The organism is Bartonella sp. CL71SXKL (genome assembly GCF_042194935.1).
Taxonomy (GTDB): domain Bacteria; phylum Pseudomonadota; class Alphaproteobacteria; order Rhizobiales; family Rhizobiaceae; genus Bartonella.
Genome location: NZ_JBHINI010000002.1, coordinates 115,344 through 173,014 on the forward strand (window position 1 = coordinate 115,344; position 57,671 = coordinate 173,014).

The following is a 57,671-nucleotide window of genomic DNA, read 5'->3' on the forward strand; positions in this document are numbered from 1 at the left end:
TGGATAAAGAAAAGATCGGAGATTTTGTTGTCTGGTCTGCCATAAGTGTTGTTATCGGAGGGCGTTTAGGACAAGTTCTTGTATGGGATCCCATTTACTATTTTAACCATCCAAGTGCTATCATTGCCGTATGGGATGGGGGAATGTCCTTTCATGGCGGACTTATTGGTATTATCATTGCTATGATCTGGTTTGCCCGTAAAAATTATATTAACATACGAGCCATGTTTGATATCATTGCTGCAGGTGCTCCTATTGGTATCGGCATTGTACGAATCTGCAACTTCATCAACCAAGAGTTATGGGGCAATATCACTACACATCCTTGGGCTGTTTGTTTTCCTCTCGATCCTTACTATTTACCGCGCCATCCAAGCCAGCTTTACGAAGCATTTATGGAAGGATTTCTTCTCTTCATCATCCTGTGTCTTCTTATTTTTGGGTTCAAAGCATTAAAGCGTCCCGGTGCTGTATCAGGAACATTTATTATAGGCTACGCAGTAGCACGCAGCATTTCTGAAGTTTACCGTGCGCCTCAAGAAGATCCAGAATGGTTTTCGACACTTTTCCATTCTACTGGTTTTACCTATGGCATGGCTTTATCTCTTCCCATGCTTCTTTTAGGGGGTTATCTTCTTCTCCACGCCTTTAAATATAAATCGACAGAAAATGGCCAATCTAAAAGAAAAAATTAAAGAAATTATTGTCCTTAATGGACCAATCACTGTTAGCCAATATATGACGTTGGCACTTACAGATCCTCAGTTTGGTTATTATCAAACACAAACACCTTTTGGACGTGATGGTGATTTCATTACAGCACCTGAAATAAGCCAATTATTTGGAGAGATGATTGGCATTTGGACTCTTGCGAGCTGGAAAGCTCAAGGTTGTCCTCATCCTTTTATCCTCGCTGAGATAGGTCCAGGACGTGGAATTTTGATGGATGACATTTTGCGAACCATCCAAAAGCTTTCTACAAGAGCATTTAATGCTGCTGAAATTTTTTTGATCGAAATAAGCAAAAAACTTGCAAAAGAACAAAAAAAGCGCCTTTGCTCTTATCAAAAACAAATCCATAGCATTGAAAATTTTAATCAAATTCCTTCAAAACCTCTCTTCCTCATTGCTAATGAATTTCTCGATACACTCCCTATCAACCAATATATTAAAGTCAATGGAGAATGGAAAGAGCGCTGCATTACAGTCAATCAAAATGGAGATTTCATCTTTATTGCTGCCCCGCATAAACTTCCCTCTTCTTGTCTACAAACCTATTGTTCTAAAGTGCCTGACGGAACAATTTTTGAACATGCCCCTTTACGGCATCAATTCATGCAACAAATCAGCCACCATTTAGTGCAAGTGACAGGTTCTGCTTTACTTATCGACTATGGTGCTTGTGAGCTTGCCTTTGGCGATACCTTGCAAGCACTCTCAAAACATAGATTTCGTGATGTTTTTGATGCCCCTGGTGAACATGATTTAACATCCCATGTTGATTTTTCTTTTTTAAAAAACATAGCTCTTGAACAGGGCTGTTTTGCTGAAATCTTAGAGCAAGGAGAATTTCTTTTTAAAATGGGGCTACTGGAGCGCGCAAACCAGCTTGGAGTTGGCAAAAGTGCTCCTTTGCAAGACAAAATCCGCCAAGATATCGAACGGCTCGCTGGTCCAGATCAGATGGGAAAATTATTTAAAGTTTTACATTTCAGTGATAAAAACATCTCCATACCTCCTCAATTTTGATGATCGGTGCTTTTGTCAATAAGCACATCAGTATCTGAAATATTCATTGACAAATATGAACATCTCCATCCTCATTTCAAATAATCTCCATAAGGAACTTTTATGAAATCTATCCCTCATCCCATTCTTGCAAAAAATCTTTCTACTTTACACACCCATGGGATAAAACATGGATTTTTTACACGTCAAGGTGGTGTTTCAAAAAATCTTTATCATAGTCTTAATGTTGGGAAAGGTTCAAATGATCAGCTTGAATATATTGTACAGAATCGTCTTTTGATCGCCAATTATTTTTCTATTGAGGCGCAAAATTTAGTCACAGTCAATCAAATACACTCCTGTAACGTTGTCGTAGCTCATCAAGCAACTATCGGTGCACCTCCTCAAGCTGATGCTCTGGTTACGACCACCCCAGAACTCGTTATTGGGGTTCTTACAGCAGATTGCGGACCCATTCTGTTTGCTGATCCACAAGCTGGAGTCATCGCTGCAACTCATGCTGGCTGGCGTGGAAGCTTAAATGGAATTATCGAGAAAACAATTGCTGTTATGGAAACACAAGGAGCCAAAAGACAATCAATAACAGCAGTCCTTGGACCTTGTATTGGCCCTTATCACTACGAAGTAACAAATGAATTTTACGACCAATTTATTGATTACCACAGCAAATACCAAAAATATTTTTTAAAAACAGACAAAATAAATCGCTTTTATTTTAATCTATGGGCATTTATTATAAACCAACTCAAAGAAGCAGGCGTTAATGCTTCTTGTGTAGAGCTTTGTACCTATCAAGATGAACAGCGTTTTTTCTCCTATCGCCGTGCAATACACCGCAACGAACCCGATTACGGACGGCAAATTTCTGCTATTATGCTGAAAAACAAAAGATGAGCCCCTTTTATACTTGAGAACAATACCAAAACTGCAAAACTAAACTTTTTACCCAAATGTAAAAATAAATCCCATTGGACTTTGCTTTTTTCACGAAATTATCTACCAGCACATAAAATATGATAGCCTTCGCTGTGATCATTTTCAATGTTTGGTTATAATAATTGAAGGCAAGATGATACTTCTTTTTATTACTCCCCTTCATTCATCTTAAATATGAAACATTCCCCATATTGAAAGCATTTTTATAAAGTAATAACCAAAAAGATTAATCAATATGTATTTCTTTGCCGCATGGAGAAAAAACTTTGCTCTAAAAGTAACAAACTTTTGGAAAAAGAGAAAACATACTGCATAGCTCTTTAATAATAATCGATAAAATTGTAAGGCTTTTGTAATTGTTCTCTTGCAATTTAATAAAAAGAAATTAAAAACCGTGTCGCATTCTCACCATGATAATTCAGAGGTTCTACTATGAAACTTTTCTGCGGAAATTCTAATCCACGCCTAGCTGAAGATGTTGCAAATTATTTGAACATCCCCTTAGGCAAAGCAACTGTAAAGCGCTTTGCTGATCAAGAAATTTTTGTAGAACTGCATGAAAATGTACGTGGTCAAGATGTTTTTGTTTTGCAATCTACATCCTATCCCGCAAATGATCATTTGATGGAATTGCTCATCATGATTGATGCCCTTCGTCGTTCTTCTGCACGTCGTATTACAGCTGTTATCCCCTATTTTGGCTATGCCCGCCAAGATAGAAAACCAGGACCACGGACTCCTATTTCTGCAAAACTTGTTGCCAACCTAATTACGGAAGCAGGGGCCCATCGTGTTTTAACATTGGACCTTCATGCAGGACAAATTCAAGGTTTTTTTGATATCCCTACGGATAATCTCTATGCTGTTCCTGTCATTTCTCGCGATGTCAAAGTGCATTATTCTCTTGAAAATGTTATCGTTGTTTCACCTGATGTGGGTGGTGTGGTTCGCGCGCGTGCGCTCGCCAAGCGCTTGAACAGTTTGCTCGCTATTGTGGATAAACGTCGCGAAAGCCCCGGTGAATCAGAAGTTATGAATATCATTGGAGATGTATCGGGAAAAGATTGCCTTCTGCTTGATGATATTGTTGATTCAGGTGGAACTTTATGCAATGCAGCAAGTGCTCTGCTTAAACATGGTGCCAATAGTGTCACGGCTTATATCACGCACGGTGTTCTTTCTGGTAATGCAATCGAACGAATTGCCAATTCAGAGATGAAAGAATTGGTTATTACAGATTCAATTATGCCAACACAAGCTATTGAGAAAACCCATAATATTCGTGTTTTGCCCATTGCCGACCTTATTGGAGAAGCAATAGCAAGGACAGCAGCAGAACAATCGGTTTCCAGCTTATTTGGTTAAAGTGGTTCCTTGGGGTCTCCCGGTGCTGTTTCAACACCAAGATCAGGAAATGCAACAATACGTTGACCACTAAAATGCGTGTGAATAACAATAAGTCCACGCTCTTCAAAGTAGGTTAAAAGTCGGCGTGCACGGCTTAAAGAATGAGTTCCATAAAGACGTGCTAAAAATGCATCAGATGGACATGGCTTTCCCCCTAATGCGGCCTGTGCCACATTCAAGAAGACTCCTTGAACATCTTCTTCCAAACTTTCTGATATCTGCAAAATATGTTTCCAATGTTCACTGACAGCCGTTTGTTCATCAACAAAAGCCTGAGCAATAGCCAATTTACGCCGAAATTGTGAAAGATTAAAAGGAACCTTTGACATACCATGGATACGGCAACGAACTGAAAAATCTTGATAAAGCACCGCTGTTGAACGATAAAAAGCCTCAGAATCCTCAAGAATTTCCCGAATAATATGTTCTGCTTGGCCGTCACGCTCAACATCAGAAAGTTCAGGAAATAAACTCAGGTTTTCTTCCAACAGCTCTTGTTTTTTATGCACTACCTCCTCTAACATCTCGTGCATTGATTTTTCCCTCATCGGCTCTCGTGTTTGTTTAAATGGCGTTAAAATTTCCTCTGGTGAAGCAGTAAAAACGAGCTCTTGCACATCATCCCGCTCTGTTGGAAGTGGCATTAATTTAGGACTAGAAGAGCGTGCCAAAGTTTCAACAGAACCGATAATGATTGGTAAGGGACGTCGTGATAAAGCAGGGCCTAAAGCTATAAAATTTCCCCGTTCAAGATCTCTAAACATTTCCGCTTGGCGACGCTCCATTCCCAAAAGATCAGCAGCGCGCACCATATCAATATCTAAAAAAGTCCGCCCTATTAAAAAGTTTGAAGCTTCAGCAGCAACATTTTTGGCAAGCTTAGCCAAACGTTGTGTCGCAATAACACCAGCAAGACCACGTTTACGTCCTCGACACATAAGATTGGTCATAGCGCTCAAAGAAATTTTACGCGCTTCATCAGAAACTTCTCCTGCTGCAGTTGGAGCAAACAATTGCGCTTCATCGACAACGACAAGCATAGGATACCAATAATCACGTTCCACATCAAAAAGTGCCCCAAGGAAAGCCCCTACAGCACGCATCTGTTGTTCAGTATCCAAGCCTTCAAGATTAAATACCACTGAAACTCGATGTTGTCGAATGCGATGGGCAATACGAGTCAACTCTAATTCACTACGTTGAGCCTCTACAATAACATGACCAAATTTATCTGCCAAAGTTACAAAATCGCCTTCTGGATCAATTACACAATGCTGCACCCACTTAGCACTTTGCTCCAAAAGACGGCGTAAAAGATGTGATTTCCCTGAACCGGAATTACCTTGTACAAGAAGACGTGTCGCCAATAATTCTTCTAAGTCAAGAAGTGCTGGCATCGATTTATGCAAAGCACGATTCTCTGACATCTCACCCAAGGCAATCTCAACCTTCATAACATCTCCAGTGTTTGATTTTGAACATATCAGTGCCAGCACATATTGGTTGATTCTCCATCCACACCGCAATTTGTAACATTTCCTCCTTTTTAACGGTAGAAATCATCGATTTTTCCCACAACTCTTGCATCTATGAATAGTTTGAACTATAGAACAAACTTCTGCGTAGACACCCTTGGAGGCAACGTAGAATGGAGTGATCGCTGTTGGTTAGCGCATATCTTCATATCCATGCAAAAACTATTACTGTTTTTGAAGGATCTCCAATCATGTAAAAAGGACTTAAATTATGAGTAAAAGCTACACTCTTAAGGCCGAAAAACGCGAGCGGGTTGGTAAGGGGTCCTCCCGTGAACTTCGCCGCAACGGTCTTATTCCTGCTGTCATTTATGGTGAAAAACAACCACCCTTGGCAATAACAGTTCCCTATAAAGAAATTTTCTACAAAATTCATGCCGGTGGCTTTCGTACCACCATTGCAACGATTATTCTTGACAAGCAAAAAATTATGGTTTTGCCAAAAGATTATCAATTAGATCCCGTGCGTGACTTTCCCCTCCATGTAGACTTTTTACGCATTTCAGCAAAATCCGTTGTAGAAGTGAATATTCCTGTCCACTTCCTCAATGAAGATACGGCACCTGGACTTAAAAAGGGTGGTGTCCTCAATATTGTTCGGCACGAAATTGAATGTACAGCTCCAGCAAGTGCTATTCCTGAAGCTATTGAAATTGATCTCTCCAGCTACTCTATTGGTGATTCTATTCACATTTCAGCAGTGCAACTGCCAAAAGATGTGACTCCCATCATCCAAGATCGAGACTTTACCATTGCAACCATTGCAGCTCCTGCTGGCATGGATGTCAGCGATGAAACTTCTGAACAAGAAAATGATGAAGAAAACACGGAAACTTCATAAAACTCAAAAGGCGGGAATTTTTTCCGCCTTAATTTATGAGACATTACCCTTACTCATACTTTGACTGAAGATACACATGTGGCTTATTGCTGGTCTTGGCAATCCTGGTTTACAATATCAAAATAACCGCCATAATATCGGTTTTATGGCTGTTGATGCCATTTATCAGTCCTTCTCTTTTTCTCCATGGTCAAAGAAGTTTCAAGCAGAAATCTCCAATGGTTTCATAAGTAATGAGAAAATTTTTCTTATAAAACCACAAACTTTCATGAATCTTTCTGGTCAAGCTATTGGCGAAGCTTTGCGATTTTATAAATTAGATTTGAAGAATTTGATCATCATTTATGATGAGTTAGACCTGTCACCGGGAAAAGTTCGTATAAAAATTGGTGGAGGAAATAATGGGCATAATGGCATTAAGTCTATTGATGCCCATTGTGGTACTGACTATTGTCGGATACGCATAGGAATTGGTCATCCTGGAAGCAAAGAACTTGTTCATCAGCATGTTCTGGGAAATTTCACCAAATCTGATCAAGAATGGTTATCCCCTCTCTTAGAGGCAATTGCAAAAAATATTGCTCTCCTTATAAAAGATGAGAAATCCCTCTTTATGAATGAAGTTTCACAAACGATAAAAAACAATCAAAACCATTGGCTTGAGTGTCCCAGTCGCGTGAAGAATATGGATAAGAACTCTTAAAAAAAATCCTCTTATAAACTTTCTCAAAGGAAAAATCTGTTGGCAACGTGAGAAGCTAAAAAATAGAATCAGAATACAAGCTTGTATGCACTTTTGAAAAAGAAAGGCTTATTTTCTCTTTTAAGAAAAAGAGAAGATTGAACAGAAAACCAAAATACTTAAACAGCTCTCTCCAATCTTCTCCCCAAAATTAAAAAAATTCATTTGGCTGAATGGTCGACTGTAGCGGATCATAGCCATTTGATTGTTGACTATAAACTGTAGGAATACTCCTATTGTTTTGCAATACCACAACACGCGAACCAACGGGAACACGATCATAAAGATCGATAATATCTTGATTAAGCAAACGAATGCACCCACTTGAAATAGCACGCCCAATTGACCACGATTCGTGTGAACCATGAATACGGAAAAGTGTATCTTTCCCATTTTTGAACAAATAAAGTGCCCGCGCACCTAATGGATTATCGGGTCCTGGTGGCATTCCTTTCCCAAGATGTCCATAACGTTCTGGTTCTCGAGCCATCATAGCTGCAGTAGGAGCCCAATTTGGCCACCGACGCTTGCGCTGTATAACCCCCTCACCTTCAAATGCTAAACCTTCCTTACCGACCCCAATCCCATAACGCAAAGCTTTTCCATTTTCACCAATAAGGTAAAGAAAACACTCTTGCGTATCTACAACCAATGTTCCAGCTGGATAAGATGTATAATAAATCACTTCTTGTCGCCAATATTTTGGATCAATTGTCGCAAGATCAACAGCAGGTAACGAATAAGTCTCATTCGTTACAGGACCATACAAAGCCTGTATTTCTGGTGGAATGTATCGAACTTGTTGAAAAGAAACCGATGACATATCTGACTGATGTGTAGCACATCCAGCCAAAGCCAAAAGTGCTGCAATTAAAAAGGCACAACGAGATAACACTCTTCTATTTTCTCCGATTAATTATTTATGCAGATTTGCATACCATGAAAAACTTAGCACAATATTAACATTAATTCGAAGTTTTCTTATCCTTGAAACTAAGGAGAGAATTAAGATAAGAAGAACTAAGGTAAAAAAAGCAGATACCCGCTACTTTATACTTTTTTCTCACTTATCGCAAGGCAAGGACTATAACTCTTCTGAAAATATGCTATAAAAAAGAAGCTTTATCTTGACTACAAAATCAAACGAAAAGAAAGACTCTCATGGGCTTTAAATGCGGTATTGTCGGATTACCTAATGTTGGGAAATCAACTCTTTTTAATGCATTAACAAAAACAGCCACTGCACAGGCTGCCAATTATCCTTTCTGTACTATTGAACCCAATACCGGTGAAGTTGCTGTTCCAGATTTACGAATGGAAAAAATTGCATCAATCGCTGGTTCAAAAGAAATGATTCCTACACGCATTAACTTCGTCGATATTGCGGGGCTTGTGCGAGGAGCTTCAAAAGGCGAAGGTTTAGGAAACAAATTTTTAGCCAATATTCGCGAAGTCGATGCCATTGTCCACGTTTTACGCTGTTTTCAAAATGAAGATATTACCCATGTAGAGGGACGTATTGATCCTGTTAGTGATGCAACAACGGTTGAAACCGAACTCATGCTTGCGGATCTTGAAAGTCTTGAGAGACGAATCATACAAATTCGTAAACGAGCAACCGGAAAAGACAAAGAAGCTCTCACAATTTTGCCTATTATGGAAAAAGCATTAAACATACTGCAACAGGGAAACCCTGTCCGGTTATTGCTCAAAGATATCTCTTCCGATGAACACCACATTCTTAAAAGCTTGAATCTTTTAACCTCCAAGCCTGTACTTTATGTTTGTAATGTAAGCGAAAATGACGCCGCTCATGGAAATAGCTTTACCCAAACAGTTGAAAAAATGGCAACAGAGCAAAATGCGCAAAGCATTATCATTTCTGCTTCTATCGAAGCGGAAATCACACAACTGAGTGATGCTGAAGCATCAGAATATCTCAATGCTTTAGGACTCTTTGAACCGAGTCTCAATCGCCTCATTCGCGCTGGTTACCATTTACTTGATCTCATTACTTACTTCACCTGTGGGCCTAAGGAAACACGAGCATGGACAATTACGCGTGGTACAAAAGCTCCCCAAGCAGCTGGCGTTATTCACTCAGATTTTGAGCGCGGTTTCATTCGTGCCCAAACCATCAGCTACAATGACTATATTGCTCTGGGTGGAGAAAGCGGTGCAAAAGAAGCAGGAAAAGCCCGCGATGAAGGAAAAGAATACATTGTGCAAGATGGCGATATCATGTTATTTAAACATAATACTTAAATCTTCACTCTGTCTTAATAGTTTATCTTGAAAACTTTGGTAATAGCTCCCTAGAATCTTGTCGCAAAAGCTCTCAAGTGTTTTTAGAACAAAAAGACTGTTGCTAGCATATGATTATGATAGCAACAGTTCTATCCATTAAAGAATGAAAATATAAAATTAGCGTGTCCAACGCCCTTCATATTTAAATGTTGGAGCGTCCTTTAAAGAATCTTTTGTCGCATTTGTAATGAGTTTCCATTTACCATAATCATTTGTCATCTGGATTGTTTCTGGAGAAACGACCACATAACTCTCGCCTATGCCAAGAAAACCACCAACAGCAATAACAAATCCTGCAATATTATTTTCACGTAAAATAATATCTTTTACTTCACCAATATTTTCATCTTCTATATTATATACATTGGCGCCTATAAGACTGGAAGCTACAAAATCCGTTGCTAAAGGTGTCACATAACGCACAGACTTATCTATCCCCACCTGTACAATACCCGTCGAAGAGATCATTTCAGGTTTTGAAGGCACTTCAAAAGACTGAGCATAAGTACTAGAAACCATCAAAATTGACATAAGAGTAGTACATGCAATTTTTTTCATTTTAACATCTCCATTTTTACTTTGCTTTTACTTTATAAAACCTCAATGCATCATAAAAAGATTTGTTCCTTATGCTCTTTATACTCTATACTCTTTCGAGTCTTGTCGCTTTACCCTTTTCTCTTTATTTCGTCTTTTATTTCTTTCTCTAACTCTTTTTCTAAACCACACCAAATACGATTTTTAAAAATATAAACAAGCCCTGCAAAAATGATTAAAAATAAAATAACACGAAAACCGGTTTTTTTACGAATTTCCATATGAGGATCGGCAGCCCACATCAAAAAAGCAGAAACATCGCGCGCATAATGTTCAATGATTTCTGGAGTTCCATCTTCATAAGCAACCATACCATCACTCAAAGGAGGAGCCATCGTTAAAGAATTACCGGCAATAAAATAAGGATTATACCAATAACCATTCGCAATTTTTATCTCCTTCGGTGCCTTCTGATATCCTGTTAAAAGAGCTGTAATATAATCTGGACCAGCTGTATCATAATGAGTTAATACATCAGTAATTAAAGCAGGAAACGGCAAAGATACCCCACGTGCACGTGCCATCAATGACAAATCTGGAGGATAAGCACTATTCAAAATAAATCTTTCTTCTTCTTCATGTGAAAAGGGAGAAGGAAAATAATCCGTTGCAACCCCAGCACGTTTAAAAAATTTTCCTTCTCGATTAGGGCCATCGCGCACTTCATATTGCCCCGCCAAAGCTTTAATCTGTTCTTGATCATACCCTAGAGCTTTTAAATTGCGAAAAGCCACATATTTTAGCCCATGGCAGCTGGAACAAACTTGTTTATAAACCTTTAATCCGCGCCTCAATTGCGCCTTATCATAAAGCCCAAATGGACCTGAAAAACTCCATTCTTGTTTTTTAGGAACTTGTAAAGGAAAAGAAATAAATCCCTCTTCCTGATCAGAGTCATCACTCGCTAAACTCTGAGCAGAAAAGCTCATAGCAACAATAAAAATCAGTCCGACAAAAACATTTACCATAGTCTCTTTTTCTGTTTTAAATCTTGCATAATTGAAGAAGGAAGAGAACAATTTTTTTCAAACGCTGGCAAAATCGGCAAAATAACCAAAAAAAATATAAAATAATAAACAGTAGCCAATTGTGTCCATAAAAGAATTTTATCACTTATTTCTCTTGACCCCAACCAACCAAGAAAAACGACATCAATAACCAACGCCCAAAAGAAAATTTTATAAACAGGTCGATATCTTGCTGAACATATTTTAGAACGGTCTAACCATGGCACAAAAATTAAAATGCAAATCGAACTGACGAATAAAACAAAGCCAACAAAGTTTGAAGAGAAAATACCAATATCAAAGGTTATAGCACGAAGCATCGCATAAAAAGGCAAAAAATACCATTCTGGAACCACACGAAGAGGTACCTTTAAAGGATCTGCCACACTATAATTTTCAGCCTGCCCCATATAATCGGGCATATAAAACAAAAACCAGGCAAAGAAGATCAGAAAAACAGTAATAGCAAAAATATCTTTGATAAGCGCATAAGGCGAAAATGGAACTGTTTCCTTATCTGATTGTATAGCAAGACCCGTTGGATTACCTTGCCCAACACAATGGATTGCCCAAATATGCAGCCCCACAAAAAGAAGCAAAATAAATGATAAAACATAATGGAAAACATAAAAACGATTCAACGTTGGTTGTCCTACGACATAACCACCCAGAAGTGTCTCATGCAACCATGTCCCCACCAAAGGTATCGTTTTAAAAAGCCCTGCAATCACTGAAGCCGCTGAAATAGACATCATCCCCCAAACAAGCACATAACCAAAAAATGCTATTGCCATCATGATGATATAAATAAAAATACCTGTAACCCATACCATTTCTCGCATGTTTTTATAAGAACCATAATAAAGTCCACGTGCCAAATGGATATAAACAGCAATAAAAAAAAACGAAGAGCCTACACAATGCCATGGACGAAAAAGCCAACCAAACTGCCCTTCACGCCGAAATCGTTCACTAGTTTCAAAAGCCAAATGAATATCTGGAACATAATGCATAGCCAAGACAATACCAGTCAAGAGCTGTGATAAAAGCATAATGGTCAAAATACCGCCAAATGTGTAAAAGTAATTAAGATTACGTGGAACAGGAAAAGTCACAAATGTATTATAAAAAAAACGAGGAAGAGGAAAACGCTTATCAAACCAACGAGCAAGAGCATTTTTAGGACAATAAGGAGGAAACCTTGTCATAACCTTATCCTATTTTGAGCAAAGTGTCAGAAAGAAATTGGTAAGGTGGAATAACCAAATTATAGTTAGCTGGGCCTGACCGCACTCTTCCAGCGGTATCATAAACAGACCCATGACAGGGACACAACCATCCTCCAAATTTACCCGATTGCCCAAGTGTTACACAGCCTAGATGCGTACAAAGATTAATAACAATCAGCCAATTTTCACGTCCTTTACCTGCTGAACGCGCAAAATCTGTTGCTTCTTTTTCACCTTCAAGATTAGGATTGCGCGCTTGACGATCTTTTAGAAGTCTCAATTCAGTAGCGCGCGCATCAGCAATTTCTTTTGCCGTACGATTTCGAATAACAACAGGCTGTCCTCGCCACTTTACCGTTACCGACATCCCCTCTTCAATACCAGAAAGATCAACCTCAACAGAGGAAGATGCCAAAACAGCTTCATCTGGACGCAACTGACGTATAAAAGGCCACGCAACCGCTCCCATTCCAACTGCTCCTGCAACAGCTGTTACCAAAAACAGAAAATCCCGCCTCGTTTGCTCACCCATGGACTTAACTTAAAGAGACACTTTGCTAAAACATTCTTTTACCATACCCTCTCCCATTGTACAATGCTTGATCATTCAGTTACCTCAACCATGAAAACATCCCCGTAAAAAACTCCTGCCATTTGTATGGTTTATACAAAAACTGTTTTATAATGATAATTCATCGTTTTACAGAGTGAATGAAATCCTGAAACACCGTAAGTTTCTTTCATTTCAAACCTATTCATATTAATCAATCAAAATTACTCCCCCACCCGTGAAAATCAGAGATAGCATGTAAATAAACACTTCTAAAGAAAGAAACATTGTCTTGTTATGATCATATCTCAGTAAATAAGTTGAGCTTATCGGTTATTTCTTTAACACATTTACAGCATCTCTCCCTTCCTCAATTCCAACTGGTTGCATGAGTATTTTTTTTGCTTCTGTTTTTGCATAAAAAGCATATTTTGTTGATTTTAATTAAAATGGATGATCTAACCTCATTAAATACCCCACTTTTCAACATAATGAGCCAATCCATTTCATGGATTGCTCAATAAAAGGAAGTCTCTAATAGGGAGCTTCTCTCTTATCCCAAACAGACCTATATACATAACTTTTTCCCTGAAATTTAAAGGGAATAAAAATTAACCGTAAAAACATGTATTTCTCAAAGCATATTTTTCGAATAAATTGTGGTGCTTCTTTACAAAGTCGAAAGAAAAATCATATTACAGAGAACATGACACTTCATATAGCTCTTTTCCAACCTGATATTGCTGGTAATACTGGAACGATTTTACGTCTTAGCGCTTGCTTTGGTTTACATGTGCACATTATTGAACCTGCAGGCTTTAATCTGTCGGATCGTAATCTCAAACGCGCAGGATTGGATTATCTCGAATATGCTTCCTTAGAACGACACATTGATTGGCAACATTTTATAAGCTCCATGAAACACTTAAACCGCCGCCTGTTGCTTTTAAGTACAAAAGCAAAAACATGCTATACGCAGATATGCTATCAAAGAAATGATGTTTTACTTTTTGGTCGTGAAACAGCTGGCGTTCCCGATTATGTTCATGAAGCGGCCGATTACACATTGAAAATTCCCATGCAACCACAGGCACGCTCTCTAAATCTCGCCATGAGCGTAGCCATAACAACAGGAGAAGCATTACGCCAAATTGGTTATCATGAAAGAACCTGTAATCTATAAAAACACAACAATTCCACTAAAATTTTTAATAGAACGATAAAAATACATAAAATATGGTTTTAAATAATTAAAAAATATTTTTTATAGCGTATAATAAGTAATTAAAAGCGCATACGTTTCAATAATACTTTTGGAATAACTTACAGAATTCCTGTAAAAAAACATAAATTATTACGAAAAACAATATACAATATATAAAAAACAGTTAGAGTGTATAATGCCTATCATTTTCCAACAATTAAGTGCTGATAAAATAAACATTTCTTAGTGCCCATCATATCCATTTCATATCACCACCTATAAATGATTAAATACTCCTCCTAGTAAAAATCCATTAGATATCCCCCTCTTCATGCTCATACAAAGTGCAAACCGCTATCACTATTCTCTTTATTCATTCTCATTTTCGAGAATCCTTATCTTTGAGATGGTTCATAAGAGACATTTTTCCTCTCTGTAATCACTTTTCCTCACTTGTGACATCTAAGGCAAATAATTTTGATTGATCTAATATGAACAGGTTTGAAATAACCTTACAATATTTGGAGCTCTTATTTCACATGAATAATGATGCTTATAAATTAATATGTTGACTTAAAAAATATAAACAGAAATGTTATAAATCAATTTTTTCTAATAATACATGACGATCCATTAAAAATCCACTTTCAACCCATATCATTTCTAACTCTTTAAGCTTTTTTCCTAAAAGTACACCTTTAGCAAAACCTTTCTTTATTAAATCGTTACCATTAATGGGAAAAGTTGGAATCTGCCATTTTTTGGCAAGCTGATGAAGCTTGACATAACCCTCTGCTTTTTGCAAAGCATCACTTTTTTCCAGATGATTAAGATGTGATGCAGCGACAGACAACGATAATTGATCTAAAACTGGCTGTCGTCCATGAAAATAAATCAGTTTTTGCACAAAATGATCAGAACAGTTTTGGTTTATTATTTCTAACTCTGCCCATTCTTTTAATCGCGTTCTTTCTTTATGGGAAAAATGCAAGCGCTGTGCCATTTCATGAAGACGTATGGGGTCAGGAGGAAGAAGGCTTTCTAGCCGTAATAATGGATCAACTTTCCAACCAAGAGTCTGTTCTGTCTTCACCAATGCGTGAATTGCATCAATGCCCCATCGTTCTGTTTCAGGAAAAATGAGTGCCAAAACTCTGCTTTGTCGCATCCATAAAAGAGCACGCGTTGGATCAAACGCCGCAAGAAGCTTTTTCATTTCTGCCCAAATACGTTCAGAAGAAAGTTTTTTTAAACCGTGTTTTAAACGAACACATGCCTTCAATCCTTGCACATCAGGTCGCCCTGCTCCATACCACGCAAAAAAGCGAAAAAACCGTAAAATACGCAAATAATCTTCGCAAATACGATCTTCTGCAACCCCAATAAAACGAACTGTTCGGCTAGCAATATCACTCAAACCTCCCACATCATCATAAAGGTTTCCAGCAGCATCACAATAAAGTGCATTTATCGTAAAATCCCGCCGTTCAGCATCTTTTTTCCAATCACGACCAAATGCCACTTTTGCATGACGACCATCTGTTTCAATATCGCAGCGAAGCGTTGTAACCTCATAAGAACATGAATGAGCAATTACTGTTATTGTACCAAAAGCAATCCCTGTAGGAATAGCTTTAAATCCTGCTTCTTCTACACGTGCAATAACCTGTTGCGGCAAACAGGTTGTTGCAATATCAATATCACTAATAGGCTGCCCTAGCAGTTGATTGCGCACTGCTCCCCCTACAATACGCGCCTCTTCCCCCTCCTCAGACAAAACACGAAGAAGTGTTTGAATATCACTTTGTTGTAACCACGCAACCTGTTTGAAGTTCTGTCTTATATTCACCCTTTAACCTTTCAAAAAAGTTGTCTTCACTGCTTTAAAGAACTCTCTTCATAAAACAAAATTTTTAAGACATCCCTTATAAAGCACGTCTATTCTTCCAAAGAAACTTTTCTCTTCTATACGAATATGAAAAAAAACGGCATATGATACTTCATTTCTTCTCATTTTCTGTTACAAACAATAAGATATCCATTATCATGCAGAGAAAATTACCATTTTTGCGACAAACGCCTTAAGGAAGAAATATGAGTCAACATGATCCATCATCCAATTCTATAAAAAAGGTCAATATCAATCATGAGGCTCAAGTCATTATTGATGATATTGATACGACACACAAAGAATTGGATATTTTACAACAAGAAATTGACAAAGTTATTTTTGGGCAAAATCAGGTAATCGAATATGCTTTAATCGCTATTTTTGCTGGTGGTCACGCCCTTCTTGTCGGTGCTCCAGGACTTGCAAAAACACGTCTTGTTGAAACATTGGGAACAGTCTTAGGGCTTGATGAAAAACGTATCCAATTCACTCCTGACTTAATGCCATCGGATATTATTGGTTCTGAAATTATGGATTCCGATAAAGACGGTAAACGTTCTTTTCGATACATTCAAGGTCCTATTTTTACGCAACTTCTCATGGCCGATGAAATCAATCGTGCTTCCCCACGGACACAGTCAGCCCTTTTACAAGCTATGCAAGAATATCATGTCACTGTTGCAGGTACCCGTTATGATTTGCCACAACCTTTTCATGTTCTTGCAACGCAAAATCCTCTCGAACAAGAAGGGACATATCCACTTCCTGAAGCACAACTGGATCGCTTTTTGATGCAAATCGATATTGACTATCCTGACCTCACAACAGAGCGACGGATTATTTTAGAAACAACAAAAGAAAAAAAATCAAATGCAAAACCAATTTTATCCGGCAAAAAATTGCAAAAAATTCAAAATATCGTTCGCAAAATGCCTCTTTCAGAAAATGTGATTGAAGCTATTTTAAAAATTGTCCGCTCATCTCGCCCTCATAAAGACAATAGCCTTGCTAATACTTATGTTTCTTGGGGACCTGGTCCACGGGCATCACAAGCCCTTTCACTTTGTGTTCGCGCCCGTGCTCTTTATTATGGACGCTTAGCCCCTTCACTTGATGATGTTGAAGCATTAGCCTATCCCGTATTACAACACCGCATGGCTCTTAATTTTTCTGCCCGTGCTGAAGATATAACCGTAAAAGATATTATCAATAACCTTGTGAAAGATGCTCTTTGAATGGCACTTGGCAAAAAAGTTTTACAAAAGCCTCCATTGTCGCTGGCAAATGAACTGCATAAGGATACTGGCAAAATGCCATATTTCCTTTTGCAAGCGCGTCATATCGCTAATACACTGATAACCGGATGGCACAGACAACGTAAAAGCGGTAATGGGGAAAACTTTTGGCAATTTCGTCCCTATATGGAAGGAGAATCCATTACCCGCATTGATTGGCGTCGCTCAGCGCGTGATGAAAATACGTATCTGCGCGAAAACGAATGGCAAATGACACAAACCGTTTGGCTTTGTCCTGATCAGAGCGCATCAATGCATTACTGTTCGCGCTTTTCTAAAATCTCTAAAGGTAATCATGCCATTATTCTTACCCTTACCTTGGCATCCCTTCTTGCACGCAGTGGCGAACATATTGCTATTCCCAACTTAATGTCCCCCACAATGACATCCAATGTCGTAGAACGAATAGCCTTTGCTTTAGAAAATCATTCAGATGAAAATTCATTTCCGGATTTTTCAATGATTACACGCTTTTCACATGTCGTTATAATGAGTGATTTTCTCGACTATCCTGAAAAAATCATCCAACATTTAACCGTTTTAACTACAAAACAGGTGACAGCTCATTTAATTGAAATTTCTGATCCCGCAGAAGAAAGCTTTCCCTACACAGGTCACACAGAATTTTTGGATCCTGAAACGAAAGAGAAACATGTTTCCACTAAAGCAGAAGATCTTCGTAAGAGCTATTGTAAACTATATCACGCAAGGCGACAAGAATTGGTAAATTTTTGCGCACGCCAAGGATGGTCTTATCACGTTAGTACAACGGATCAACCTTTAACAGAGACTATTTTTCATCTTGCAAATACAATGAGCGACTCTCCATTGCAAAAAAGGAGGGCACTTTGAGTTTTGCTGCTCCCTTTCTGTTACTAGGACTTTTGTTCTTACCGGTCATTTGGTGGCTGTTACGGATAACTCCTCCATCTCCGCGCAAAGAGCTTTTTCCCCCTTTTCGCTTCTTACCCAAACCAACTCATCAACAAGAAACAGCAAAACATACACCTTGGTGGTTGCTCTTGTTGCGTTTAACCATAGCGGCACTTGTTATCATAGCTCTAGCACGCCCCACTTGGAATCAAAAACCAATCAGCTTTTCTGGATCTCAACCCCTTGCACTCATTATTGATAATGGTTGGGCTTCTGTAAAAGAATGGAAAAAGCGCATCTCTATCACTGAAATGCTTCTTGCACAGGCAGAAAAACAGCAAAAAAATATTTATCTTGTTGCAACGGCTGAAAATGATATCTCCAATATAGAGCCCCAACCAGCCAAGATTATAAAACAGCATTTAATGCATTTGCAACCGCGTCCTTGGCCTGTCAACCGTGTGCATGCCTTCAAAAAACTCAGCGAAATAACCAAAGGAAAACCTCTTGATATTGCTTATTTGAGTGATGGATTACGAACAAATGAAGATGAGCAAGCTTTTGCTCATCTTGAAGAATTAAAACCTAGAAACTTCTTGTGGTATTTGACTGATATTTCCGATTTAACCGGCATAACATCCATAGAAAATAACAATGGAAACATGGGCGCGCGTATTATCCGCTCAACAACACACAGCAACACTCCCGCTATACTCAGCCTCTACGATTCAAATAATCAACTTCTCGGTCAATTTACGAACAATTTCTCTGAAGGAGAAACAACAGCACTTGTTCCTTTTAATGTACCACTTGAACTACGCAATGATATCGCTTGGATAAAAATAAACAATCAAAACCATGCTGCTGCAACCTTCTTGGTAGACAGCCATAACAGGATAAGCCGTGTTGCTCTTCTCTCACCAGATACCAATGAAATGGCACAGCCTTTACTTGCTCCATTTTATTACATTATCAAAGCCTTACAAGGTCATACACAGCTTATAACAGCCGGTGGAAGAGAACTTTCAACGGATATTGATCATTTGCTTAAACAAAATCCATCTGTTTTGATTATGGGTGACATTGTTAACATACCCCCAAAAGCAGAAAAAAAACTTTCTGATTTTGTGAATAAAGGGGGAACACTCATCCGCTTTGCAGGAGAAAAACTCAGTGGCGCAGAACATTACGATAACCTTCTTCCGATACCACTACGCCCAGGTCAACGTTCCCTTGGAAGTATTATGTCTTGGACAAAACCACAAAAGCTTGCCCCTTTTGCAAAAAATAGCTTTTTCTTTGATCTTCCTTTTCCAAAAGATGTCACTGTCTCGCGCCAAATCCTCGCAGAACCAACCCCAGATCTTTTTGAAAAAACGTGGCTTAGCCTTTCGGACGGAACTCCTCTTATTACCGCAGCAAAACGTGGTAAAGGAACCCTCATTCTCATTCATGTTGCTCCTGACCCAACATGGTCTAATCTTCCTCTTTCTGGCTTTTTTGCACAAATGCTGCAAAAATTAATCACATTAGGTTCTAACGAAAACACAAACCTAACACACAGAGAAAAAAGAACCGTGGTACAAAGCCCTTGGCGAACTATAGCCGTTGACGGACAATTACAAGTACCACCCTCTGATGTTGTTCCTTTGATCTTTGACTCTCAAAATCCACCCCATCCTTCCTACCATACTCCCCCAGGACTTTATGGTGTCAAAAACAATTTTTATGCACTCAATCTCTTAACTCATTCGTCGCACTTGATGAAACAATCATCATTGCCAACTTCTCTTAATAAAAGCCCTTTATCTTACGATACAAAAGAAAAAAATCTTATTGGTCCACTTTTAGGATTAGCCATCTTATTATTCGCCTTTGACAATTTTCTCATTTTATGGATGGGAGATATTTTTTCTTTCATGAAACGGCGTAATATGTTTCTCCTCCCCTTTATAAGTCTTATTGCCTTGTTTTCATATGATCCAACTCTTCATGCACAAACGAAAGAAAACCATCATGATAGTGTACAAGCTGCCGGCGCAACACATCTTGCCTATGTTATAACCAATAATCATGAAATTGATACAACGAGTAAAAGTGGTCTAGAAGCGTTAAGTCAATTTATCGCAGAGCGCACAATGCTTACCCTCGGCTCTGTTACAGCACTTGATCTCGATAAAGATGAGCTCTCTTTTTATCCTCTTATTTACTGGCCAATTGATATTAAAAGTCCTATACCAACCCCCAAAAGCCTTGAAAAAATAAATAACTTTATGAAACATGGGGGAACAATTTTATTTGACACGCGCGATCAGATAAAGAGCAATCTTAATCTTGAAGGAGATGCCACTCCAGAAACGCAAAGATTACGAGATATCTTAAAAGAGTTAAATATTCCATCCATTGAGCCAGCATCAACAGATCATGTTGTTGCACGTTCTTTTTATATTATGCCAGATTTTCCTGGTCTCTACCGTGGTTCACCTTTATGGATTGAATCCTCCTCAACAAACAAAAAAAATAAAAATTCTCTTGCCAGCGGCGATAATGTAAGTTCTCTTCTCATTACTGCCAATAACTTTGCCGGTGCTTGGGCACTCGATGAAAAAGGGACATGGAAATATCCCCTTGTTCCCAATGATCCAATGCAACGTCTATGGGCATTTCGTGCAGGTTTAAATATTGTCCTTTATGTTCTTACAGGAAACTATAAAGCGGATCAAGTTCATGTTCCAGCACTCTTGGAACGCTTTAAAAGAGAAAGAAGGCAATGATATCATTTTTCACTTTTCAGCCTTTTTTACCACTCATTTGGATTCTGTTCTTAAGTGGAATATCGATTCTTTTTGTCGTTGTTGGTCTTGTTACGCAACGGCAAGGTTCTTTATTTCGTCTGATGGCATTAAGCGCCCTCATCCTTGCTTTGCTCAATCCAATGATCATAAAAGAACAGCGCGAACCACTGAAAAGCACAGTGGGAATTGTTATTGACCGCAGCAAAAGCCAAACATTTGGAACACGTACAAACGACAGTGATGAAGCGCGCGCGCAATTAACTCAAGCATTGGCGCATTATCCACAATTTGAACCACGCTTTATTGAAGCTGGAAAACTTGCTGATAATCAGTATGCGCCCTCAACGAATTTGTTTGAGGCTTTAACACAAGCAGTATCTGATGTACCGCTCTCTCGTTATGCAGGAACCATTTTTATCACCGATGGACAAGTGCATGACATTCCTGACCTATCAGACCTTCATCATGAAGCCCCTCTCAATGCCCTGATTACAGGGCACTCAGAGGAATTTGATCGCCAAATTAAGTTTATCTCTCCTCCACGATTTGCCCTTGTCAACAAACCACAAACGCTCTCCATTTTGGTAGAAGATAAAGGCCCCACCAAAAAAACAATACCACAGAAAGCAAATATTACATTAAGCGTCAATGGACAAGACATTGGCCATTATTCTGTGACTCCTGGTGTGATTTTTCAAACTGAAATTACCCTTCCTCATGCTGAAAAAAATATTATCCAAGTTATAACCGATCCACACAAAGGTGAACTAAGCTTTGAAAACAACCGCGCCATAACAATTATTGAAGGAATCAGAGAAAATTTACGCGTTCTTCTTATTTCAGGTGCTCCTTATAATGGAGAACGGACATGGCGAGACCTTTTGAAAGGTGACTCCAATATTGATCTTGTTCACTTTACTATTTTGCGTCCTCCCACCAAAGCAGATAATACGCCCTCAAGCCAATTATCCTTAGTGGTCTTTCCCACAAGAAAACTCTTTGTTGAAGAAATTAATAACTTTGATCTCATCATCCTTGATGGCTACCAGCACTCTACTGTTCTCCCCTTAATCTATTATGATTATATCGCCCAATATGTACAAAAGGGGGGGGCATTGTTGATGGTAACAGGACCTGAATTTGCCCAAAAAAACTCACTTGCGAAAACACCTTTAATAAGCATTTTACCGGCATTACCTAATGGAACTATTATTGAAAAACCTTTTCGCCCCACATTAACCAAAGAAGGTGAGCGCCATCCTGTCACAAGAGGTCTTGCAACACTTAACCTTCCAGCTTCTCAATGGGGGCAATGGTTGAGACAAATTGCTATTCAAAACATAAATAACGGAATCGCCCTCATGAAAGGAGCCGATGAGCAACCACTTTTACTTCTCTCGCATGTTGATAAAGGACGTGTAGGCATGTTGCTTTCTGATGAAAGTTGGCTTTGGGCTCGAGGTTTCGAAGGCGGCGGTCCTTATGCTGCTCTTTATCGACGAATTGCTCATTGGCTCATGAAAGAACCAGAACTTGAAGAAGAAAAATTAAGTGCGACCAGCAGCCATCATCATTTAACAATTCGCCGCCAAACTCTAAAAGACCATCCAGAACCCGCTGAAATAATCTTTCCCTCTGGAAAAAAAGAAAATATTACTCTGACCAAAGAGCAAGAAGGCCTTTTTACTGCAACTGTGACCACTGATGAGACAGGAATTTTTACCATTAAAAATGGCGATTTAACAATACTTTCTTCTGTAGGGATGCTCGATAATCTTGAGTTGTTTGACTTGACTTCAACACAAGAAAAACTAGCCCCCATTATTAAGCACACAGGCGGCTACATCGGACGTTTACACCCTGAGGGAAAAGAAAACATTCATCTTCCTCCATTCAAGCTGATTCAATCAAAAACAAGTCCGTCCTCTTCCCCAGCACATTCAATTGTTCTGAAAGAAGCAACAGAAACCCGTTTAATCAATACCTTTTATTTTTCGATATTTTCTGGTTTTTTTGCATTGCTTGCTTGCCTTTTACTGTTGAGCAGCATGTGGTATTATGAAGGACGTTAAAAGGTTTGAGATTTCGTATAATAGTTTTAAAATTCAGCTTATCTTTTTACGTATTTACTTGTCTTTTATAATTAGATAACGTATTGATTTATAACTAAAAATACAGTATAATTCTCCTTATTTCAAATATCCTCATATTAAAAAAATAAAAAACATTCTCTTGCGTATTATTAGAAGAGATGCAGTATGGATAGAAACCATCGAAGAAAAGAATGAAATACCTCTTATGAATCCTCTTAAAGCAAAGATTTTCATAAAATTGGAGGAAAATAGTATGATGTTTTTTATTTGCACCTTGTATAAGCGTAGAGATGGTAGTGTACAGTAAGCCCTATATACTTCACAGAAGCTTTCTATTATATATAGCATCGAATACCGGTCGTGAAATTAGCTCAAACGCATTGAGAAATGTTTTTTTTACAAATATGTGAATGTACAACACAATGATATTCTATTTGGAACATTCCGCTTGAGGCGTTCTTTTTTGCAAGCTAATTTTTATTTTACAATCTTTCTTGCCTTTAAGCACTAACTTATCTTATGTTTATTTTTTAAATCGTTTTTAATACTCTACGAGCTTTTATGTTTTATCTTGCCCATATATCGGATGTACATCTTTCACCTCTCCCGCAACCTTCCCTCTTCGAACTTTCTGGGAAACGTCTTACCGGTTATCTGAATTGGCAAAAAAAACGTAAGAGTCAGATGGCAACAGACGTCCTAGAAACTTTAATAGATGCCTTGAACAAAACAAAACCTGATCACCTTGTGATCTCTGGTGATCTTGTAAATCTTGCTCTCGATAAGGAATTTGAACAAGCGCATCGTTGGCTACTTAAGTTAGGACAATCTCAAGATATTTCTTTGACATTTGGAAATCACGATGCCTATGTCCGCGGCGCTTTCCAAAAAGCATGTACTCTCTTTAAACCTTGGATTACAGGTGACATCCCTCAAAAAAATGCCTTTCCTTATATGCGCGTTCGCAAAGATGTTGCCATCATAGCAGCTTCTTCAGCCATTGCGACACTGCCTTTTCAAGCTTCTGGTTATTTTGGTAAAATGCAAGCGCAAACTTTACCGCTCTTTTTAAAAGAAGCAGCACAGCGCAACCTTTTTCGTGTCGTCATGATTCACCATCCCCCCTTTCCCAATGCAACGTCTTGGCATAAAAAACTACGGGATATAAAACGTTTTCTAAACGTTATCAAATATCACGGTTGTGAACTTATTCTTCACGGACATACTCATTTACCCACATTGAATTACATTGAAGGACCAATTAAAAAAATTCCTATTGTTGGTGTTCCTTCCGCATCACAAGCTTTTGGTGATAAAAAACCACCCGCAGGCTTTAATTTATTTTCCATTGAACGCTTACAAAATCAATGGCATTGCCAATTACAACGTTATAGCATTATCAACCCCAAAAACGAGATTGCATGTACTGAAACAATTAATCTTTAAACACCTTCATAGTTGCCAAAACAACCAAAAACGAAAATATTTTTATTTCACATCCCTTTGGAAATCATAATTCTTATTTCCCTTTTTCTCCTTAAAAGACAAAGTTTCACCTTCTCTGTTAATAGATCAATTTTTCTCAGAGAATTCCATCTGCTGCCCCACTTATGTAACGAGCTTTTTACAAGCTTATTGGTTTTCTTCCTTCCCGCCCTAAAGGACGAAAATTCTACCCCATCTGATTTATAAATAATCCGGATTCTTGTCGCACGGGTTCCAGCTGCTAATTGCGCATGTGATTTACTTCACAAAGCTCTACACATAAACCCTGCTTTAAATTTCATCATACACTCCTCCAAAAGCATCTAATGCGTAAAATCCTTATAATATTACAATGATGATATTTTATAGAATAATAGAGAATCTCATTCAGCTTCTATACCTGAAAATAGATGACTAAAAAAGCCAAATAATAACTAAAGTATATAATTTAAATAACCCAACCTACTTGTGATTTATAAACAAATAATGTTGATTGATTTATCGTAAATAGATTTGAAATAATCCCTTACTATTTCACTCGATATTTATTATCGTACATTTAAAAAAAATATAAAAAATAATAGATTATATTTCAATAACAGATATAGGTAATAATGTTTTTTATGTCTCGATAAATTCCTAATTTGCTATCTATTTTTTCCTATAAATAAATTTATAATACTCTTTATAATTATTTTATTATTATAAATTATTATTTATAATATCACATAAAATATCTAATAATAAAAATTATAATATGAATTTTTATTATTATTGAGTTATATTGCGGATGTAATTTTATGTGCTTTAGAATTTTTTTGCGATCTTTTTGTTATTAAATAAAATATTTTACGATAACGCAAAACAGAAAAGTCGATTGTATCAGAGGTCTTTCAAATAAAACAAAACACCATTAAGTTGCCAATTTATGTGTTGGTTTAAAAAAGCATCTTTTACAGCACCCAAACTCATTTCCCGACGGCACCTATGAATGATGTAATGATAAGTCCATTTAGCATCACCATCTTTACGTTTATGGAAAAGCAAGCTAGTATCAAATCTCACACTTTGCCAATCCCCAATGTAGCGACAGCTTTTGGCACTTAAGATGATTCATAAGAGGCATTTTTATTCTTTCTTTAATGTTGTTTATCTCACTGCTCTCCCTCCTTTTGACGTACAAAAGACGCGGTTTTGATTGGTCAACATGGTATAGGTTTAAAATGAGAAAATCTTATGATCCTTGGATCTCTCACTCAACATGACAAAAAGTAAATTATATTTATAAATCAACGTATTGTTCGAATAAAATAGTAGCTTTTTTGAGTGAAGAATATTTTCCAGCGCATATCTGAAAAATAAAAGCCTCATTCGAAAATGAGACTTTTGAATTGTTTAATTCTGCAAAAAATTAAAATTTATAAGCTACACCCACGCGGAAATCATTTGTTTTGTAGCCCATTTCAAATTTATCCTGTATGAACTTTTTTTTGCCAAAATCTGAATAACGATATTCTGCACGCACAATAACATTATCAGTCATTGCAAAATCAATACCACCTCCAAGGGTGTAACCAATCATGGTCTTTTTTTCATCATGCAACCAATCAGAAAAATCAACTTCTCCATTTTTGCTATCAGTAACTAACCCAAAAATATTCTGAAGCTGCGTATAAGCAACCCCTCCGGAAATATAAGGCATCATACGCTCAATCGCAAAACCAACTCTCACCCGTGTAGCACCAGCCCATTTTTGTTTTAAGGTATGACGTACAGCTTTAATACGCCTTGTTGAATCATTCTCATGCAAATCTCTTGTTAGACTTTTTTCTTCTGTAGGTTGTGGTTTTTCTTCAGTTGGACTTTTTTCCGGTAGATCGACATCTTTAGAATCCTTTTTACCAGACCACATAATATCCGTATCAATACCTATAATAAAACTATTATCGATATCAATATTGGAACCTGCATAAACTCCCCCTATAAAACCAGAAAGTTTAGGTAAATTCTCCTTTCCAATTGGATTCCATATCCTTGTCTCATCTTTTAAATAACTTGCAGTTGTTTTACCTGAAAAGTTACCAATCTGTCCTCCAAGATAAAATCCTGTCCAAGAAAAAGCAGGCGCTGCAATAACAGGAACAGGCTGTTCAGGAATAGCGATATCCGACGCCTGTACTACAGAAATTGAAATTAAAGAAAATATAGATGTTGAGGCTAAATACTTTGTAATCATAATTGCTCCCCTAAAAGCTAATGTGATACATAAATAATAATAAATCGTTTCACACTTTTTTCAAAAAATCTATAGCAAAAATGACACAGTTTAAAAATTAAAATATTATTTATAATTTCCTAAAACTATTAATCTATAGTAGCTTTTATAGCTTCATATTGATCATTATTATCCAGAATTATATAAATAATTATAATATCAATTTTTTGAAAAGAATGAGATAAGGCTCATAAAGCATATCATTCACTAAACTAGTCACTCATCGCTTTTTGTATAAAGAATAATACCTAGAATAGCACATTTAACAGAGAAGTTTTTTCATCACACTTGAAAAACCACTAGAGAACTTCACTCTAACCCTCTCAAGCGTGTAATGAAATAAAAGACAAAAATTAATATATAAAAATGGAATTAATAATTTTTATTATTCTTATAGAATTATTTTAATGTTTCATGATTTTTGTAAAAACTGAACAGACCAATTGCCCAGTTTCTGCAATTAATTTTTCAACACGAAGCAAATCAGGTTCCCCAACACTATTTAACAAAAGGTCACTTAATCCAGGTGGCATGTCATTGGGATCAAGAGAATCATTTAAGCAAAGCCGTATAATTTGACTCAAATTTGTATAAAGACGATAGGCATAATGTAAATCAGCAATACATGACTGATTAAGAAAACTGTTTGGTAAGTGATCTAAAATATCCGCTGTCGTCGCTCCAATTTGAAACTCAATGACATGCGTAATAAGAGAAAATTGAGCAATAAACTCCAAATCCATAATGCCACCAGACATCGTTTTTAAATCCCATTGATTTTTTGGCGGCTTTTCTTTTGCAATCAAGGAACGCATTTCACACACTTCTTTTGCAACTTCCTTCTTATCACGAGAAATAGCAATAATTGCACACACTTCATTTTCTAGCTTTTGTAAAAAATCAGGATCTCCTGCAATGCCTCGAGCCCTTGTTAAAGCAAGATATTCCCATATCCATGCTTCTTGGCGATAATACTTTTTAAAAAATGGAAAAGAAACAGCAATAGGTCCTTTATTGCCTAACGGCCGTAACCTTAAATCAACGACATAAAGAACACCTTGGCTTGTAAGAGTGGATAAAGCAGAAACGAGGCGCTGTGCTAAACGCGTATAATATTGAGAAATATAAAGAGGCTTTTCTCCATCAGATATTTCTGCATCATCATCATGTTCATAAAGCAAAACGAGGTCAACATCGGAATCTGCTGTTAATTCACGACTTCCAAGTTTCCCCATACCCAATATGCCAACACGCCCCCCTTTAATACGACCATGAAGACGAGAAAATTCCTCTTGAACGGTAGCAAATGTTTTTGTAATCATAAGATCAGCAAGCGCAGTAAAAGCAAAACCCGCTCTTTCTCCTGTAATTGCACCATTCAAAATTCGAATACCAATCAAAAAACGTTGTTCATCTGCAAAAATCCTTAAATGGTCAAGAATCTCCTCATAAGAAAGAACATTTTCAAGAAAATATTCAAGCCGTTTTTCTAAATACGTTTTTGTTGGTAATTCTGAAAGAATATTTGGGTCTAACATTCCATCAAAAACGTGGGATCTGCGTGTAATAATTTCTGCAAGACGTGGAGCAGCACCCATAATAAGGACAAGCATATCCAAAAGAGAGGGATTAGACTGAAAAAGACTAAAAAGCTGAATTCCTGAAGGTAAGCCCTGTAAAAAACCATCAAAACACAACATCGCCTCATCAGCTCGTTTTGTCCCACCAAAAGCTTTCAAAAGAGCTGGTGTTAATTCCGTTAATCTCTCGCGTGCTTCGGCTGATTGCGTTGCTTTATAACGACCAAAATGGAGCGTGCGCATAATACGACAAATATCACTTGCTCTTTCGAAGCCTAAACGGCTTAACGTTATTAATGTCTCCGGATCATCTTCTTCACCGGTAAAAACTAAATTACCAATTTCTAAACCAAGTTCTTGCTCATTCTCAAACAGTGCTGCATAATGTTTTTCAACAACCTGAAGTGTTTTTAATAAATCACGGATAAAACTGCTACTGTCTTGATAACCCATTAAATAGGCAACACTTGTGAATTGAGCAGTATCATTTGGAAGAAGATGTGTTTGTTCATCGAAAAGCATTTGAATACGATGTTCCACATTTCGAAGAAAAGCATAACTTTTTATAAGGCTATTTCTCGTTTTCTCACTGATCCAACCAAGCGTGTGAAGTTCTGCTAACATTGCAACTGTCTGACGTCCACGTAATTGAGGAAAACGTCCACCAGCAATGAGCTGCTGTGTCTGAACAAAAAACTCAATCTCACGAATACCACCACGACCTAACTTTATATTATGCCCATAAGCTGCAATTTGACCGTAATTTTTATGCGCATGAATTTGACGTTTGATCGAATGAATATCAGCAATAGCAGCGTAATCTAAATATTTCCGCCATACATAGGGAAAAAGCTCTTTGAGAAAGTTAAAACCTGCCCTCTTATCACCAGCAACTGGACGTGCTTTAATCATGGCTGCTCGTTCCCAATTTTGCCCACGCCCTTCGTAATAACGCAATGCAGTCCTTACTGGTAAGGCCAAAGGGGTTGATCCTGGATCTGGACGAAGACGAAAATCAAGACGAAAAACATATCCTTCCGCAGTGCGTTCTTGAATGATACGGATTAATCGGCGTACCATTTTAGAAAATACGTCAACACTTTCAGAAAGATTACCAATATGAGGTGATGTTTCATCAATGAAAACAATAAGATCAATATCAGAAGAATAATTAAGTTCCCCTGCTCCTAACTTTCCCATCCCTAAAATAATTAAACCACAGTCTTTTTCTGGATTCTCACGGCTTAATAAATTGATCTTACCATGATCATGCGCTTCTCTTAATAGAAAACGTAGTGCTACACTTAATGCTGCTTCGCCCAAACGTGTCAACCAAGCACATGAAACTTCGTAAGTAAAAACACCTCCCAAATCAGCTAAAGCAATGAGAACATGCGCTTCTCGTTTTTTGCGCCTTAAAGCAGCCATCAATGAAGTTTCATTTATAGTTTCATCCTTATCGATAGCCGTAATATCATCTATAATTTCGCTCAGCCTTGTTTCTATATCAACATTTAATAAAGCACTAAGATATGATGGATTGGCAATTAAAACCTCACGCAAAAAAGGAGATAAGGTCATAACCGAACTGATAAAATCAATCTGCGTTCCACTCTCTGAAATGATGGAAGTAAGCGATTCTAAACCTTCTTTCCTTGCTTGTTCTTCCATGTCTTTTAACCATTGGGAACTACTTTTATCGAGAGGGCATAAAGGGAGAAGCTGTGTTTTTAAAAAAGCTTGTTTCGTCTGCGCTCCCTTGAAAAGCATTTTGCTTTCCTTTCTATTGCTTTATACTTTTAAAATAGTTGTTACGTATGAAAAGAGAAAAGTGAAGAAAAATATCTTTAAGGAAATAACAAAATAGCCCTAAGCCCTGGATTTGCATTTTCAAGTAACAATTCACCCCCGTGAAGCTTCATAACTGCTTTTGCTATACTTAACCCAATCCCAAACCCAGGTTGTGTGCGGCTTTCTTCAAGACGAACAAATCGTTCTGTCACTTTTTCACGTTTATCCTCTGCTATTCCTGGTCCATTATCGCTCACAACAACTAATAAATGTTCATCACGATATTCCATTGATAAGCAAACCTCCGCTTTCCTTTCACCTTTAGACGCATATTTAATGGCATTATCTATAAGATTAAAAATTGATTGTGCAACAAGCTCACGATTCAACTTAAGCTCTTTATCAAATATATTCCCCAACCGAAGTAAAACACCTGACTCTTCAGCAAAAGGTTCGTAAATCTCAACAGCATCCTCAAGGATCAGTTTCATATTCATCATTTCAAGATGCTCAATTGCACTGCTGGCCTCAATACGTGAAATCATTAAAATTGCATTGAACGTACAAATAAGTTGATCTGATTCTGCAATAACCCTATCAAGGACCTGACGATATTCAAGCTTTGTCTTATTTCCTGAAAGTGCTTCTTCAGCACGATTTCTAAGACGCGTTAACGGCGTTTTCAGGTCATGAGCAATATTATCTGATACTTGACGTAAACCAATATTTAACTCTTCAATGCGGTCTAACATAACATTAAGATTGGTTGACAATCGATCAAACTCATCCCCTACTCCAGAGACAGGTAAACGCCCACTGAAGTCACCATCCATCAAGCGCTGTGATGCAGCCGTTACATGATCAATCCTTTGTAAAGCTCTCCTGCCAACAAAAAACCATATGAGTAAAGCGCCTCCAACCATTGCAGCAAGTGCAATGATCACAGCTTTGCGAATAACAACAGCAAAACGTTCTGGCTCATCCAAATCACGTCCTATAAGAATCTTCATAGCATTAGGTAAATCAACAATAACCGCCAAAGCGCGATGTTCACTTGTTTTGCCATGTTCTCCAAAACGGGAATATAAAAAAGAGGTAGAAATAAAACCACTCTGATTCAAAAGACCTAATTCAATACGTGCTACATTTCCTGCTAAAATACGCCCCATAGAATCCGTGACAAGATAAAGAAATGCTCCTGGTTGTCTTGAACGATAATCAATAGTGCGCATTAATAAGGATAATCCCCCATAATTATAAGCATTTTCAATATACTTTAATTCTTCATGTAAAGCCTGTTCAGTTTGCTCTGTTAACAATGAAGCAGAAAATGCCGTCATATAAATAGAAAGTCCTGTTGCCACCAATCCAAACAATAAAATGTAAAGTGCTGAAAGCCTTAGCGCTGTCGTGCGCATTATATTAATCAAACGATTCATGCTTTGTTATCTGGTACTTTCAGCATATATCCAGCTCCACGCACTGTATGAAGAAGGGGAACATCAAAATCTTTTTCAATTTTGGCTCTCAAACGGGAGATATGGACATCAATGACATTCGTTTGTGGATCAAAATGGTAATTCCAAACATTTTCCAAAAGCATAGTGCGTGTAACAACCTGCCCCGCATAACGCATCAAATATTCAAGTAAACGAAACTCTCGTGGTTGCAATAGAATGTTTCTATCACCCCGTTTTACCGTATGTGCTAACCGATCAAGCTCAAGATTACCTACACAGTAAACAGTTTCTGCTTCTTTAGGATTTTTCCGCCGTTGTAAAACTTCAACACGCGCAAGAAGTTCAGAAAAAGCATAAGGCTTTGTCAAATAATCATCTCCCCCTGCACGCAGCCCCGTTACACGATCATTAACTTGCCCTAAAGCAGACAGGATAAGAACCGGTGTTTCATTGCCTTTAGCGCGCAATTCAGCAATAATAGAAAGACCATCACGATGTAAAAGCATTCGGTCAACAACCATAACGTCATAATTTTCCGTGGTTGCTAAAGCATATCCCGTATCCCCATCATAAGCAACATCAACGGAATGCCCTACTTCCAAAAAAGCTTTTTCGAGATAATGCCCCGTCTCATGATCATCTTCAATAACGAGTATCTTCATAAAACGTATCTCCATTATTTTATTATGTTGTAGGACAAATATTTAATAAACATTTGTCCTACAAACTAAAGCCTTACTTTTTGAAAATTGGAAGAGCAACAAAACGATTTTGATCATTTGTCCGCACTTGTAAGAGTATAGCCTTTCGTCCTAACTGCTGAGCATTTTTGATTGTGTTAATAATATCAGAGACTCGTTTAACCGGTTTATTATTTACTGTCACAATGACATCACCAGGGCGTATCCCTTTATCTGCAGCATCTGAATCGGTATCGACATCCGTTACGACAACCCCTACACCATCATCAGAAGGCATAACAATCAGACCATAATCTTCCAATGTTTCATCTAAATCACTCTGTCCATTTGAATATTTTGAAGTCTCTTTCTTACTTTCATCTTCAGACATTGAAGCGAGTTTAACCTTGATGCTCTCCTCCTTACCTGATCTCCAAATCCCTATGGTTACCATTTCTCCTGGTTTAATATTTGCAATACGTTTCGCCAGCTCACGCGTATCAGCAATTTTTTCATTATTCACTGAAATAATTACATCACCCGCTTTAATACCAGCCTTTTCTGCCGGTCCTTTTAACGGATCAGTAACTAAAGCACCTTTGGCTTCTTTCAAACCTATTGAATCGGAAATCTCCTTTGTTACCGGCTGAATCTGAACACCTAACCAACCACGTTGAACTGAACCTTTTTCAATAAGTTGTTGTACAACCTGTTTTACAGTCGCAGCCGGAATAGCAAAAGCAATCCCAACATTTCCTCCAGAAGGAGAAAAAATTGCTGTATTAACCCCAACAACCTTTCCATTAAGATCAAACGTTGGACCACCAGAGTTTCCTCTATTAACAGCAGCATCAATCTGAATAAAATCATCGTACACACCAGTGCCAATATCACGTCCACGTGCAGAAACAATACCTGCTGTCACAGTTCCACCAAGACCAAATGGATTCCCAATGGCAACAACCCAATCCCCAACACGAAGCTTTGAATCATCACCAAAATCAACATAGGAAAATTTTCTTTTATCATTCACTTTTAGTACGGCAAGATCGGTTTTGGGGTCTTTCCCAATGAGCTTTGCATTCAATTCTGTACCATCATCAAGAACAACAGTATAACTTGTTCCATCAGAAATCACATGATCATTGGTCACAATGTAACCATCAGATGAAATAAAAAAACCCGATCCAAAAGCAACAGGACGGAGTCTCTGCGATTGGTGCGGAAATTTATTTTTAGGTTTATCAAAATCATAAAACTCTTTAAAAAATCTTTTTAAAGGATGCTGATCTGGTAATTGATCAAGTCCTGGACCACTAAAAAAGTTGCTAAAGAACCTATCTTCTTTCTTTTTATTGCTCTTTACTTGTACTGCTACAACGGCTGGTTTCACTTGAGCCACAATATCGGCAAATCCCTGTTGTTGCATTAACGAAGTAAATACAGAACTTGCATGAGCCTTTGTCATCCACAAGCTTGATGTACATCCACTAAAAAACAGTGCACTTTCCAATATCGCAGAAAAACTCACTGCGACAAATGTTTTAAAGAAAGCCTTTTTAACCATTTACTCTATGCTCCTATTCAATCATACCTTTATTCCAATTCCGACCACTTATAAAATACCAGACCTTACCGTTTTCTGTCTAAATTATTAAAGTTTTGTAAGGTTTCAGTATTCCCTAATATAATTACAATAAGATTGTATGCTCATTGCAAATGATCTGATTTCTTTTATGTAACATCTTTTTTAATGCAATGACATTTTTGACTGTTCTTTTTCATTCACATAACGCATGATTATTCCGTTTGAAGTGGAAAAATATGATACTTATGCCAATGATAATAATGATCAAAGGCGAGAACCATAAAAACCAAGTTATTTTATTCAATGGTGGCTTCAAGAGAATAAATTCACCATATCGCTCAACAAGAAAGTCAGTGACTTGCTGATTACTATAGCCCATTTTTAGCCTTTCCCGAATTAAAAGCCGTAAATCACGTGCTAAAGCAGCATCTGAATCATCAATTGATTGATTTTGACAAACCGGACAACGTAAATGCGATGAAATATGGCGTGCTCGCGCTTCAAGAATCTTATCCTTTAAAATCTCATCCGGCTCTACTGCTATTGCTAATTGAAAAGGAAACGTTGCAATTAAAAAAAATACAATCCAAAGAATTTTTTTCATCTCAATGTCTTTTCCAAAAATTAAAAGCAAGCACTACCCTATTGTACATGCCAATGCGAAACCAATACCCCAGAAGAGAAAGACATCCCCCCATAGCCATCATGAATGCCCCTAACCAAATACATATTACATAAGGCTTCCACCATACGTGCACAACAAGACCCCGATTATCGATATGTCCCGGTACAATATATAGCTGCGATAAGCCATGATTTTTCAGACCAACTTCTGTTGTTGATGTATTTTGACTTGAGTAAAATCGCTTTGAGGCTGTTACATGACCCACAATGTTTTTATTTTCATATATTTTAAAATAAAACTCCATTGTCGAATAATTCGAACCAACACCATCATACACTGCATCAAAATGAAGCGTTTTATCCGCTATCGTCACCCTATCCCCTATGTTCATGATTAAAATACGTTCTTGCCCAAAACTTGCCACACAAACAATACCAAATAGTGTAACGCCTAATCCCATATGTGCTATTGCTGCACCAAAAGTAGACCATGGCAATCCAAGAAATCTCTTAACGCGTACTGAAAAAGCTCTCTTGCCATATCCACTCTTTCCCCATAGATCCGCTAAACTGCCTAAAAAAACAAACGCTGAAAGCCCAATCCCTAAAACTGCAAAAATATCACGCACAGATGCCGCATAGAATATTATAAAACAGACGATACCAACGAATACAAAAACAAACCATAACCGTTCAAAAACTGCAAGAAAATCACCGCGTTTCCATGCCATCATTGTCCCAAACGGAACAAACAACAACAGCAAAACCATTAGCGGTCCACAGGTAAGGTTAAAAAAAGCAGCCCCTACAGAAATTTTTTGCCCAGTTAATATCTCAATAAAATAAGGATAAAGCGTACCAATCAATACTGTTGCTGTTATTGTTGTAAGTAACAAATTATTTAAAACAATAAACCCTTCACGTGAAATTGGTTGAAAAAATCTTTCTGTTTTTAAAATAGGGGTGCGCAAAGCAAAAAGAAAAAAAGCCGCTCCTGTAAAAAAAAAGAAAAGCGCAAGCATTGCTTGCCCCCGTGCTGGATCAACAGCAAAACTATGAACAGAAATTAAAAGCCCAGAACGCACAAGAAAAGTTCCCATCAGAGAAAGGGAAAAAGTAAGCAGCGCTAAAAACAAAGTCCAACTTTTCAATATTTCTCGTTTTTCGAGAACAAGAGCAGAATGTAAAAGAGCCGTTCCTGAAAGCCAAGGCATAAACGAAACATTTTCAACAGGATCCCAAAACCAATAGCCGCCCCATCCTAGCTCATAATAAGCCCAATAGGAGCCAACCATAATACCCAATGTCAAAAAACACCAAGAAAGTAAAAGCCACGGACGAATTCCACGCGCCCAAATTCTATCAACATGTCCCATAATCAATGCCGCAACGGCAAAAGAAAAACAAAGTGAAAAACCAACATAACCTAAATAAAGTAGCGGTGGATGAATTGCTAATGCGATATCTTGTAAAAGAGGATTGAGACCATTTCCCTGCAATGCTGGTGGATTCACGCGTAAAAATGGATTGGATACAAAAAGAATAAATAAAAGAAAAGCAGTTGTAATCCAACTTTGGCAAATTAAAACAAGCGTCTTAAAATCTTCTGGCAAATGTTGGCTAAAAAAAGCCATCAATGCGCTAAAAAAAGCAAGACTTAAAACCCATAACAACATAGAGCCTTCGTGATTTCCCCAAACACCTGTAATTTTATAGAGCATCGGTTTTTCTGAATGAGAATTCTCAACAACGTTCAAAACAGAAAAATCAGATACGACATAAGCATAAATTATCACTAAAAAAGATAAAAGTAGTAATGTAAAAGTGATATATGTTAGAGGAACAGCTGTTTGCATTAACAAACGCTCTCTCCACCAAAAACCTAAAGCAGGTAAAAACGCCCCTAATAAGCTTACTGAAAATGCTGCAGCTAAAAAAATATGACCCAGTTCGACAAGCACAATCGAATTATTTCTCCATAATGTAATGTTTTTTCAAACGATCAGCTGTTTCTTTAGGCATATAAGTTTCATCATGTTTTGCTAAAATACGCATCCCTATAAAAAAGCCCTGTTTATCGAAATGCCCTTCTACAATCACCCCCTGACCTTCACGAAAAAGATCCGGTAAGGCACCATTGAAAACCACTTTTTCATGTTTTTTGTTATCCGTTACAAAAAAAATAACTCCTCTCTCTCCAACATATTGAACGGTTCCCTTTTCAACAAAGCCACCCAAACGCAAAGGGCGCTCCGTTAAAATATCTTCTCTTGTAATTTCAGAGGGCATTCTAAAAAAACTGACCGCATGACGCATTGCATACACTATGAGACTTGCTGCAATTGTCATAACCAAACAACATAATAATATGATCAGTAAGCGCCTTTTTTTTCGCTGCTCTAAAATAGCCTTCCATGAGGCAGAACTCTTTAAAGATTGACTGTTCATAGACACTCTGCGAAAAAAGTTTAAATACGTTATAATTAAGTATCAATATTTTATTTTTTAAGAGCTTTGCACATCTTCTACATAGGTGCAAGATTTCTTTTCTCTGTATGCTCACTCGATAAATCACGTAACTGAATCATCATTTTTTTAACACGTGATTGTCCTGAAAAATTTTCAGGCATTGTATCAAGAAAGCTTTGTAAAAATTGCACTGCCTGCGCAGTTTTTCCTGCTTGATGCAATGCATCGGCCAACAACAAACGTGGATAAAAATCTGTTGGGGCTAAATCTGCTGCTTTTTGAAAGGCATTTTGCGCTTCTTGCGTTATCACCCCTCCTTCATAACCAACCAATGCTAAACCGTATCCGACAAGCCTTGGAGCTGTTTCTCCATTCAAACGAAGTGCATCTAAATAAGTATTCACAGCTTCTTGAAAAAGGCTTTCTTCGAGATACCCTACCGCTAACGCATCTGCTAGCTTGCCATCGTGAGGTGCACGGAAAAAAAGCACTTGTAAACGAATAAGCTTTTCTTGCTTACTGAGAGTTTTAGGATCCTTATCCATTAATTCGCTAAAAAAATAACTTTTCACTTCTGGATTGCCTGTCAGCCCATAAATACTCCATGTCATCAGAAGAACAAACAAAATACTCAAAGCCTTAAGAATATTTCTTTTTTTATAATTCATATAAAGCTTGTTAAACTCAATCATACGCTTATGGCTTCTATAACCATCTACGGTTTCAACTGTCCATTCTTTCTTTATCTCATCGTCAAAACGTAGTGAAAGAAAAAGAATACTTGCCAGAAAAGTCAGAAAAAATGCTGCAAAAATTAATAAGAGCATATCGTTTTTTTCCAATACGAACAGAGAATAACTCGCTTACATTTTATCTTCTTCATAAGAAGAGTGATGTGAATTAATAAAAATTCATTTTTTCATGGAGAATATTATAAATATCTATCATATATATCAATTAAGCAAAGAAACTAAAAACAATGTTTCCCTACTCTTTATGTATTGTCTAAAATACTGCTTTATAAACTTTATAGACATTTCTTGCTTAAGAAGAAAATATGTTATTCTCCCATCTTAGGTAACAAAACTTTTGCATACAATCCACCCAAATCAGAACGTGATAAAAAGAGATTGCCACCATATTCACTGACCATATCTGAAACAATTGCTAACCCTAAGCCTGCCCCTAGTTTACTTTCATTAAACCGCCGCCCTCTTTTTAATGCTTCATCAATTTTGTCTTCTGTTAAACCAGGACCATCATCTTCTACAAAGATACTAAAATATTCTTTTTCTTCAACATTTTCTTCTAAACAACAAGAGATCAAAACCTTTGCTCGAGACCACTGAGTAGCATTTTCAATCAAATTCCCTACAATTTCTTCTAAATCTTCCTTCTCTCCAGAAAAAACAATATCATCAACATCCATAATAAATTGAATTTGTTTTTCAGGATTAAGCTTTTTCATAACCCGCACCAAACGTTCAAGCACACTGCGAACAGACGTATGATAGACAATACTATCGCATTGTGCTGCAATCCGTGCACGCTGAAGATAATGATTGATTTGAGCTTGCATTATTTGCGTTTGCTCTCTCAACAAACAAGCCTTTTCTCCGCGCATCTTATCTGTCTCATTCATAATCACAGATAGAGGCGTCTTCAATGAATGCGCGAGATTACCAACTTGTGTGCGAAATCGCTCAATAATACGCTGATTATTATTAATGAGAGCATTCATCTCTTGTACAAGCGGCATCACTTCGCTTACTAAATCCGTATTCACATAATGAACTCTTCCTTCGCGAATATCATTCAATGCGTGTCGAATAAGCTTCAACGGTTGAAAACTAAAGAAAATAATAGCAATATTAATAAGAACACTCCCGATACCGAAACTCCAAAGAAAAATTTGCAAAGTTCGCGTAAATTCCTTTACCTGGGCATGAGCTTCATCGATATTCCCAACAAGCCGAAAACGTGCAATATGATTTTTATTATCAAGAACAACATCACTCTCAATCACTTGTAACTTTTGACCATTGTTCCCCGTTATCCGATAAGAGCGAAAGAATTTATTGTCAAAAGGTATATCAACATCACTTGGTGTAAATATCTCGCCTGTTCCCAATGAGGGGGATGTCAATCTTCCTTTTAAATTATGGGATATCGCAACAACTTCCCAATACCATCCTGTTGTTGGATCAGAATAACGAATATCATCAATCCCAGCCCCTCCTATCAAAGTACCTTCCGATGACACCGTCACTGTTGCAATAAGACTGTAGAGTTGAGCAGAAAGGATACGCTCTAGGCTTTGTTCAGTTGAACGCTTATAAAATAAAATACTTACTGCAGAAATCGATAAAAGAGAAATAACAACCCATAATGTTGATAAGATCATAACACGTAAACTGAGAGATCGAGTAATTACAAAAAAGAACCTCCTACACCAATTATTCTCTTCAAAAACATTCATTAATCACCTAGCATTCTCACGCGATACCCCATTCCTCGAATAGTTTCAATCAAATCCACTCCAAGCTTTTTCCGTAACCGACCTACAAAGACTTCCACCGTATTCGAGTCCTTATCAAAATCCTGATCATAAAGATGTTCTGTAAGCTCTGTTCTTGAAATGACCCTGTCACAATGATGCATGAGATACGAAAGCAGTCTGAATTCATAAGATGTTAGTTTAATCAATTGACCATCTACAAAAACACGAGACGTCTTTGTATCCAACAAAACATTTCCGCAACATAATGCACTTGTCGCATGTCCCGTAGTGCGACGAATTAATGCTCGCAAGCGCGCCATCACTTCCTCCAAATGAAATGGCTTCACAACATAATCGTCAGCTCCAGCATCAATACCGTGCACCTTATCAGACCAACGGTCTCGCGCCGTTAGCATTAAAACAGGCATGGAGAGCCCTTCTTGACGCCACTTTTCAACAACACTAATACCATCAATCTGCGGTAAACCTATATCAAGTATCACCGCGTCGTAAGACTCTGTGCTCCCTAAAAAATAAGCCTCTTCACCATCGAAAGCACTATCGGAAACATATCCTGCACGTCTTACAGCTTCTACTAATTGATGGTGAAGATTCCGATCATCTTCAACGATTAAGATACGCATCACAACACCATCTGCCAAAAACTAATCAGCAGGAACAAAAAACTCAACACGACGTAACTTTTCACCATTACGGGCTGGTACAACAACTACAATTGCACACATGTCCTTTCCATCCTGAACAACCGGTTTTGAACGGACGAGAACCCCGCTCTCTTGCGCGGCAGCCTTCTTACCTACTTCAGCACACCCAGAAGCTAGAACAGAATCTGCTCCTAAAAAAGCTGCTATTATTACGAACAAGAATTTTTTTTTCATCATAAATATTTCAATAACCCATCTCTTCTCCTTGATAAAGGATAAAAGAAATAATGGTTTTTTTCAGTCGATTTAAAAATCACAAATGAAAATAATTTATCCTCTATCTTACAGAAGAACATATTAACATTACTCCAAATTTTTAAAAAATCAAAAAAATATTTTTAATAATGAGAATAAAATTTATTCAATAAAATAATAAAATATTAACACACTATCTTACGAAAAATGAATAATTCTAAAATCAACTCTTTCTCTGTTAGCACTATAGCAAAAAAATACTTCTACTCCATATAATTATTGTAGATTTGTTTGGTTGTATTTCTTTGCCATAGGCTCTCTTTAAATGTTTGATTTTTTTAAAAAAAAGAAAGGGCAACATCGTAAGCCATTTCACAGTCCTGCTCTCATTGAATTAGACGCACGATTAGACACAGCGCTTTATCACATTCGTTCTGCTAACAGTTTTTTCTGGAAAAAGGCAAAAATCGTCTCACAAAATTTTCATCTTCAAGGATGGAAACGTTTTATCGTTGAAGTTCTCGATGAAATACTGACATTAGGGTTGATGGGATTTACTCTTTTCACTATTTTGGGCATTTCTGTTTTTGAAGTGACCAAAACAGATTGGTCTTCTCCTAAAAACTTTTCCATTCTTTTTCTAGATCGCTATGGAAATTCCATTGGGCACCGTGGTGCACTGCCGGCGATCTCTGTCCCCGTTGAAGAAATGCCTGACACTGTTATTAAAGCGGTTCTCGCTACAGAAGACCGTCGTTTTTTTGATCATTGGGGCATTGATTTTCAAGGACTTACACGGGCAATTTCACAAAATATGCAAGCTAAAGGTGTGGTGCAAGGTGGTTCAACTCTCACACAACAATTGGCTAAAAATTTATTTTTAACAAACGAAAGAACCATAACACGTAAAATCAAAGAAGCTTATCTTGCTCTTTGGCTAGAAGCAAATTTTAGCAAAAAGCAGATTTTACAACTTTACCTTGACCGGGCCTATATGGGAGGAAACAATTTTGGTATTGCCGCAGCAGCAAAATTTTATTTTGGAAAAAACATACGTCATGTCTCTTTAAGTGAATCTGCTATGTTAGCAGGACTCTTTAAAGCTCCAACAAAATATGCTCCTCATAGTCATCTCTTTGCGGCTCAAACACGTGCCAATATCGTCCTTTCTAATCTTGTTAATAGTGGCTTTATGACGAAGAGCCAGATTATCAATGCGCATCGCCACCCTGCTAGGGCACTTCCCCAAATAGAAAATAATCAGCCTGATTATTTTCTTGATTGGGCATTCGAGGAAGTCAAAAAAATGCGCAATCAACTTCCAAGCCATAGTTTAATTATTCAAACGACTCTTGATCCAAATATTCAAAAAGCAGCAGAAGAATCAATTGCATATCATTTACATCAGTATGGTCAACAATATCGCGTAACACAAGCTTCCACTGTTATACTCGATAATAACGGTGCCGTATGCGCAATTGTTGGAGGACAAGATTATAAAAAGAGCCAATTTAACAGAGCAACACAAGGCGGACGACAAACTGGTTCTTCATTCAAACCTTATGTTTACGCAACCGCACTGGAACACGGACTTTCTCCCTCGACAATCGTTTTAGATGCTCCGATCAATTGGGGAGGTTGGACACCAAAAAATAATTCGGGCCGTTATTTGGGGAAAATTGATTTAGCAACAGCTTTAGCTTTTTCTATTAATACAGTCCCTGTGTATCTCACCTATCAATATCTTCACCGCGATACCCAACCTATCATAGATCTCATCAAGAATATGGGGATTAACGCGCATATTTTATCACACAAAACGATGGTTCTTGGCACTTCCAACATGACCCCCATGGATCAAGCAACTGGCTTTAATGTCTTTGCGAATGGTGGGATAGCTGGTAATCGTCATGGGTTCACGCAAATCAGAACAATTGATGGGCATGTGGTATGGGATTTCGAGCATAACGGAAATAAGTTACACCGAGTTCTCAGCAGACAATCAGCTGCTTATATGAACCAAATGATGGTGGGTGTCACAACACGAGGGTCTGGTAAGCGTGCTGCTCTGCCCATGACTCTTGTCGCTGGGAAAACTGGAACATCACAATCCTATCGTGATGCTTGGTTTGTTGGCTTTACTGGCAATTATACTGGAGCGGTATGGATGGGAAATGATAACTTTTCACCGATGAATCGTGCTTTTGGGGGTGGAGTCCCTGCCATGATATGGCAACGCATCATGCTTGCTGCACACCAAAATATTATGCTCAAACAACTCTATGGTGTTAAAGATTCTCTTCTTCCTTATCATCCCCCAATACTTTCCTCCCATGCAGATTCTGAATTTTTTTCCCCAATACCCTCTACGCTTTCTCCTGAAACATTGAATATTGTGCGATTGATTAACAAAGATCTGAAAAAACCATCTGCAATTTCTTTGAAGGTGAAAACAACTGGAGATTCAACATTTTGAATTCAAGATATTCACTGATGTTTTTTAATATCACCATTTTCTTTTTTATCTTCGCTTTTTCCATTTTATGTGGAAAACTGAGTGTCGATTATGTGCTCAATTCCTTTCCTCATTTTGAACGCTTTAGAATTGGAAAATGGAGTGCTTATCCAAAAATGGGAACCGCCAATATGGATCCTTATACCCGCGCCCGCACGACCAAACGAGGCATTGTTTCACTCGGACGCACTGAAGGTCTTCAATTCCAGATTTGGCAAGACAACCAAGGGCGTCCACTCCACCCCCACTGTCATTATTTACTCAAAGGCACCATCCCTGAAACTCGTCTTTTCACCCTTTATACAGCTGACAAATCCCTAAAACCCTATACTTCATCCAAAGAAATACCTTTTGAACTCCACACGAACGCTATTATTTATGAGCATGATGGCTCATTGCGCATCAATATTTCACCTACACCACAAGCTGGCAATTGGCTTGCAACAGTTAGTCAAAAAGAATTCGGGCTTATTCTTACCTTATACGATACCTCAATCATCTCTGCAACGGCATTACAAAAGCTTACAATGCCATCAATAGAACAAATTCCATCAGGACAAATAAATTGTGACTAGATTTATTCATACCGCACTTCTTGCAATCATTGGCGCTATTATCGTTCATATTTGCGTTCTCTTTCTGATCCCCTATTGGGCACAAAATAATATATGGACAGCACTTAAAAAATCCGGAGCCCCTTATCAATTTGTTGCTTTTACTCCCGATAATCCTATTCAACAATCTGCTGATCCCCTCTTTCTTCTTAAAGTCTGCAGATTTAATCTTGAAAATGGACCTGTTCATTTAAAAGCTTTGAAAACACGACAATTTTGGTCACTAGCAGCCTACTCACACAAAGGAATTATTTTCTATAGCCTTAATGACCGAACAGCCCCTGATAATACACTCGATCTTATTATTGGAAAACCAATACAAATCATAGAACTCAAAAAATCAAAACCTAAAAAAAATGCCAATTCAGTTTTGGTTGCTAAAAATTTGAATGAAGGTTTTGTCATTTTACGTATTTTTGCCCCTTCTTCACTTGCAAAAAAAGAAAGTGAATCTTTTCTTTCATCTGCGACCTGCCGCATATTTTATGAATAAAAACGGAGTAACCTCTCATTTGTACAATACCTTACTTTCTATACAAAATACATGAAGCCTATCAAAATGGTTATCTTTTTTCTCTATTAATTGAATCTTCGAATTCAGATTTATCTGATTATAAATCCCTCAATTTTTTATTGAGATAGAATGAAATCTCTATTGCACATCATCATATCCTATTTGATTACGCATTATCTGACAGAAAAAACTCCCAGCAATCAGAAGAGAAAATCAAGAGTAAAGTTCTAGAAAAATATGCTGCTAACAACCGTAAAACTTGTTATTTGAGTTTATTTCTTTTTATTTACAAACATTCCCATAAAATTCGCATCAATGACATGATAAACTATAGAAGAAATACTGATTACCTTCAATGAAGTGCAAAAATAATCGCTGGAAACTTATAAGACATTATGCATCCTTGACCTCAAAAATAAGTGCTTTATTTTTGTTTTATGAGCATAAGCTTTTTGTAAGATATGCACTCTGAAAAAACTTGGCTTATAGTTTACAATTGAGGGGAAAAAACTTCATGAAGAAGAGATATGTTCGGTTCGTTTCAAGAGCAGCAGTATGGTCCCCTCGATTTGGTGGATTGTCGTTCTTTGTTTTATTATTTTCAGTCATTTTACAACGTTTTTCCGTCATTAACGTAACCGACTTCATAATTTTGATCGGAATCTCTACTGGCTGTGTGATTATTTCTCTTTTTCTTGCTTTAAAAGCACTTTACAGCTTATGGGTCTATGGAGCCCTAGGGGGAATGAAAGCTTTAAAAGGAATCATTTATTCGGTAATAACGACTACACCATTGATGCTCTTTTTTGGACTTTGGTTTACCTTACCGGCTCTTTACGATATTTCTACCGATACACAAAGCCCGCCGGCTTTTTTTCGCACAATACGTCCCAGCGATGCTTTACCGCTCAAAAGTGTTTTGACTGAACAAGCAACATTACAGATGTCACAATGGCCAGAAATATCGGGGCGCCGTTATGATGGTTCACCTGACCGTATTCGCGAATCTGTTCTCAATGTTTTAGCAGCCTATGATTGGCCTGTTGTGGCTCAACGAGAGTTTAAAGGTGAAGAAAATGCGCTTTATATTGAAACGAGAGCTAAAACTTTTTACCTTGGGTTTATTTCGGATATCGTGATACGCTTAACTGATGAAGGGGATACAACTTTTGTTGATATGCGTTCTGCTTCTCGTTATTTGCCAAGAGATTTGGGGACAAATGCTGCTTTTATTATCGATTTTATGGATGCCCTTGATACGGAAATCGCTTCCCTTCCTCTTTCACAAGAAGATGAATAACGATCAAGAGCGAGAGAGAAGACACTTTATTTCACAAAAATTGCTTATTTTTCAATAAACATGATACATAAGCAAACAATCACTTTTCAAAAGCTATAAACTAAAAATTCTTATACAAAAGATAATATTCTCAAACCTAACCATTCTTGAAATAATGAAAAAGATTAAAAAAATAGGAAATAAAAAACAGAAATATTGATAATAATATTAAAGTCTCTGTCTAACTGTAATCAGTAAATATTTTTTAAAGTTTAATATTAAATAAATTATTATAAAACTCATATCAAAAACATTATTATATAAAGATAATAAATAATCATTTTTCATATAAATAACGTATACAAATAAAAAATGTTATAGAAAGTAATATAACAAATATAATGAACAAAAATGTGCTTAAAAACATTTTTTTCACAATTTCTTTGTTACTATAACCTTTAAATTTATACCGTAAAAACATTGCATAGAAAAATATAAAGAAAAAACATGTAGAAGATAATAATTTTGCAATAATACGAATAATATCACTCATAAAAAATCCAAATTAAAAATATATAAAAACAATAAACATTAATATATATTATATCATATAAAACTTAATAATTTAAAATAATATAAAAAACGAATTTATTCTTAATTAATGATTTAATTTTAATATTTTTTTCATTACATACCTTAGATACATAATACAATTTAAATAAATATAATTAAACAAAAAATGCAAAAAACAATTTATAAAGTATATTAAAAATATATATAACAAATAAAATTTCCAAATTAATCTATAATTATAAATTAATAATGAATAATCATTGTTCATAGAAATAACGTATATAAATAAAAAATATTATAGAAAATAATATAAAGAAAAAAAATATTCTTAACAAAATTTTTTTCCAAATTTCTTTTTTACTATAACCTTTAGATTTATAATATGAAAACAATGTATAGAAAAATATAACTAAAGCACCTATAGAAAATAATAATTCTACAATAATACTAATAAGCTCATTCATAAAAAAAATCCAAATTAAATATATAATTTTGTAGAATTATGCACCTAAACCTTCCTGTCAAGTTTGTAGACACATAATTATGCCTACAAGCTTGTTCATTTTAGAAATATCTGCTGATTTTTATATTAGCGATAACATTCACAGCCTATATATCCCAAACCTGTACCAAATCCTACTGCAGAGCCAACTCCTCCTCCTAATGATAGACCTCTTCCGCAGCGCCTATTGGTCCTCCAACTGACACCCCATAACTCCACCAATTACCACTCCCATATTATGTCCCCTATGTCCCATTGAAAATCCTGCTGAGAAATAATCTCCAACAGTACACCCAAGTCGTGATCCACTGCTTGAAAAATTCATTGAAGTAAAATTAGACCAACCATTAGAAAAACTAGAACCAAATGAACGAAACATATAAAACCTCTTTAATTATTGTTAAAAATAACTGTATCACAAAGATACAGTGGAAAATTCATTATTGTTCACTTTATAAGAAGTAAAACATAATTTGTAAAAATAATAATAAAAATACTGTATAAATAATAAATACATTATGTTTATATTATATTAATACAAAATGTATATTTTGTATTAATATAATATTATTTATAATACTGTTAAAATATGCGACATCAATCGCTCTTTCTCTTAAATAAAATCATAAATTCAAATGAGACATTCACAAGAAAAACTAGTATTCTTTTCTCTTGGTTTACAATAACAACAAAGAAATATATTTATTATGTCATCGAACTCAGTTGCGTTGCTGTTGTTTTGCGTTTGCTGGGCGTGGTGAATCCTTTTATTTTTCAAGCGATTATCGACCGTATTCTCCCTTTTCAGCGTATTGAAAGTCTCTATGCTATCGTTGTCTTGATGGTTGCTATCATGCTGTTTAGCACAGCTCTTAGCACTCTATCAGGCTACTTAGGTGCTTATTTAGCCAATCGGCTTACGCTAGAATTTGGACGGCGCATTTACACCCATCTTTTAAGTCTCTCCTTGCCCACTTTACGCCGTTGGCAAGTAGGAGAATTGTTTTCACGTATTGGGGAAGTTGATACAATTCGCGGTTTTTTAACAGGAACCATCGCCACAACCGTACTGAATGTTCTGTTTGCCATTATTTATATTGCTGCACTCTTTTCCATTAGTCCAAAACTTACCTTCATTGTCCTTATCATTTTACCTTTACAAATGGGCTCTTTAGCGTTAGTCGGTCCCTTCTTGCGCCGCCAATTACGCCGTGCTTTCACTCTGCAAGCTGTCCATAAATCGCGCCTTATTGAAAGTTTTACCAATCTTGAAGCCATTAAAGCACACGTAAAAGAATCTGCTCATACAATACGCATGCAAGAAACTTTAGCTCGTAGTTTAGATCAAAGCCTTACAACCAGTAAATTGCATCTTCTCAATGGAGCCATGAGCCATATTTTTGGTGATCTTTTCACTATTTTTATTATCTTTTTTGGTGCTCAGGCAGTTCTTCAAAACCAGATTACGCTAGGGCAACTTATTGCCTTTCATCTCCTCGCTGGAAATGTTTCTGGTCCTATCTTAAGCCTTGCATCCCTATGGGAAGAATGGCAGCATTTGAAAATCTCTCGTCTTCGTTTGGGCGATATTCTTAACTCCCCTTCAGAATGGGAAGAAGAAAAGCCGCCTCTTCAACTCAGCGCTCCTCCTCATCTTGAAGCCAACGATCTCTGTTTTTCTTATGGAGATAAGTCCATTATCAATCATCTTGATGTCTGTTTACAACCTGGGCAACCAATTATGTTACTTGGTCCTTCAGGGTGCGGAAAAACAACCTTGGCGAAGCTCCTTTGTGGACTCTATCCCCCAACAAGCGGAAAGATATTGATTAACGCCCAACCTTTACAGAATTTTGATGTCCGTAGCGTGCGTGAAACAATTGCGTATTTTCCTCAAAATCCTTGCCTTTTTTCCGGAACTATTCTTGAGAATATGCTTCTTGCTAAACCAGATGCCACTAAAGATGAAATCGACGCTGCACTATATGTTAGTGCTTGCCATGATTTGATTGCTCAGTTGCCCTTAGGACTCAATACTCAAGTAGGAGAGCAAGGTAGTTTTTTATCAGGTGGTCAGCGCCAACGCTTGGCTTTAGCTTGTTTCTTTCTGATAAACCCAAGCCTTCTTATTTTGGATGAACCTACTTCCGCATTGGATGACGCTGTCAGTGCACAAATTGTTGAGCATTTATATAAACTTTCGCAAGAACGTATTGTTCTTGTTATTACCCACAAAAGCGACCTCTTTCCTCAGCATGCAACCGTCTTAAACTGTACTGATTTGGAGGCAACAAATGGCAGATAAAGCTCCCTATTTGCGCCCTTTGTCACCAACGCTTCATATGGTGGTTGCTGTTTTGATCACCTTATTTCTCTTTATTGTGATCGGCAGCTTTATCGCAAAAACAGAGATTGTTGCACGGGGGCAAGGAAGTGTTATTCCCACCGCTTACGTTCAGCTGGTCCAAGCGCAAAATACAGGACGCATTGAGAAAATTCTTGTAAAAGAAGGGCAATTTGTTCATCAAGGTGATCTCCTTATTCAATTAGATCCTCGTGAAGCCCTCAATGAGTGCGCACGTGTTCAAGCAGATGTCGCGCAACAAACCCTTCAAGCACAAATCGCAACAGCTATTTTAACAGCTTTGCATGAAAGTGATCCTTTGGATAAAGATTTTGTGACCAAAGGACTTGCCTATCTGCCAGTTCCTCCTTCTGGCAATCAGACTGCAAGAATAGAAGGGGAAAAACTCATTAGCGCTGCCCTTCAATCTCTCCAAGATAAATTAAGAGCGCTAAAAGCACAAGCGGACCGCGTCGAGCGCAGCGGTGCAACACAACATGCGCAATTAGATAGGTTGGAAGATGATCGTCAATTAAGCCAAGGAAAATTAAAGGCTGCAAAAAGCCTAATGGAAACAAAAGTCATTAGCCAAGCCGTTTATTTAGAGCGTTTACATGATTTTAAAAATGTCGAGCATGAAATTTTAACCAATCAAAGACGTTTGGAAGAAAATGCCGCCGAAATAAACGCCCTCCGCCAACAACGGAAAAGTCTCATTTCCGATGAAATCGCCCGCTATCGCCAACTTTCGCGTGAAACAGAACTGAATCTTCAAGGATTAAAAGCAAAACTTGATAGCACTCAATACCATCTTGACCACTTATCACTCTATGCGCCTGTTGATGGACGTATCGATGATTTAAGTATCCATACTTTGGGCGGCTTTGTAGAGGCTGGTAAAACGCTCATGCGTATTGTCCCTGGTGCGGGCGGTCTCATTGTTGAAGCGTTTTTTGATAATCGAGATATTGGTTTTTTAGAAAAGGGCCAACGTGCTTACATCAAGTTTTCTGCCTTTCCACCTGAACGTTTCGGTGTTATCCACGGTACAGTCGTTAATGTAGGCGCTACAGCGCACTATAATAAAGAAATTAATGGTGTCTACGCTGTTTTAATCAAAATTGACCAAGATCACATCACTTTGAATAACAAACAACTTAAATTTATCCCTGGCATGACTGTAACAACGGATGTCATTACCTCAAAACGACGTCTCATTTCTTATTTCTTTGAACCTATCACCAAAATTTTAGAACAATCTCTAAAGGAAAGATGATGTCTGTAAATGAAAATCCATCACCATCACTCATAGATCCTCTTACAGCGTTAGGAGCTATGGTTGTTTTAATGCTTACATCTCCCTTATACCGCCGCTGGCGAATCTGGGATATCGAACGAAATTTAGGACCAGCTTTACAGACTGGGCAATACAAACTCTATAAAAATGAACGTGGAGAATTTTGTGCCTTTATCACTTGGGCTTTTTTAGATGAGAAAAATCATCAATCTATGTTTAAAAAAGGAGAATTTTTACCCGATGTCAATTGGCAGAATGGAAAATACGTATGGTTTATTGATTGTGTAGCACCCTATGGCCATACTGCTCATATTGTACGCGATATGCAACGAAATATATTTCCTGATCAGCGTTATTGCTACGCTGTTCGACGTAATGAAGATGGTGGAATACGAAAAATTGCACGCTGGTGTTGCTATAGAGCGCAAAATCCAGCCAAATAGTTTTTCTAAAGCAAGTGCGCATAAATCATTTACCCCTCGTCTTATAGAAAAGAATCTTTTAAAAGAGTTCTTTGAGCGATAGCTATAGCAAGAGAACCTTACCATATTTAGAGCTTCCCCGCTACAAATGGGTACTTTTCAGCTTACCAGACTTGCTATGAATAGCAATAGATGGTTAAGAGGGCTAATCCACTCTCAAGCTGAACTTTGATTAACATTTTACCAGAATTGGCTGGGGTACCTGGATTCGAACCAGGGAATGCCGGTACCAAAAACCGGTGCCTTACCGCTTGGCTATACCCCAAAAAAACACGCTTTATAGCGACTCCTGCACCTTATAGCGATTCCTGTGATTGGACGCAATATCTGAAAATCAAAGACTTTACTTTTTTATCATAAAATTTCTGAGTCTTGTATGGCATTGCCATCGATACAAATTCGTAGCAGAAACTGATATACAGTTGTGGTTTTAACATAAGAAAGAACCATTTATCCATCAATTATTTTGCTCTTTGTATTGATTTTCTAGGAACAGAAAATGAAAATCTTGCAGTTTACTCATGTATCTAATAAATTTGCATATGATTTACTTTTCTTGATATATTAAAATCCCATCTTGCTCAATTTAAGAAAAAAGCTGTCACCACATTGGCAACCGGTAAGTGTATGATAGTGCTGCTGTGCTCTTGCATTAAGCATAAAGATGGTAATGTCCACTAATTTTTACATTATATTATTCATGGGTAGCACCATAAAATAAAATCAAGCACATTGAAAAATATTTCCTAAAAAATAACACTTAATATTCTGTTGAAAACATTATGATACACCCATAAACTGGAAGAGTTTTGCAAAAATTAAAAACATTTTATATGGTATTTGAAAAAATAGAGATACAAAAACAAGGAATAATAGCTATTTCCATTTACTTTTTATTCAAAAGATAATGATATTTATTACCCACTCATAGATGTAAAAAATCTTCAGAAGCAATCTTTATGTAGACCAATACCCTTTTTGATTGATGAATATACATTTCCTAAAAGCTTCTTTTACAAAAAGAGAGACATTAAAACTATTTCATACAAATTAGGTATTCAACATTTGCTTTTAAATGCGGTAAATGGCAAATTAGGCTTATGAAATAAGCTTAACAATTAGAATCGAGGAGATTTTTAAATGGCTTTTGAATTGCCCCCATTGCCTTATGATTACGATGCCCTTTCGCCTTATATGTCACGCGAAACGCTTGAATATCATCATGATAAGCATCACCTCGCTTATCTTACCAACACCAATAATTTTGTGAGAGAGTTAGGCTTAGAAAATGAAAGCCTTGAAGATATTGTTAAAAAAAGTTTTGGAAAAAATATTGGTTTGTTTAATAATGCAGCGCAGTATTACAACCATAACCACTTTTGGCTTTGGATGAAAAAAAATGGTGGTGGCCAAAAACTTCCTGAAAAGTTAGCAAAAGCTATTGACGCTGATCTAGGTGGTTACGACAAATTCCGCGCTGATTTTATTGCTGCTGCTAGTGCCCAATTTGGTTCTGGATGGGCGTGGGTTGCTGTTAAAAATGGCAAGCTTGAAATTATGAAAACGCCTAATGGTGAAAATCCCTTAGTGCACAATGCTCGACCTATTTTGGGTGTCGATGTGTGGGAACATTCCTATTACATTGATTATCGCAATACTCGACCGAAGTACCTCGAATCCTTTGTAGACCATTTAATTAATTGGGACTATGTTTTGAAACTTTATGAAGAATGTGAATTTTAAACTGTCTCAATAATTTTTTAGTGTATGAAAGTCCCTATAATCCAATAAATTATCGGAGACTTTCATACAGAGGTATTATGGATTAGCAAAAGTCTTTTCCTGCTATCTTTAGAATATATGCATAGATATAGGCAACTTCTTCTAGCTTTGAAAAACGTCCAGCTGCACCAGCGTGCCCTGAATCCATATTAATACGTAATAAAATTGCATTATCGTCTGTTTTTAGGTCTCGTAATTTTGCCACCCATTTTGCAGGCTCCCAGTAAGTTACACGAGGATCTGTTAATCCTGCCATCACAAGTATAGGGGGATAGTTTTGAGCTTTGACATTATCGTAAGGGGAATAGGAAGCAATAAGCTTATAATCTTCTTCTGATTCAAGAGGATTCCCCCATTCGGCCCATTCTGGAGGAGTGAGTGGCAATGAAGCATCTAACATTGTCGCTAAGACATCAACAAAAGGCACATTTGCTACGATCCCAGCAAAATCCTGTGGAGCTATATTGGCAATGGCTCCCATCAACATCCCCCCTGCTGAACCACCATGAGCAATCAGCCGGTCGTGAGAAGTGAATTTATTGTTTACAAGGTAACGCCCACAAGCAATAAAATCTGTAAATGTATTGTACTTAAAGAGATGTTTTCCTTTCTCATACCATTCTACTCCCTTTTCTTTTCCTCCGCGAATATGAGCAATAGCGTAAATAAAACCTCTGTTTACTAGAGAAAGTACATTACTATTGAAACTGGCAGGTATAGAGATCCCATAAGCACCATAACCGTAAAGCAGACAAGGCGCACCACCATCAAGGGGAGTATTTTTGTGATAAAAAAGTGAAATAGGAATCTTCTCACCATCGTCTGCTATTGCTGTAATACGTCGTGTTACATATGCATCTTTATTATGCCCAGAGGGAATTATTTGCGTTTTTAAAAGCATTCGTTTACAATTTTTCATCTCATAATCAAACACTTGATCAGGTGTTGTCATAGACGAATAGGAAAAACGAATAGTTGGACTGTTATATTCTGCAACTCCTTGCAGACCTAAAGAATAAGCCTCTTCAGTAAAAGCAATGGAATTAACTTGTTTAGTGGTACGTTCCATTACTTTTATACGTGGAAGCCCCTCAAAACGTTCGATCCAGACAAGAAAATCTTGATAAGCATCATGGGATAATATTAGGCACCCAAGCTGATGTGGGACAAACTCAGACCAATTTTCTGATTGTGGAGATGTATATGGCGCTACCATAATTTTGAAATCTTTTGCATTATCTAAATTGGTCAGAATATAAAAGACATCACCACCTTCTGTAAGTGAATATTCAATACCTTTTTGTCGTTTCCGTACACATTGGGGAATAGTAAAAGGCGCCTCAGCAGGAATTAACCAGATCTCGGATGTTTCATGATCATGAATATTAATATAAATAACATCATTAAGCTTAGAACCGCTTACATCTAAGAAAAAACCTGGATTGTCTTCACGAAAAATAAGCTTATCTTGTGATTGATCTGTGTTTAATTGGTGATAATAGAGCTCTGAAGGTCGGTGGTTTTTATCCATCTTAGTATAGAAAAAACCTTCAGATCTAGCATCCCATACAATTTGACCAGATGTATCAGTAATTGTGTCCATACAGTCAGACAATGTCTCAAAATTACGAATTTTAGCTGTATAGAATTCTGATCCTTTGTCATCATAGGTCCATACCACATGTGTATGGTCAGGAGATTCTTGAACTGAACCAAATTTGAAATATTCTTTGCCTTCTGCCAAGACGTCACCATTAAGGTACACGTTTTTTTCTCCGCCATTCCTTGGTGTCCGAAAATAATGTGGTTGTTGGCCTCCGGTAACATAAGAGAATCCGTAAGCAAAAGAACCATGTTTTATAGGAACAGAACTATCATTCTCTTGGATCCTGTTTTTCATTTCGGTAAAAAGCAAATCTCGTAGTGGTTTTGTATCAGCCATTTGAGCTGATTGATAAGCATTTTCTTTTTCAAGATAATGTCGAATATTGAGATCAAGACAGTTAGGATTTTTAAAAACATCTTGCCAGTTAGACGCACGTAGCCAATGATAGGGATCATCACGAAAAATACCATGATATATTTCCTTATGAGTGATTCTAGATGCTTTGGGAGGAATTGCAAAAGTGCGAGTCATACACAATCCTATATTAAAATATGTTAACAGCTTCATTTATATGTTAGAATCACAATTATTGATGCAAGTGTACAAATCTATAAGTTCTATTCACTTGCAAAAATAGTGCCATGATAATTTTTAAACTAATACCTTTCTGTTCATTACATATCACAGCTATTGTTTTCTAGGGATATAATACCACTTTTATAATGAAAGTGACTGGTAAAACAATTAAACTATGAGAAAAAGATTTGATTTTTTTTGAAACAGTATAATCGCATAATTTTATAGAAATGAATAAATATATCATAAATATTATTATTACTTTATAAAAAATAAAAATATTCTATGTCGTTTTAATGAATAGTTTTATATTATAAACAATGCTATTGTGTCATGTTTGTAATATATATTGTTTTTTATTATTAAATTTAATAAATATAAATAATAAAAATAAATTTGAAATTTATTAAAAATAAACTTACTAAATTATAAGTATTCAAAACAAAAAATAATAATTTATATATTATATTTTTATAATTAGTAATTTTATTTTTACGTTCTCAAAAAAATAAATAAATTTCATCCTATATCTTTTTATATTTGTGATGTATTATATATTATGTATGATATGTTATAGGCTAAAAATATATTTTAGCATGTAATAATTTCGTTTTTCTTATTGTATATTATGACAAAAAATGGGTATTTATTTGATTTTTTTGTGTTTTGGCAATTTTATAGAATAATTGAATTGACAAAAAAGATTTTTGTACAATATGAAACTCATGTGCATGAGATCTTTATATCATGAGTATATGCACTATATCTCGATTTTGAATTACTCAATTTTAAATTAAAGGAAACAAGAATGGAACATCGTGCAGTCTTAGAGACTGAAAGCAATTTAGTTATTACATTGGTTGCTGATATTGTTGCTGCCTACGTGAGTAATAATTCTATTCGACCGACTGAAGTGCCAAGTTTAATTGCTGATGTCCATGCTGCTTTTCGTAAAGCAGGGAATCTAGAGTTAACAGAAGTCGAAGTTGAAAAACAAAGGCCTGCCGTTAATCCAAAACGTTCAGTATTTCCTGATTATCTCATTTGCCTTGAAGATGGAAAGAAGTTTAAATCTCTAAAGCGTCATCTCATGACACATTATGGAATGTTGCCAGAGGAATATCGTGAAAAATGGCAGTTAGATAGTTCTTATCCTATGGTGGCGCCTAATTATGCAAAAACACGATCGGCTTTGGCCAAAGAAATGGGTCTTGGACGCAAAAGCAAACGGAAAAAAACTAAATAATCTTATTTTGCGAAAAAATGGTTTCGTGTATAAAGTTGATTTTAATATACATGTTTTGTGTGAAGCTTTTGTATATATAGCAATTTCTATCAAGGGGATTACGTATAGCTTTCATTACGAATCCGTTTAATCATTGATTTCAAACCATTTGATCGTTGTGGTGTAAGATTTTCATTTAAACCAAGTTTTTCAAAGAGCTCTTGAGCATCAGAATTGCGAATTTCAGAAGCTTTTTTGCCTGAATAAAAAGCAAGAAGTATATAAATGAGTCCACGCACAATATGAGCATCGGAATCACCTTTAAACGTCAATATTGGATCTTCTGAGTTATTACGTGAAGATAAAAGCCACACTTGGCTAACACAACCAGGAACTTTGTGAGCATCATTTCGAGCGCTTTCCGGAAAAGGTGGCAATTCATAGCCAAGCTCGATGACATAACGATAACGATCTTCCCAATTATCCAAAAGCGAAAAGTTCTCTATAATAGTACCGATTTTTTCCGCCATTATTTTAGTCCTGTTTCGTTTGAATAATCATTCTTGAATACACTTATAAAAAATAAATATTTATTCTTCCTAACATAAATAACACGAAGAACGTTAAAAATCCTTATTTCAAGATAACATTTCATGGTTTTGTAAGAACTCTTGTATTTCTATTTTGTAAGAAACATTAGGGGAAGTCTCTGATATTATTTTTGTTCCCTAATATGTTCCCTAAATATTCATAAGCAGCTCTTGCACCGTAATATGCGCGTTCGCCAAGTGAACTTAAAAAAGATTTTCCTACTTTACAGGTTTTTATATTACGGTCACAAAATGCGCCTAAATCATTTAAGGCTTCCTTAAAAGCAATAATCACATCGCTCGTTGTTGTCTCATTATTTTTGGGGCTAGAAGAATGATTACTGCTTGGATCTGCTACAAAAAATGAAATAATGACAAAAATAAAAAATAATAATAATAATAATTTGATTAAAAAACGTATCATGGATAATCAATGTAGCGCAGTGGTAAATACAATAAAAGAAGCATTTTATATACTGTTGCTTTATAAACAATTTATAAAATGTGCTTTTTATAAAATTGAGTATTCATGTATTGGGTCTATATCATTGGCTTTTTTATAAATATGGCAAAATTCCGCCGTATAAAATAGGATACATTGTCTATTCAGTAAAAAATTAACATCAAAATTATACACTTACAGGCTGATCATGTTAATGAACATACTATGGTAAAAAATGAGAGATATAATCATTGTCGTGTACATACTTATTTTAGATAATAGTTCACCATCTTAGCTTAGTTGAAAAAGCTAAAAAGAGTAAAATTCTGTTATTCTGACTCTAGTGTCGATAAAATATTTATATTATCTATAAAATTTTTACTAGCACATCATAAACATGATCAACATGTCGATCAAAATATTAAACAATAGATGCATCTCTTACAACTCCATCTAAAGATCTCAAGACCAGTTTTTCTATAACATTGTAAATCAATTTAATTGATACGAAGTTATTTACACTAAAATATAATTATATTAAGAGATAATTATATTTTACCAAACCGTTTATGGATAAGTAACCATCTATATGTAAATTATAAAGAATAGATAATGATTGTCATCTGTTTAGTGTTATAGGCAAATATTTTCAATTTTATTTTAAATAATAGGCAAACATATGCCCCAAAATGAAGAATAACGTGGCATTATTGTTTAGATAATTATATGTGATAATGCAGTTTGCAAACACCAAAATGATCTTGAATGCTAATCATTTGGTGCTCTCTTTATACACATTAAAGACTTGTCAAAACGAAATGAATAAAAGTTGCCAAGAACTCTTGTTGATTTATCAACTTATAAATTGATATAATGAAGCTGCTCATTTTAGGAGTTTGAAAGGAAA

Annotated in this window: 44 protein-coding genes, 1 tRNA gene and 1 pseudogene (1 of these 46 only partly in view); 22 read left to right on the forward strand and 24 right to left on the reverse strand. The window is 36.7% G+C overall.

The genetic code is table 11. The annotated features are described in order from the left end of the window. The 4 genes from lgt to ACFILA_RS01680 all read left to right on the forward strand — a co-directional run. Positions 1-695: the 3' portion of a prolipoprotein diacylglyceryl transferase gene (gene lgt, locus ACFILA_RS01665; RefSeq protein ID WP_273791229.1), read on the forward strand. 184 nt of this gene lie to the left of the window's left edge; the window shows 695 of its 879 coding nt (coding positions 185-879); its start codon lies beyond the left edge, outside the window; the stop codon is at positions 693-695. After that, a complete protein-coding gene (locus ACFILA_RS01670; RefSeq protein ID WP_273791230.1) occupies positions 670-1,749 on the forward strand; it encodes a class I SAM-dependent methyltransferase in 1,080 nt (359 codons plus the stop codon). Before lgt ends, ACFILA_RS01670 begins: the two co-directional genes overlap by 26 nt. Positions 1,750-1,851: 102 nt before the next feature. After that, positions 1,852-2,643 carry a peptidoglycan editing factor PgeF gene (pgeF, locus tag ACFILA_RS01675; protein ID WP_375620697.1) on the forward strand — a complete coding sequence of 264 codons (792 nt, stop codon included), beginning with the start codon at positions 1,852-1,854 and terminating at the stop codon, positions 2,641-2,643. A 474-nt stretch (positions 2,644-3,117) separates the two neighbouring features. Next, a complete protein-coding gene (locus ACFILA_RS01680; RefSeq protein ID WP_273791232.1) occupies positions 3,118-4,050 on the forward strand; it encodes a ribose-phosphate pyrophosphokinase in 933 nt (310 codons plus the stop codon). On the opposite strand, the gene ACFILA_RS01685 is transcribed toward ACFILA_RS01680, so the two are convergent. Beyond that, complete coding sequence (locus tag ACFILA_RS01685) at positions 4,047-5,546, reverse strand: ATP-binding protein (protein ID WP_273791233.1); 1,500 nt, start codon at positions 5,544-5,546, stop codon at positions 4,047-4,049. The two genes, ACFILA_RS01680 and ACFILA_RS01685, sit on opposite strands and share 4 nt — an antisense overlap. 292 nt (positions 5,547-5,838) lie before the next feature. On the opposite strand from ACFILA_RS01685, the gene ACFILA_RS01690 reads away from it, so the two are divergent. Next, complete coding sequence (locus ACFILA_RS01690) at positions 5,839-6,468, forward strand: 50S ribosomal protein L25/general stress protein Ctc (RefSeq protein ID WP_273791234.1); 630 nt, start codon at positions 5,839-5,841, stop codon at positions 6,466-6,468. Positions 6,469-6,544: 76 nt separating this feature from the next. After that, complete coding sequence (gene pth / locus ACFILA_RS01695) at positions 6,545-7,171, forward strand: aminoacyl-tRNA hydrolase (RefSeq protein ID WP_375630837.1); 627 nt, start codon at positions 6,545-6,547, stop codon at positions 7,169-7,171. A gap of 190 nt (positions 7,172-7,361) precedes the next feature. Here pth and ACFILA_RS01700 read toward each other — a convergent pair whose 3' ends face one another. Then, complete coding sequence (locus ACFILA_RS01700) at positions 7,362-8,105, reverse strand: L,D-transpeptidase (protein WP_273791236.1); 744 nt, start codon at positions 8,103-8,105, stop codon at positions 7,362-7,364. A gap of 266 nt (positions 8,106-8,371) precedes the next feature. Between ACFILA_RS01700 and ychF the strand changes: the two genes are divergently transcribed. Further along, the gene (gene ychF, locus ACFILA_RS01705; protein WP_375630839.1) at positions 8,372-9,475 is read left to right on the forward strand and encodes a redox-regulated ATPase YchF; all 1,104 of its coding nucleotides are present in this window, start codon (positions 8,372-8,374) and stop codon (positions 9,473-9,475) included. A gap of 159 nt (positions 9,476-9,634) precedes the next feature. Here the strand turns inward: ychF and ACFILA_RS01710 are convergent, their stop codons facing one another. From ACFILA_RS01710 to petA, 4 genes are all read right to left on the reverse strand, one after another. Beyond that, entirely contained in the window at positions 9,635-10,075 is a 441-nt protein-coding gene (locus ACFILA_RS01710) for a PRC-barrel domain-containing protein (protein WP_273791238.1), read from the reverse strand. 110 nt (positions 10,076-10,185) lie between these two features. Next, positions 10,186-11,082, reverse strand: a complete 897-nt coding sequence (locus ACFILA_RS01715) for a cytochrome c1 (RefSeq protein ID WP_375660533.1) — start codon at positions 11,080-11,082, stop codon at positions 10,186-10,188. Then, on the reverse strand, positions 11,076-12,329 hold the full coding sequence (locus ACFILA_RS01720; RefSeq protein WP_375660534.1) for a cytochrome bc complex cytochrome b subunit: 1,254 nt from the start codon (positions 12,327-12,329) through the stop codon (positions 11,076-11,078). The genes ACFILA_RS01715 and ACFILA_RS01720 overlap by 7 nt, the downstream gene beginning before the upstream one ends. 4 nt (positions 12,330-12,333) lie before the next feature. Continuing rightward, positions 12,334-12,882: a ubiquinol-cytochrome c reductase iron-sulfur subunit gene (petA, locus tag ACFILA_RS01725; protein WP_375630845.1), complete on the reverse strand. Its 549-nt coding sequence runs from the start codon at positions 12,880-12,882 to the stop codon at positions 12,334-12,336. 724 nt (positions 12,883-13,606) lie between these two features. Between petA and ACFILA_RS01730 the strand changes: the two genes are divergently transcribed. After that, positions 13,607-14,083 carry a tRNA (cytidine(34)-2'-O)-methyltransferase gene (locus ACFILA_RS01730; protein WP_273791242.1) on the forward strand — a complete coding sequence of 159 codons (477 nt, stop codon included), beginning with the start codon at positions 13,607-13,609 and terminating at the stop codon, positions 14,081-14,083. A gap of 616 nt (positions 14,084-14,699) precedes the next feature. Here the strand turns inward: ACFILA_RS01730 and ACFILA_RS01735 are convergent. Beyond that, on the reverse strand, positions 14,700-15,953 hold the full coding sequence (locus tag ACFILA_RS01735) for a CCA tRNA nucleotidyltransferase (RefSeq protein ID WP_375660535.1): 1,254 nt from the start codon (positions 15,951-15,953) through the stop codon (positions 14,700-14,702). A 245-nt stretch (positions 15,954-16,198) separates the two neighbouring features. Between ACFILA_RS01735 and ACFILA_RS01740 the strand changes: the two genes are divergently transcribed. The 5 genes from ACFILA_RS01740 to ACFILA_RS01760 all read left to right on the forward strand — a co-directional run bounded on the left by ACFILA_RS01740 (position 16,199) and on the right by ACFILA_RS01760 (position 24,497). Then, positions 16,199-17,230 carry an AAA family ATPase gene (locus ACFILA_RS01740; RefSeq protein ID WP_375660135.1) on the forward strand — a complete coding sequence of 344 codons (1,032 nt, stop codon included), beginning with the start codon at positions 16,199-16,201 and terminating at the stop codon, positions 17,228-17,230. After that, positions 17,231-18,142, forward strand: coding sequence for a DUF58 domain-containing protein (locus ACFILA_RS01745; protein ID WP_375660536.1), 912 nt, complete (start codon positions 17,231-17,233; stop codon positions 18,140-18,142). Further along, positions 18,139-20,937, forward strand: coding sequence for a DUF4159 domain-containing protein (locus tag ACFILA_RS01750; protein ID WP_375660537.1), 2,799 nt, complete (start codon positions 18,139-18,141; stop codon positions 20,935-20,937). Before ACFILA_RS01745 ends, ACFILA_RS01750 begins: the two co-directional genes overlap by 4 nt. Next, on the forward strand, positions 20,934-23,030 hold the full coding sequence (locus tag ACFILA_RS01755; protein ID WP_375660538.1) for a glutamine amidotransferase: 2,097 nt from the start codon (positions 20,934-20,936) through the stop codon (positions 23,028-23,030). The genes ACFILA_RS01750 and ACFILA_RS01755 overlap by 4 nt, the downstream gene beginning before the upstream one ends. Before the next feature lie 582 nt (positions 23,031-23,612). After that, positions 23,613-24,497: a metallophosphoesterase family protein gene (locus ACFILA_RS01760; protein ID WP_375660539.1), complete on the forward strand. Its 885-nt coding sequence runs from the start codon at positions 23,613-23,615 to the stop codon at positions 24,495-24,497. Positions 24,498-25,947: 1,450 nt separating this feature from the next. Here the strand turns inward: ACFILA_RS01760 and ACFILA_RS01765 are convergent. The 12 genes from ACFILA_RS01765 to ACFILA_RS01820 form a co-directional block, all read right to left on the reverse strand. Next, positions 25,948-26,772: an outer membrane protein gene (locus ACFILA_RS01765; protein WP_273791555.1), complete on the reverse strand. Its 825-nt coding sequence runs from the start codon at positions 26,770-26,772 to the stop codon at positions 25,948-25,950. A gap of 443 nt (positions 26,773-27,215) precedes the next feature. After that, positions 27,216-30,161: a bifunctional [glutamine synthetase] adenylyltransferase/[glutamine synthetase]-adenylyl-L-tyrosine phosphorylase gene (locus ACFILA_RS01770; protein WP_375660540.1), complete on the reverse strand. Its 2,946-nt coding sequence runs from the start codon at positions 30,159-30,161 to the stop codon at positions 27,216-27,218. Positions 30,162-30,238: 77 nt separating this feature from the next. Continuing rightward, on the reverse strand, positions 30,239-31,621 hold the full coding sequence (locus tag ACFILA_RS01775) for an ATP-binding protein (protein ID WP_375637409.1): 1,383 nt from the start codon (positions 31,619-31,621) through the stop codon (positions 30,239-30,241). Then, positions 31,618-32,304, reverse strand: a complete 687-nt coding sequence (locus ACFILA_RS01780; RefSeq protein WP_273791552.1) for a response regulator transcription factor — start codon at positions 32,302-32,304, stop codon at positions 31,618-31,620. Before ACFILA_RS01780 ends, ACFILA_RS01775 begins: the two co-directional genes overlap by 4 nt. Before the next feature lie 73 nt (positions 32,305-32,377). Then, a complete protein-coding gene (locus ACFILA_RS01785) occupies positions 32,378-33,889 on the reverse strand; it encodes a Do family serine endopeptidase (protein WP_375660541.1) in 1,512 nt (503 codons plus the stop codon). A gap of 214 nt (positions 33,890-34,103) precedes the next feature. Then, positions 34,104-34,514, reverse strand: a complete 411-nt coding sequence (locus tag ACFILA_RS01790; protein WP_375654403.1) for a cytochrome c-type biogenesis protein CcmH — start codon at positions 34,512-34,514, stop codon at positions 34,104-34,106. A 1-nt stretch (position 34,515) separates the two neighbouring features. Beyond that, positions 34,516-36,495, reverse strand: a complete 1,980-nt coding sequence (locus ACFILA_RS01795) for a heme lyase CcmF/NrfE family subunit (protein ID WP_375660542.1) — start codon at positions 36,493-36,495, stop codon at positions 34,516-34,518. Positions 36,496-36,502: 7 nt separating this feature from the next. After that, positions 36,503-36,982, reverse strand: coding sequence for a cytochrome c maturation protein CcmE (ccmE, locus tag ACFILA_RS01800; protein ID WP_375660543.1), 480 nt, complete (start codon positions 36,980-36,982; stop codon positions 36,503-36,505). Between the two features lie 77 nt (positions 36,983-37,059). After that, on the reverse strand, positions 37,060-37,830 hold the full coding sequence (locus tag ACFILA_RS01805; RefSeq protein ID WP_273791547.1) for a tetratricopeptide repeat protein: 771 nt from the start codon (positions 37,828-37,830) through the stop codon (positions 37,060-37,062). Positions 37,831-38,063: 233 nt separating this feature from the next. Beyond that, positions 38,064-39,482 (reverse strand): ATP-binding protein, encoded by a 1,419-nt coding sequence (locus ACFILA_RS01810; protein WP_273791546.1) that lies wholly within the window; start codon positions 39,480-39,482, stop codon positions 38,064-38,066. Continuing rightward, a complete protein-coding gene (locus ACFILA_RS01815; RefSeq protein WP_273791556.1) occupies positions 39,482-40,147 on the reverse strand; it encodes a response regulator transcription factor in 666 nt (221 codons plus the stop codon). The genes ACFILA_RS01810 and ACFILA_RS01815 overlap by 1 nt, the downstream gene beginning before the upstream one ends. A gap of 21 nt (positions 40,148-40,168) precedes the next feature. Continuing rightward, complete coding sequence (locus ACFILA_RS01820) at positions 40,169-40,405, reverse strand: hypothetical protein (protein ID WP_273723886.1); 237 nt, start codon at positions 40,403-40,405, stop codon at positions 40,169-40,171. Between the two features lie 343 nt (positions 40,406-40,748). On the opposite strand from ACFILA_RS01820, the gene ACFILA_RS01825 reads away from it, so the two are divergent. From ACFILA_RS01825 to ACFILA_RS01840, 4 genes are all read left to right on the forward strand, one after another. Beyond that, the gene (locus ACFILA_RS01825) at positions 40,749-42,899 is read left to right on the forward strand and encodes a transglycosylase domain-containing protein (RefSeq protein WP_375630862.1); all 2,151 of its coding nucleotides are present in this window, start codon (positions 40,749-40,751) and stop codon (positions 42,897-42,899) included. A gap of 17 nt (positions 42,900-42,916) precedes the next feature. Next, the gene (locus ACFILA_RS01830) at positions 42,917-43,513 is read left to right on the forward strand and encodes a DUF1214 domain-containing protein (protein ID WP_273791544.1); all 597 of its coding nucleotides are present in this window, start codon (positions 42,917-42,919) and stop codon (positions 43,511-43,513) included. After that, positions 43,506-44,045, forward strand: coding sequence for a hypothetical protein (locus ACFILA_RS01835; RefSeq protein ID WP_375630863.1), 540 nt, complete (start codon positions 43,506-43,508; stop codon positions 44,043-44,045). The genes ACFILA_RS01830 and ACFILA_RS01835 overlap by 8 nt, the downstream gene beginning before the upstream one ends. A 535-nt stretch (positions 44,046-44,580) precedes the next feature. Next, entirely contained in the window at positions 44,581-45,366 is a 786-nt protein-coding gene (locus tag ACFILA_RS01840; protein ID WP_375660544.1) for a DUF1499 domain-containing protein, read from the forward strand. A gap of 1,238 nt (positions 45,367-46,604) precedes the next feature. On the opposite strand, the gene ACFILA_RS01845 is transcribed toward ACFILA_RS01840, so the two are convergent. Further along, positions 46,605-46,799 (reverse strand): hypothetical protein, encoded by a 195-nt coding sequence (locus ACFILA_RS01845; RefSeq protein WP_273791622.1) that lies wholly within the window; start codon positions 46,797-46,799, stop codon positions 46,605-46,607. Between the two features lie 378 nt (positions 46,800-47,177). Between ACFILA_RS01845 and ACFILA_RS01850 the strand changes: the two genes are divergently transcribed. From ACFILA_RS01850 to ACFILA_RS01860, 3 genes are read left to right on the forward strand one after another with little or no spacing between them, the layout of a single operon-like run. Further along, positions 47,178-48,725 (forward strand): peptidase domain-containing ABC transporter, encoded by a 1,548-nt coding sequence (locus tag ACFILA_RS01850; RefSeq protein WP_375660545.1) that lies wholly within the window; start codon positions 47,178-47,180, stop codon positions 48,723-48,725. After that, entirely contained in the window at positions 48,715-50,040 is a 1,326-nt protein-coding gene (locus ACFILA_RS01855; RefSeq protein WP_375660546.1) for an HlyD family type I secretion periplasmic adaptor subunit, read from the forward strand. The genes ACFILA_RS01850 and ACFILA_RS01855 overlap by 11 nt, the downstream gene beginning before the upstream one ends. Further along, positions 50,040-50,504 carry a toxin-activating lysine-acyltransferase gene (locus ACFILA_RS01860; protein ID WP_375660547.1) on the forward strand — a complete coding sequence of 155 codons (465 nt, stop codon included), beginning with the start codon at positions 50,040-50,042 and terminating at the stop codon, positions 50,502-50,504. Before ACFILA_RS01855 ends, ACFILA_RS01860 begins: the two co-directional genes overlap by 1 nt. 229 nt (positions 50,505-50,733) lie before the next feature. Here ACFILA_RS01860 and ACFILA_RS01865 read toward each other — a convergent pair. Continuing rightward, positions 50,734-50,808: transfer RNA gene (locus ACFILA_RS01865), tRNA-Gln, on the reverse strand. Positions 50,809-51,683: 875 nt separating this feature from the next. Between ACFILA_RS01865 and ACFILA_RS01870 the strand changes: the two genes are divergently transcribed. Beyond that, the gene (locus ACFILA_RS01870) at positions 51,684-52,286 is read left to right on the forward strand and encodes a superoxide dismutase (protein WP_375660548.1); all 603 of its coding nucleotides are present in this window, start codon (positions 51,684-51,686) and stop codon (positions 52,284-52,286) included. Positions 52,287-52,368: 82 nt separating this feature from the next. Here the strand turns inward: ACFILA_RS01870 and ACFILA_RS01875 are convergent, their stop codons facing one another. Continuing rightward, on the reverse strand, positions 52,369-54,462 hold the full coding sequence (locus ACFILA_RS01875; protein WP_375660549.1) for a S9 family peptidase: 2,094 nt from the start codon (positions 54,460-54,462) through the stop codon (positions 52,369-52,371). Positions 54,463-55,315: 853 nt separating this feature from the next. Between ACFILA_RS01875 and ACFILA_RS01880 the strand changes: the two genes are divergently transcribed. Further along, positions 55,316-55,753 carry a MucR family transcriptional regulator gene (locus tag ACFILA_RS01880; RefSeq protein ID WP_012754848.1) on the forward strand — a complete coding sequence of 146 codons (438 nt, stop codon included), beginning with the start codon at positions 55,316-55,318 and terminating at the stop codon, positions 55,751-55,753. A 98-nt stretch (positions 55,754-55,851) separates the two neighbouring features. On the opposite strand, the gene ACFILA_RS01885 is transcribed toward ACFILA_RS01880, so the two are convergent. Beyond that, positions 55,852-56,262: a SufE family protein gene (locus tag ACFILA_RS01885; protein ID WP_375660550.1), complete on the reverse strand. Its 411-nt coding sequence runs from the start codon at positions 56,260-56,262 to the stop codon at positions 55,852-55,854. A gap of 108 nt (positions 56,263-56,370) precedes the next feature. Next, positions 56,371-56,746, reverse strand: a pseudogene (locus ACFILA_RS01890) (DUF5330 domain-containing protein). Positions 56,747-57,671 lie beyond the last annotated feature (925 nt).

Excerpts from the sequence above, each read along its gene's own strand:
- ACFILA_RS01670 (WP_273791230.1), top strand. The coding sequence starts at position 670 with ATGGCCAATCTAAAAGAAAAAATTAAAGAAATTATTGTCCTTAATGGA.
- ccmE (WP_375660543.1), bottom strand. The coding sequence starts at position 36,982 with ATGAACAGTCAATCTTTAAAGAGTTCTGCCTCATGGAAGGCTATTTTA.
- ACFILA_RS01755 (WP_375660538.1), top strand. The coding sequence starts at position 20,934 with ATGATATCATTTTTCACTTTTCAGCCTTTTTTACCACTCATTTGGATT.
- ACFILA_RS01825 (WP_375630862.1), top strand. The coding sequence starts at position 40,749 with ATGTTTGATTTTTTTAAAAAAAAGAAAGGGCAACATCGTAAGCCATTT.
- ACFILA_RS01830 (WP_273791544.1), top strand. The coding sequence starts at position 42,917 with ATGTTTTTTAATATCACCATTTTCTTTTTTATCTTCGCTTTTTCCATT.
- ACFILA_RS01765 (WP_273791555.1), bottom strand. The coding sequence starts at position 26,772 with ATGATTACAAAGTATTTAGCCTCAACATCTATATTTTCTTTAATTTCA.
- ACFILA_RS01685 (WP_273791233.1), bottom strand. The coding sequence starts at position 5,546 with ATGAAGGTTGAGATTGCCTTGGGTGAGATGTCAGAGAATCGTGCTTTG.
- ACFILA_RS01870 (WP_375660548.1), top strand. The coding sequence starts at position 51,684 with ATGGCTTTTGAATTGCCCCCATTGCCTTATGATTACGATGCCCTTTCG.
- ACFILA_RS01770 (WP_375660540.1), bottom strand. The coding sequence starts at position 30,161 with ATGCTTTTCAAGGGAGCGCAGACGAAACAAGCTTTTTTAAAAACACAG.
- ACFILA_RS01775 (WP_375637409.1), bottom strand. The coding sequence starts at position 31,621 with ATGAATCGTTTGATTAATATAATGCGCACGACAGCGCTAAGGCTTTCA.
- pgeF (WP_375620697.1), top strand. The coding sequence starts at position 1,852 with ATGAAATCTATCCCTCATCCCATTCTTGCAAAAAATCTTTCTACTTTA.
- ACFILA_RS01885 (WP_375660550.1), bottom strand. The coding sequence starts at position 56,262 with ATGGCGGAAAAAATCGGTACTATTATAGAGAACTTTTCGCTTTTGGAT.
- ACFILA_RS01760 (WP_375660539.1), top strand. The coding sequence starts at position 23,613 with ATGTTTTATCTTGCCCATATATCGGATGTACATCTTTCACCTCTCCCG.
- ACFILA_RS01780 (WP_273791552.1), bottom strand. The coding sequence starts at position 32,304 with ATGAAGATACTCGTTATTGAAGATGATCATGAGACGGGGCATTATCTC.
- ACFILA_RS01790 (WP_375654403.1), bottom strand. The coding sequence starts at position 34,514 with ATGAAAAAAATTCTTTGGATTGTATTTTTTTTAATTGCAACGTTTCCT.
- ACFILA_RS01720 (WP_375660534.1), bottom strand. The coding sequence starts at position 12,329 with ATGACAAGGTTTCCTCCTTATTGTCCTAAAAATGCTCTTGCTCGTTGG.
- ACFILA_RS01860 (WP_375660547.1), top strand. The coding sequence starts at position 50,040 with ATGTCTGTAAATGAAAATCCATCACCATCACTCATAGATCCTCTTACA.
- ACFILA_RS01845 (WP_273791622.1), bottom strand. The coding sequence starts at position 46,799 with ATGTTTCGTTCATTTGGTTCTAGTTTTTCTAATGGTTGGTCTAATTTT.
- ACFILA_RS01785 (WP_375660541.1), bottom strand. The coding sequence starts at position 33,889 with ATGGTTAAAAAGGCTTTCTTTAAAACATTTGTCGCAGTGAGTTTTTCT.
- ACFILA_RS01715 (WP_375660533.1), bottom strand. The coding sequence starts at position 11,082 with ATGGTAAATGTTTTTGTCGGACTGATTTTTATTGTTGCTATGAGCTTT.
- ACFILA_RS01680 (WP_273791232.1), top strand. The coding sequence starts at position 3,118 with ATGAAACTTTTCTGCGGAAATTCTAATCCACGCCTAGCTGAAGATGTT.
- pth (WP_375630837.1), top strand. The coding sequence starts at position 6,545 with ATGTGGCTTATTGCTGGTCTTGGCAATCCTGGTTTACAATATCAAAAT.
- ACFILA_RS01820 (WP_273723886.1), bottom strand. The coding sequence starts at position 40,405 with ATGATGAAAAAAAAATTCTTGTTCGTAATAATAGCAGCTTTTTTAGGA.
- ACFILA_RS01690 (WP_273791234.1), top strand. The coding sequence starts at position 5,839 with ATGAGTAAAAGCTACACTCTTAAGGCCGAAAAACGCGAGCGGGTTGGT.
- ACFILA_RS01840 (WP_375660544.1), top strand. The coding sequence starts at position 44,581 with ATGAAGAAGAGATATGTTCGGTTCGTTTCAAGAGCAGCAGTATGGTCC.
- ACFILA_RS01815 (WP_273791556.1), bottom strand. The coding sequence starts at position 40,147 with ATGCGTATCTTAATCGTTGAAGATGATCGGAATCTTCACCATCAATTA.
- petA (WP_375630845.1), bottom strand. The coding sequence starts at position 12,882 with ATGGGTGAGCAAACGAGGCGGGATTTTCTGTTTTTGGTAACAGCTGTT.
- ACFILA_RS01740 (WP_375660135.1), top strand. The coding sequence starts at position 16,199 with ATGAGTCAACATGATCCATCATCCAATTCTATAAAAAAGGTCAATATC.
- ychF (WP_375630839.1), top strand. The coding sequence starts at position 8,372 with ATGGGCTTTAAATGCGGTATTGTCGGATTACCTAATGTTGGGAAATCA.
- ACFILA_RS01855 (WP_375660546.1), top strand. The coding sequence starts at position 48,715 with ATGGCAGATAAAGCTCCCTATTTGCGCCCTTTGTCACCAACGCTTCAT.
- ACFILA_RS01730 (WP_273791242.1), top strand. The coding sequence starts at position 13,607 with ATGACACTTCATATAGCTCTTTTCCAACCTGATATTGCTGGTAATACT.
- ACFILA_RS01710 (WP_273791238.1), bottom strand. The coding sequence starts at position 10,075 with ATGAAAAAAATTGCATGTACTACTCTTATGTCAATTTTGATGGTTTCT.
- ACFILA_RS01875 (WP_375660549.1), bottom strand. The coding sequence starts at position 54,462 with ATGACTCGCACTTTTGCAATTCCTCCCAAAGCATCTAGAATCACTCAT.
- ACFILA_RS01810 (WP_273791546.1), bottom strand. The coding sequence starts at position 39,482 with ATGAATGTTTTTGAAGAGAATAATTGGTGTAGGAGGTTCTTTTTTGTA.
- ACFILA_RS01745 (WP_375660536.1), top strand. The coding sequence starts at position 17,231 with ATGGCACTTGGCAAAAAAGTTTTACAAAAGCCTCCATTGTCGCTGGCA.
- ACFILA_RS01880 (WP_012754848.1), top strand. The coding sequence starts at position 55,316 with ATGGAACATCGTGCAGTCTTAGAGACTGAAAGCAATTTAGTTATTACA.
- ACFILA_RS01805 (WP_273791547.1), bottom strand. The coding sequence starts at position 37,830 with ATGCTCTTATTAATTTTTGCAGCATTTTTTCTGACTTTTCTGGCAAGT.